This window comes from Moritella sp. 5 (assembly GCF_018219455.1).
Taxonomy (GTDB): Bacteria; Pseudomonadota; Gammaproteobacteria; order Enterobacterales; family Moritellaceae; genus Moritella.
This window is the reverse complement of record NZ_CP056122.1, coordinates 1,960,831-2,018,501: the sequence shown is the minus strand read 5'-3', so window position 1 is coordinate 2,018,501 and position 57,671 is coordinate 1,960,831. Positions and strand designations below refer to the sequence as shown.

47 protein-coding genes and 1 pseudogene (2 of these 48 only partly in view) are annotated in these 57,671 nt (G+C 40.0%); 17 read left to right on the top strand and 31 right to left on the bottom strand.

Translation table 11 applies throughout. The features are described from left to right. Together HWV01_RS09045 and HWV01_RS09040 are read right to left on the bottom strand one after the other, a co-directional pair. Positions 1-134, bottom strand: partial view of a hypothetical protein gene (locus tag HWV01_RS09045; protein ID WP_211675064.1) — the 5' end (the start) only. The gene continues 334 nt to the left of window position 1, outside the view; the window shows 134 of its 468 coding nt (coding positions 1-134); its start codon is at positions 132-134; the stop codon falls past the left edge of the window. 114 nt (positions 135-248) lie between these two features. Next, positions 249-518, bottom strand: a complete 270-nt coding sequence (locus HWV01_RS09040) for a hypothetical protein (protein WP_045110775.1) — start codon at positions 516-518, stop codon at positions 249-251. Between the two features lie 1,067 nt (positions 519-1,585). On the opposite strand from HWV01_RS09040, the gene HWV01_RS09035 reads away from it, so the two are divergent. Further along, positions 1,586-1,900 carry a hypothetical protein gene (locus tag HWV01_RS09035; protein WP_211675063.1) on the top strand — a complete coding sequence of 105 codons (315 nt, stop codon included), beginning with the start codon at positions 1,586-1,588 and terminating at the stop codon, positions 1,898-1,900. Positions 1,901-1,938: 38 nt separating this feature from the next. Here HWV01_RS09035 and HWV01_RS09030 read toward each other — a convergent pair whose 3' ends face one another. Together HWV01_RS09030 and HWV01_RS09025 are read right to left on the bottom strand one after the other, a co-directional pair. Continuing rightward, positions 1,939-2,190 carry an ogr/Delta-like zinc finger family protein gene (locus HWV01_RS09030; protein ID WP_211675062.1) on the bottom strand — a complete coding sequence of 84 codons (252 nt, stop codon included), beginning with the start codon at positions 2,188-2,190 and terminating at the stop codon, positions 1,939-1,941. Positions 2,191-2,277: 87 nt separating this feature from the next. Then, positions 2,278-3,210, bottom strand: coding sequence for an IS1595 family transposase (locus HWV01_RS09025; protein ID WP_211675061.1), 933 nt, complete (start codon positions 3,208-3,210; stop codon positions 2,278-2,280). A 102-nt stretch (positions 3,211-3,312) separates the two neighbouring features. Here HWV01_RS09025 and HWV01_RS09020 point away from each other — a divergent pair. Next, positions 3,313-4,281 (top strand): annotated as a pseudogene (locus HWV01_RS09020) (integron integrase). Between the two features lie 76 nt (positions 4,282-4,357). On the opposite strand, the gene gyrA reads toward HWV01_RS09020, so the two are convergent. After that, on the bottom strand, positions 4,358-7,069 hold the full coding sequence (gene gyrA, locus HWV01_RS09015) for a DNA topoisomerase (ATP-hydrolyzing) subunit A (protein WP_211675060.1): 2,712 nt from the start codon (positions 7,067-7,069) through the stop codon (positions 4,358-4,360). Positions 7,070-7,318: 249 nt separating this feature from the next. On the opposite strand from gyrA, the gene ubiG reads away from it, so the two are divergent. The 5 genes from ubiG to HWV01_RS08990 all read left to right on the top strand — a co-directional run bounded on the left by ubiG (position 7,319) and on the right by HWV01_RS08990 (position 13,499). Continuing rightward, positions 7,319-8,017, top strand: a complete 699-nt coding sequence (gene ubiG, locus HWV01_RS09010) for a bifunctional 2-polyprenyl-6-hydroxyphenol methylase/3-demethylubiquinol 3-O-methyltransferase UbiG (protein WP_211675059.1) — start codon at positions 7,319-7,321, stop codon at positions 8,015-8,017. Between the two features lie 595 nt (positions 8,018-8,612). Then, entirely contained in the window at positions 8,613-10,886 is a 2,274-nt protein-coding gene (gene nrdA / locus HWV01_RS09005; RefSeq protein WP_211675058.1) for a class 1a ribonucleoside-diphosphate reductase subunit alpha, read from the top strand. 88 nt (positions 10,887-10,974) lie between these two features. After that, positions 10,975-12,105: a class Ia ribonucleoside-diphosphate reductase subunit beta gene (gene nrdB, locus HWV01_RS09000; RefSeq protein ID WP_211675057.1), complete on the top strand. Its 1,131-nt coding sequence runs from the start codon at positions 10,975-10,977 to the stop codon at positions 12,103-12,105. Beyond that, entirely contained in the window at positions 12,105-12,380 is a 276-nt protein-coding gene (gene yfaE / locus HWV01_RS08995) for a class I ribonucleotide reductase maintenance protein YfaE (RefSeq protein WP_211675056.1), read from the top strand. The genes nrdB and yfaE overlap by 1 nt, the downstream gene beginning before the upstream one ends. Before the next feature lie 276 nt (positions 12,381-12,656). Further along, complete coding sequence (locus HWV01_RS08990; RefSeq protein WP_211675055.1) at positions 12,657-13,499, top strand: DUF692 family multinuclear iron-containing protein; 843 nt, start codon at positions 12,657-12,659, stop codon at positions 13,497-13,499. Between the two features lie 98 nt (positions 13,500-13,597). Here the strand turns inward: HWV01_RS08990 and HWV01_RS08985 are convergent, their stop codons facing one another. Further along, positions 13,598-13,756 carry a hypothetical protein gene (locus HWV01_RS08985; RefSeq protein ID WP_211675054.1) on the bottom strand — a complete coding sequence of 53 codons (159 nt, stop codon included), beginning with the start codon at positions 13,754-13,756 and terminating at the stop codon, positions 13,598-13,600. 22 nt (positions 13,757-13,778) lie between these two features. Then, positions 13,779-13,985 (bottom strand): DUF3565 domain-containing protein, encoded by a 207-nt coding sequence (locus HWV01_RS08980; protein WP_211675053.1) that lies wholly within the window; start codon positions 13,983-13,985, stop codon positions 13,779-13,781. Between the two features lie 306 nt (positions 13,986-14,291). Here HWV01_RS08980 and HWV01_RS08975 point away from each other — a divergent pair, with 306 nt between their 5' ends. Continuing rightward, positions 14,292-15,035 carry a sulfite exporter TauE/SafE family protein gene (locus HWV01_RS08975; protein ID WP_211675052.1) on the top strand — a complete coding sequence of 248 codons (744 nt, stop codon included), beginning with the start codon at positions 14,292-14,294 and terminating at the stop codon, positions 15,033-15,035. Between the two features lie 106 nt (positions 15,036-15,141). Here HWV01_RS08975 and HWV01_RS08970 read toward each other — a convergent pair whose 3' ends face one another. The 8 genes from HWV01_RS08970 to HWV01_RS08935 all read right to left on the bottom strand — a co-directional run bounded on the left by HWV01_RS08970 (position 15,142) and on the right by HWV01_RS08935 (position 24,829). Beyond that, the gene (locus tag HWV01_RS08970; RefSeq protein WP_211675051.1) at positions 15,142-16,332 is read right to left on the bottom strand and encodes a hypothetical protein; all 1,191 of its coding nucleotides are present in this window, start codon (positions 16,330-16,332) and stop codon (positions 15,142-15,144) included. 120 nt (positions 16,333-16,452) lie between these two features. Next, positions 16,453-16,710 carry a hypothetical protein gene (locus HWV01_RS08965; RefSeq protein ID WP_211675050.1) on the bottom strand — a complete coding sequence of 86 codons (258 nt, stop codon included), beginning with the start codon at positions 16,708-16,710 and terminating at the stop codon, positions 16,453-16,455. A 135-nt stretch (positions 16,711-16,845) separates the two neighbouring features. Continuing rightward, positions 16,846-18,354 (bottom strand): efflux transporter outer membrane subunit, encoded by a 1,509-nt coding sequence (locus tag HWV01_RS08960; protein ID WP_249185493.1) that lies wholly within the window; start codon positions 18,352-18,354, stop codon positions 16,846-16,848. Continuing rightward, a complete protein-coding gene (locus HWV01_RS08955; RefSeq protein ID WP_211675049.1) occupies positions 18,351-21,431 on the bottom strand; it encodes an efflux RND transporter permease subunit in 3,081 nt (1,026 codons plus the stop codon). The genes HWV01_RS08960 and HWV01_RS08955 overlap by 4 nt, the downstream gene beginning before the upstream one ends. Positions 21,432-21,433: 2 nt before the next feature. Beyond that, complete coding sequence (locus HWV01_RS08950) at positions 21,434-22,543, bottom strand: efflux RND transporter periplasmic adaptor subunit (protein ID WP_211675048.1); 1,110 nt, start codon at positions 22,541-22,543, stop codon at positions 21,434-21,436. A gap of 88 nt (positions 22,544-22,631) precedes the next feature. Continuing rightward, complete coding sequence (locus tag HWV01_RS08945; protein ID WP_211675047.1) at positions 22,632-23,522, bottom strand: LysR family transcriptional regulator; 891 nt, start codon at positions 23,520-23,522, stop codon at positions 22,632-22,634. Positions 23,523-23,697: 175 nt separating this feature from the next. Beyond that, entirely contained in the window at positions 23,698-24,126 is a 429-nt protein-coding gene (locus tag HWV01_RS08940; protein ID WP_211675046.1) for a DUF4399 domain-containing protein, read from the bottom strand. A 454-nt stretch (positions 24,127-24,580) separates the two neighbouring features. Next, a complete protein-coding gene (locus HWV01_RS08935; protein ID WP_211675045.1) occupies positions 24,581-24,829 on the bottom strand; it encodes a hypothetical protein in 249 nt (82 codons plus the stop codon). Positions 24,830-25,409: 580 nt separating this feature from the next. On the opposite strand from HWV01_RS08935, the gene HWV01_RS08930 reads away from it, so the two are divergent. After that, positions 25,410-27,311, top strand: coding sequence for a hypothetical protein (locus HWV01_RS08930; RefSeq protein ID WP_211675044.1), 1,902 nt, complete (start codon positions 25,410-25,412; stop codon positions 27,309-27,311). A 196-nt stretch (positions 27,312-27,507) separates the two neighbouring features. Here the strand turns inward: HWV01_RS08930 and HWV01_RS08925 are convergent, their stop codons facing one another. The 4 genes from HWV01_RS08925 to HWV01_RS08910 form a co-directional block, all read right to left on the bottom strand. Continuing rightward, on the bottom strand, positions 27,508-29,415 hold the full coding sequence (locus tag HWV01_RS08925) for a bifunctional diguanylate cyclase/phosphodiesterase (protein ID WP_211675043.1): 1,908 nt from the start codon (positions 29,413-29,415) through the stop codon (positions 27,508-27,510). Further along, positions 29,415-29,924 (bottom strand): hypothetical protein, encoded by a 510-nt coding sequence (locus HWV01_RS08920; RefSeq protein WP_249185492.1) that lies wholly within the window; start codon positions 29,922-29,924, stop codon positions 29,415-29,417. Before HWV01_RS08920 ends, HWV01_RS08925 begins: the two co-directional genes overlap by 1 nt. Positions 29,925-30,203: 279 nt before the next feature. Beyond that, positions 30,204-30,923, bottom strand: a complete 720-nt coding sequence (locus HWV01_RS08915; RefSeq protein ID WP_211675042.1) for a DUF4184 family protein — start codon at positions 30,921-30,923, stop codon at positions 30,204-30,206. A 222-nt stretch (positions 30,924-31,145) separates the two neighbouring features. Further along, positions 31,146-32,150 carry a rhodanese-related sulfurtransferase gene (locus HWV01_RS08910; protein ID WP_211675041.1) on the bottom strand — a complete coding sequence of 335 codons (1,005 nt, stop codon included), beginning with the start codon at positions 32,148-32,150 and terminating at the stop codon, positions 31,146-31,148. 242 nt (positions 32,151-32,392) lie between these two features. Here HWV01_RS08910 and HWV01_RS08905 point away from each other — a divergent pair, with 242 nt between their 5' ends. The 5 genes from HWV01_RS08905 to HWV01_RS08885 all read left to right on the top strand — a co-directional run bounded on the left by HWV01_RS08905 (position 32,393) and on the right by HWV01_RS08885 (position 39,830). Then, positions 32,393-34,231 carry an HAD-IIB family hydrolase gene (locus HWV01_RS08905; protein WP_211675040.1) on the top strand — a complete coding sequence of 613 codons (1,839 nt, stop codon included), beginning with the start codon at positions 32,393-32,395 and terminating at the stop codon, positions 34,229-34,231. A gap of 53 nt (positions 34,232-34,284) precedes the next feature. Beyond that, the gene (locus tag HWV01_RS08900) at positions 34,285-35,508 is read left to right on the top strand and encodes a glycosyl transferase (protein ID WP_211675039.1); all 1,224 of its coding nucleotides are present in this window, start codon (positions 34,285-34,287) and stop codon (positions 35,506-35,508) included. Positions 35,509-35,546: 38 nt separating this feature from the next. Then, positions 35,547-37,388, top strand: a complete 1,842-nt coding sequence (locus tag HWV01_RS08895; RefSeq protein WP_249185491.1) for a sugar phosphorylase — start codon at positions 35,547-35,549, stop codon at positions 37,386-37,388. A gap of 400 nt (positions 37,389-37,788) precedes the next feature. Further along, positions 37,789-38,538, top strand: coding sequence for a glycerophosphoryl diester phosphodiesterase (locus HWV01_RS08890; protein ID WP_211675037.1), 750 nt, complete (start codon positions 37,789-37,791; stop codon positions 38,536-38,538). Next, entirely contained in the window at positions 38,538-39,830 is a 1,293-nt protein-coding gene (locus HWV01_RS08885) for an MFS transporter (protein WP_211675036.1), read from the top strand. The genes HWV01_RS08890 and HWV01_RS08885 overlap by 1 nt, the downstream gene beginning before the upstream one ends. Positions 39,831-39,953: 123 nt before the next feature. Here HWV01_RS08885 and HWV01_RS08880 read toward each other — a convergent pair whose 3' ends face one another. The 10 genes from HWV01_RS08880 to HWV01_RS08835 all read right to left on the bottom strand — a co-directional run bounded on the left by HWV01_RS08880 (position 39,954) and on the right by HWV01_RS08835 (position 52,369). Next, positions 39,954-40,376 carry an MAPEG family protein gene (locus HWV01_RS08880; protein WP_211675035.1) on the bottom strand — a complete coding sequence of 141 codons (423 nt, stop codon included), beginning with the start codon at positions 40,374-40,376 and terminating at the stop codon, positions 39,954-39,956. A gap of 147 nt (positions 40,377-40,523) precedes the next feature. After that, the gene (locus tag HWV01_RS08875) at positions 40,524-45,329 is read right to left on the bottom strand and encodes a PA14 domain-containing protein (RefSeq protein WP_211675034.1); all 4,806 of its coding nucleotides are present in this window, start codon (positions 45,327-45,329) and stop codon (positions 40,524-40,526) included. Between the two features lie 273 nt (positions 45,330-45,602). Further along, positions 45,603-45,989, bottom strand: a complete 387-nt coding sequence (gene grcA / locus HWV01_RS08870; protein ID WP_211675033.1) for an autonomous glycyl radical cofactor GrcA — start codon at positions 45,987-45,989, stop codon at positions 45,603-45,605. 181 nt (positions 45,990-46,170) lie between these two features. Continuing rightward, positions 46,171-46,761 (bottom strand): SCO family protein, encoded by a 591-nt coding sequence (locus tag HWV01_RS08865; protein ID WP_211675032.1) that lies wholly within the window; start codon positions 46,759-46,761, stop codon positions 46,171-46,173. A 74-nt stretch (positions 46,762-46,835) separates the two neighbouring features. Next, positions 46,836-47,153: a cytochrome C oxidase subunit IV family protein gene (locus HWV01_RS08860; protein ID WP_211675031.1), complete on the bottom strand. Its 318-nt coding sequence runs from the start codon at positions 47,151-47,153 to the stop codon at positions 46,836-46,838. Positions 47,154-47,162: 9 nt separating this feature from the next. Further along, positions 47,163-47,840, bottom strand: a complete 678-nt coding sequence (locus HWV01_RS08855; RefSeq protein WP_211675030.1) for a heme-copper oxidase subunit III family protein — start codon at positions 47,838-47,840, stop codon at positions 47,163-47,165. A 9-nt stretch (positions 47,841-47,849) separates the two neighbouring features. Further along, the gene (locus tag HWV01_RS08850; RefSeq protein ID WP_211675029.1) at positions 47,850-48,551 is read right to left on the bottom strand and encodes a cytochrome c oxidase subunit 3; all 702 of its coding nucleotides are present in this window, start codon (positions 48,549-48,551) and stop codon (positions 47,850-47,852) included. Between the two features lie 2 nt (positions 48,552-48,553). Further along, positions 48,554-50,287: a cbb3-type cytochrome c oxidase subunit I gene (locus HWV01_RS08845; protein WP_211675759.1), complete on the bottom strand. Its 1,734-nt coding sequence runs from the start codon at positions 50,285-50,287 to the stop codon at positions 48,554-48,556. 28 nt (positions 50,288-50,315) lie between these two features. Further along, on the bottom strand, positions 50,316-51,686 hold the full coding sequence (locus HWV01_RS08840; RefSeq protein WP_211675028.1) for a c-type cytochrome: 1,371 nt from the start codon (positions 51,684-51,686) through the stop codon (positions 50,316-50,318). A 134-nt stretch (positions 51,687-51,820) separates the two neighbouring features. Beyond that, a complete protein-coding gene (locus tag HWV01_RS08835; protein WP_211675027.1) occupies positions 51,821-52,369 on the bottom strand; it encodes an NAD/FAD-utilizing enzyme in 549 nt (182 codons plus the stop codon). Positions 52,370-52,634: 265 nt separating this feature from the next. Here HWV01_RS08835 and HWV01_RS08830 point away from each other — a divergent pair, with 265 nt between their 5' ends. Continuing rightward, positions 52,635-54,203 carry a cytochrome-c peroxidase gene (locus tag HWV01_RS08830; RefSeq protein WP_211675026.1) on the top strand — a complete coding sequence of 523 codons (1,569 nt, stop codon included), beginning with the start codon at positions 52,635-52,637 and terminating at the stop codon, positions 54,201-54,203. 4 nt (positions 54,204-54,207) lie between these two features. Here the strand turns inward: HWV01_RS08830 and gcvA are convergent, their stop codons facing one another. Then, positions 54,208-55,128, bottom strand: a complete 921-nt coding sequence (gene gcvA / locus HWV01_RS08825) for a transcriptional regulator GcvA (protein ID WP_211675025.1) — start codon at positions 55,126-55,128, stop codon at positions 54,208-54,210. A gap of 132 nt (positions 55,129-55,260) precedes the next feature. Between gcvA and HWV01_RS08820 the strand changes: the two genes are divergently transcribed. Further along, complete coding sequence (locus HWV01_RS08820) at positions 55,261-55,929, top strand: cupin domain-containing protein (protein ID WP_211675024.1); 669 nt, start codon at positions 55,261-55,263, stop codon at positions 55,927-55,929. Positions 55,930-55,952: 23 nt separating this feature from the next. Further along, positions 55,953-57,080, top strand: a complete 1,128-nt coding sequence (locus HWV01_RS08815) for an FAD-dependent oxidoreductase (RefSeq protein ID WP_211675023.1) — start codon at positions 55,953-55,955, stop codon at positions 57,078-57,080. Between the two features lie 40 nt (positions 57,081-57,120). On the opposite strand, the gene HWV01_RS08810 is transcribed toward HWV01_RS08815, so the two are convergent. After that, positions 57,121-57,671, bottom strand: the 3' portion of a protein-coding gene (locus HWV01_RS08810) for a serine hydrolase (protein ID WP_211675022.1). It continues 475 nt past the right edge of the window; only the last 551 of its 1,026 coding nucleotides appear in the window; the start codon falls outside the window, past its right edge; the stop codon is at positions 57,121-57,123.

The following is a 57,671-nucleotide window of genomic DNA, read 5'->3' as shown; positions in this document are numbered from 1 at the left end:
TGCACCTCTTCCCGATCAAAGCCATCCTCAACCATTCGACTCTCGTCCTCAGGCTCATAATATTCAGCCCATACAGGGTGCTGCTTAAATAAGGCTGGAGATTTCTTTTCACAATGCACGAGTTCTAGTTTCATACTTTTACAGTTAACGCCTCAAACACCGGTTTGGGAAAGTTGGCGGATTTTTGGAACAAAAAAGGTGACAGCTTTGCCAAGTCCGAGTGCTTTGACTTGTTATGTTTTTGCAGTTTAAGCACCTTTAGTTCGCTTTATTCGTTTTATTGTAAATATGGACAACAATGAAACCAGCAAGCCAATTACAAAGTAAATTGCGGTAAGAGCTGGTGTGACCACCATGTATAGCTCGTGGTAGTTTTCATCAAAGCATGATCCAGTTTTTTGATCAATAGCACCGCCCATATCCAAGCAGGAGTCCACGATTAGAAAATTATGAGAGGCATAGATAACTAACAGGCCTAGGCTAATACTTAAAATAATATCTATGATTCTAGCGTTCATACTTCCCCTGAAACATAACAGTGTATTTTACAGAATTCCGTAAAACACTTTTTTAAATTAATTAAAGAACTAAAATACTAACAGTATAGTCCATTAGTTACAATCACTTACAAAACAATTGATGCGATTTAACTTGTCTGACATACACAGAATGGAATTATTTATACGGGTCCGTAAAAGTAAATTACGAGTACAAATAAAAATAAAATAATCAACACATTAAAAATATGACAAGGCTCAAAGAAAGCCAATTTCACTCCGTTAAAACCTCATATTGCTCCTCATATAAATAATCACACGCTATAACTGTATATAACAGGCTCTGTTCCCTTTTAGTGTTGGTTTATTCAAGAGCTTCATTAAGCCAGGTTTTGTTTTCGCAAGACGCTTTGTTTTCCATAAAGATAAACCAAGCTCTTTAACGATGCTTTTAGAACCACATTGGTACCTAGTTGAAAACTTTACCACAGGAACAAGGCAATGGTTCAGCGTACTGCATCGCGAAATTATCAATGAACTGACTAATGCCGCTATTTGTAATGTTGATAGCGTAGTTTCTCTAACACATTGATTGTTAAGTATGCAGTTTGACAGCCATATAGTTAACAAAATAGATTATTACATAAACTTACACTATTCACACTAGAGTACACACCTCTTTGGTGGTACTTTGTGGAACGTATTTTCGCTGGCAGCGAGCGGGCTATGGACGTCTCTGAAACCATCGCTGATGGTAAGTTATGTACAAGTGAAGTTTATCGAGTGTAAAAAAGGCTTAAAACTAACAGTGAAAGAGTAGCCTGTTTTGGTGCTAGACATGTCGAAGGTTGTGAAGCATCAATCGTTAAACACGAGTTTACAAACTGCCTTGATGGCGAAAAACCCGAACAATCCCACGATATTGGTCTGGATAAAGCTAAAATTCAGCCTTATTTGGTTCTCCCTCAAGCGATAAAAAAGAAAGACGCCAAAATTGGGGGAGTTCAAAGTCCGTCATTGAGATTGGTGGTAACTCTTTGTTCCCAGCCAGCAACATCATTTTAAATTAAAATAATAAGTAGACAATTATGAAAGACTCAGAAAAGGAATTATTATTATGCGTTGATGATCTAAGGATAGATCGAAGACAGCTCATAACAACTCTTCAGGCTATTATTGTAAACAATAAAAATAGAGACGTAGGTGATATTGACATTCAATTCTTTGGGAGTTGCTTTGCTAATAATGGAACGTATGTCTGCGCAGATGGAGATAGCTTAAAAGGGTTTAATATTCAGTATTCTAAATTTCATCCAAACGATTCCGAATTCAATTATAATGAAGAAAATAGAAAATTAAACGTTATTAGTAATGATGCTAACTTTACACTGCAATTTAAATAAAAATATTAAAGACCCTCTTAACGAGGGTTTTCTATTACTTACAACATTGAAAGCTGTTGTTTAAGTTCTTGCTGTTGGGTAGGGGCTAGGGTTTTCAATAACTCGAAGGCTAACTGGCTTGAACTTTTCGCTGATGGGCTCAGCGTATGGCTAAAACTTAGATTCATTACAAATGAATGACCACACTCCGCATTATTACAACTGCAATATAAATCGGTATAGCTATTCGAAATTCTATTGGTTTTCTGGATGCGGCTTTTATCACCGCACTCTGGGCAAAGTACTCGCATAAAACATCCACTCAATTCACATACTGACCTGTAAATTATACGATATTAAGCTGTTATTTTATGGCTCTGTTCCCTTTTAGTGTTGGTTTATTCAAGAGCTTCATTAAGCCAGGTTTTGTTTTCGCAAGACGCTTTGTTTTCCATAAAGATAAACCAAGCAATATAATGTTCCATATAGCCAGTCCCAACACCATAAAATCGTGTCATCCAAGTTTTCCAACGCATCATAAAATTATTAAGTGTCTGAATATGATAAATTTTATCAATAACTTTTTGATTGTCCAAACTAATAAGCCGTTTATGATCGATGTTGAAACCAAGCTCTTTAACGATGCTTTGATAAGATAAATTACCATCGGTACATAGCACAGAATCAGGTGATAAAAGTGGTGTTAGTGCTAAGCTAAGTTCTTCTTTAGTATCTCGTTTTAAGACCTGATGGCTTATTGCTCCATTGCGATCTAAAGCCTGTAAAATAGGAACTTTTGGGGGATTACCGCCGCCTCGTTTTCTTGATTCTCTCAGCATTTTTTTGGAACCTTTGAAACTCTCGGGTACAAAAGTTTCATCAGCTTCAATAATGCCAAGTAATTCAGTTGGTTTGTGTTCAGAAGGGCTTTTTAGAAAACGATGTCGCCACCTAAATGCTGTTTTTAAATTGATATCTAACTTGTTAGCTGCATATCTCAAACTATTAGATAAACACATACATTCTATATATTTCAGCCACTTGCCAGGTTTTTTCATTCTAAATAGACTTGTTCCCGTTAGGGTGCTGAATGTTTTATGGCAAGCATTACAGCGATAACGTTGTTTTCCTTGCATGGTACTTCCCCATCGAGATAGCACGTGACCATTGCAATGAGGGCAGTTTGATATTTCATTTTCATGTTTGGCAAGGACTTGGCCGACTTCGTCTTTAGATAGGAGGAAGTCGATTTGATGATTTAAGCGCTTTAGTTCAACATAAGATAGGTCTTCAATACTTTCTTGAAAAGCTGCAAAAGTTACTTTACTCATAGCGGTAACCTCATGATATTGCGGTTACTATAAGTATAGCTAAAACTGCCAACACTAAAAGGGAACAGAGCCATATAACACCAGTTGAAAAGCGTATTTTATATGACAGCATCACCTTTCTTAAAATCTATACGAACAGAAATAAAAACGAAACATTACAGCTATAAAACAGAGAAGGTTTACATTTATTGGGTTAAACAATTTATTATTTTTAACAATAAACGACACCCTGAAACGATGGGAAATACCGAAATTGAAGGCTTCCTCAATTATTTAGCGGTTAAAAGAAAAGTAAGTGCGTCCACGCAAAACATCGCACTTTGTGCAATTATTTTTATGTATCGTCATGTATTAAAACAAGACATTAAAGATTTAAAATACGACTTTACAAAAAAACCAAAACGATTACCCACTGTATTATTTCCCTCTGAAGTAGAGAAAATCCTCAAACATATGTCAGGCCAGTACTATTTGATTACAGCATTACTCTATGGAGGTGGATTCAGACTGAATGAAGCTTTATCACTTAGAATCAAAGATATTGATTTAATAAATAAATCTATATTTATATTCAAAGGGAAAGGGAATAAAGATCGCTATACACTATTACCAGAATCATTAATTCCAATGATAAAACAACAGATGGAACACGCAAAAGCTATTCATGAAAAGGATATATCTCACGGTTTTGGAAGTACGTCTTTACCAACATCATTGCATCAAAAATATAAGTCATCATGACATACATATACTTGGCAATATCTATTCCCTTCAACCACAAGGTGTATCCACCCACACGATAATTATGTCTGCCGTCATCACATTCATGATACAGCCTATTCAAAAAAATTAAGAGCAGCAGTAGTCACAAGTAAAATAACGAAACGCGTAACAGCACATACATTCCGTCACTCATTTGCAACGCAGTTACTCAGTTCTGGTAGTGATATAAGAACAGTGCAGGAGTTGCTAGGTCACTCTGACATCAAAACCACAGAACTGTATACCCATGTGATCGGTAATAAGCGAGCTGGGACACCAAGTCCAATAGATACATTACGATTTTTATAAAAAAGGCCTGTTACTCTAGGAGTAACAGGCCTTATGAAGTTAATTCTCGTTTAGTACATTACTGCACTACCCTTAATTACTCTTCAGTAGCTTCTTCTGCGCTGTCTGCAGCATCAGTTGGAGTAGCTGGAACTTCTGTTGGTGCTTCTGCATTTTCTGCATCAACAACAACTGCGTTCTCGTCTTCTTCAACTTCATCGATACGTTGTAAACCAACAACTAGCTCGTCTTCACCAGTACGGATCAAACGAACACCTTGAGTGTTACGACCAACCGTAGAGACTTCAGAAGCACGTGTTCTTACTAGCGTACCGCCATTAGTAATAAGCATTAGCTCATCACCGTCAAGCACTTGCGTAGCACCAACAACTTTACCGTTACGTTCACTTACTTTAATTGAAACAACACCCTTAGTACCGCGACTCTTCGCAGGGTATTCTTCAAGTTCTGTACGTTTACCGTAACCGTTTTCTGTTGCCGTTAAGATAGCGCCATCGTTCTTCGGTACGATTAGCGATACTACTTTTTGGCCTTCATCAAGTTTGATACCACGAACACCCGTCGCTGTACGACCCATAGGACGTACACCTTTGAACTTAACTTCAGGTTTACCGTTTTCATCTAGAACCGGGTTACCGTCTTCATCAAGTACAGGCGTTTCTTCAAACTCGCAGAAACGTACTACTTTACCTTCATCCGAGAACAACATAATGTCGTTAGTACCATCAGTGATATCAACACCAATTAGTTCGTTCCCTTCATTTAGGTTCACAGCGATGATACCGCCAGCACGAGGCTTGCTGTATGCACTTAGTGCTGTTTTCTTCACTGTACCGTTAGCCGTTGCCATGAAGACAAACTTATTATCTTCAAACTCAGACACAGGTAGGATAGCAGTAATACGCTCACCTTCTTCCAGTGGTAGTAAGTTAACAATTGGCTTACCACGGGCTTGACGACTAGCTAATGGTAATTGATATACCTTCATCCAGTACAAGCGACCACGGCTTGAGAAGCACAGAATATGATCATGTGTATTAGCAACCAACAGACGTTCAATGAAATCTTCTTCTTTCATCTTCGTTGCTGACTTACCTTTACCACCACGACGCTGCGCTTCGTAGTCAGTAAGAGGCTGATACTTAACATAACCTTCATGAGACAGTGTTACTACAACATCTTCACGTTCAATTAAGTCTTCTAAATTAATATCTGCGCTGCTTGCCGAAATCTCAGTACGACGTTCGTCACCAAAGGCATCTTTTGAAGCTTGTAGCTCTTCAGTGATAACTTCTAGTAAACGCGAAGGCGTATTAAGAATATGTAATAGTTCAGCAATAACTTCGAGTAGTTCTTTGTATTCGCTAAGAATCTTCTCGTGTTCTAGACCTGTTAGTTTGTGTAAACGTAAGTCTAGGATCGCTTGTGCTTGTATCTCTGTTAAGAAATACGAACCTTCACGAATACCATACTCAGGTTCTAACCATTCAGGACGCGCAGCATCATCACCAGCACGCTCTAGCATTGTAGCTACATCACCTAACTGCCAGCCGCGGCTGATCAAGGCTTGTTTTGCTTCTGCAGATGTTGCTGATTGCTTAATTAGCGCAATGATGTCATCAATATTTGCTAATGCAATCGCTAACGACTCAAGGATATGAGCACGTTCACGAGCTTTACGCAGTTCAAATACTGTACGACGTGTAACAACTTCACGACGATGGCGTAAGAACGCATCTAGCATTTCTTTTAAAGTAAAGATTTTTGGTTGCTTGTCGATCAGTGCAACCATGTTGATACCGAATACAACTTGCATTTGCGTTTGAGCGTAGAGGTTGTTTAATACAACTTCGCCCACCGCGTCACGCTTAACTTCAACGACCATACGCATACCATCTTTATCAGATTCATCGCGTAGGGCACTGATGCCTTCAATTTTCTTATCTTTTACAAACTCAGCAATACGTTCAATCAAACGTGCTTTGTTTACTTGGTACGGTAATTCATGAACAACAATCGTTTCACGACCACGTTCATTGGTTTCAATATCGGCGCGTGCTCGGATATGAATTTTACCACGACCAGTACGGTAAGCTTGCTCAATGCCCGCTTTACCATTAATGATACCGTTCGTTGGGAAATCTGGGCCTGGAATGTATTCCATTAATTCTTCAAGACTTAGGTCTGGATTTTTAATTAATGCTAAACAACCATTGATAACCTCATTTAAATTATGAGGTGGGATATTCGTTGCCATACCCACGGCAATACCTGACGAACCATTAACCAATAGGTTAGGGATACGTGTAGGCATCACTTCCGGAATAAATTCAGTACCATCATAGTTAGGTACGAAATCTACCGTTTCCTTGTCTAAATCAGCAAGTAATTCATGCGCGATTTTTGACATTCTGATTTCGGTATAACGCATTGCGGCTGCAGAATCACCGTCAACAGAACCGAAGTTACCTTGACCATCAACAAGCATGTAGCGCAAAGAGAAAGGCTGCGCCATACGTACAATAGTGTCATAAACAGCTGTATCACCGTGTGGGTGATATTTACCGATTACGTCACCAACAACACGTGCTGATTTTTTATATGGTTTGTTCCAATCATTCTTCAATTCGTTCATCGCGAATAAAACGCGGCGATGAACTGGCTTCAAACCATCGCGAACATCAGGAAGAGCACGACCAACAATAACGCTCATAGCGTAATCTAAATAGGAATTTTTTAATTCTTCTTCAATATTGATAGGTGTGATTTCTGTGGCTAAATTACTCATATAAGCCTTTACCCCTAAGTTTTAAAGTGCTTTCTATTATATTTTTTAGAGAAAGCATTCTAGCATAATATTTACCAGCAAATACAATATATAAGAAAATTAACTCACTTGAATACAATTTTATTAACTATTTATTCACTCATCTATAAATAATACTTCTGAAATCGTTTTCTCGTTATATACTATGTCCATATTTTTATGTTTCACCTTATTACTTTTCACCTTATTAACGTATCAAGAAGACATTGTATGAATGTAGATAAACAGGAAATCGCTAAATTTGAAGCCATGGCCAGTCGTTGGTGGGATCCAGCTGGTGACTTCAAGCCATTACATCAAATCAATCCATTACGCTTAGATTACATTGATGAGCGCTGTGGCGGCTTATTTGGCAAGAGAGTTCTTGATGTTGGCTGCGGTGGCGGTATCTTAACTGAGAGCATGGCTCGCCGTGGTGCAAAAGCGCTGGGTGTTGATATGGGTAAAGAACCCCTCAATGTGGCAAAATTGCATGCGCTTGAATCTGGTACTGAAGTTGAATACCGTCAAGTATTAATTGAAGAGTTAGCAGAAGAGCAACCAAACAGCTTTGATGTGATCACTTGTATGGAAATGCTAGAACACGTGCCAGATCCAGGTTCTGTGATTAACGCTTGCATGCGTCTTGTAAAACCAGGTGGCCATGTATTCTTCTCGACAATCAATCGTAATTTAAAATCGTATTTGTTTATGATTGTTGGTGCTGAGAAAGTCTTAAAAATGATGCCTAACGGTACCCATGACCATAAGAAATTTATTCGCCCATCAGAGCTATTACATTGGGTTGACCAATCAGGTCTATTCTGTCACCACATGACAGGCCTGCATTACATTCCATTAGTAGACCAGTTCAAGCTAGGCGAGAATGTTGACGTTAACTATATGCTACACACGCAGCTTATCGATTAATGTCACGGTTAATATGATTCTCCTTTTACCTAACAGCACCTTTGCTGTTAGGTAAATAACTCAACGCCTCTTTTCCTGCTTTAAATTCACTACCTCTATATAGCCATTTACTGTCATTTAACCCAAATAACTGCGCCTACTCTAATCAACACGCGCAAACCAAAGTCATCTACTTTATAGGTAATATGAAACTTACTGCGTATAAAATGACGGTATTGTTTGTAATAACAGCCACCTCAAAAAATAATAAATTAGTACTTGCGTGGTAGTTTTATAAACGAATTAGCTGTAAATATAATCAAAATTATTGAGGATCTCCTCACAACCTTGGCAACACTTTTTTTTCTTTTTTTTTTCACTTTTGCTGTTGATTTTTGCTAACCGTAATTGATCACTGAGGCCAGAATGAAAGTCGCCACTAACTCACTAAATTATCCACATGTTGTTCAGTTTAGTGCTACTTGCCAAAACATGATTATCACACTATCTTGTATGCATAAATACAGGACAACACTACATCTTGTGTATTAACAAGAATATCAATACTAGTGTTGGTGGAAATATTCTTAACATTGTTTTAAGGTCAGTCAGCTAAATGAATAAGAATTTACTAGTTACAAAACGCAGCGGTAAGCAAGAAACGATCGATCTTGAAAAGATCCACCGCGTGATCAAATGGGCAGCCAAAGGGTTGAATAATGTATCTGTGTCACTGGTTGAGTTAAAATCTCACATCCAGTTTTATGACGGCATACGTACTGAAGATATACATGAAACCATGATCAAAGCTGCAGCTGATTTAATTAGTGAAGAAGCACCAGATTACCAATATCTGTCTGCGCGTTTAGCCGTCTTCCACCTACGTAAGAAAGCATACGGTCAATTTGAACCACCAGCGCTTTATGAGCACGTAAAACTCAATGTTGATGCGCTTCGCTATGATGCACACCTACTTGCAGATTACACAGCGGAAGAATTCGCAGAAATGGATGAGTTAGTTGATCACTGGCGTGACATGAACTTCTCTTATGGTGCAATTAAGCAATTAGAAGGTAAATACCTACTACAAAACCGTATTTCTGGTGACATCTTCGAAAGCCCACAATTTCTATATATCTTAGTGGCAGCGAGTTTATTCGCGACTTATGATAAATCTGTTCGTATGGACTACATTCGTCGTTTCTACGAAGCAACGTCAACGTTTAAAATTTCACTACCAACACCAATAATGGCGGGTGTTCGTACCCCTACTCGTCAATTCAGTTCGTGTGTACTGATCGAGTGTGACGATAGCCTAGATTCTATCAATGCAGTATCTAACTCTATTGTTAAATATGTATCGCAACGTGCTGGTATCGGTATCAATGCAGGTCGTATTCGTGCATTAGGTAGTTCAATCCGTGGTGGTGAAGCATTCCACACTGGTTGTATCCCATTCTACAAACACTTCCAGACAGCCGTTAAATCGTGCTCTCAAGGTGGCGTTCGTGGTGGTGCAGCAACATTATTCTACCCACTATGGCATTTAGAAGTTGAATCACTTCTTGTACTTAAAAATAACCGTGGTGTTGAAGAAAACCGTGTACGTCACCTTGACTACGGCGTGCAACTTAACCGTTTAATGTACCAACGCTTAATTGATAACACAGACATTACTTTATTCAGCCCGTCTGATGTTGATGGTTTGTATGATGCATTCTTCCAAGATCAGGATGAATTTGAGCGTCTATATACGCTTTACGAACAAGACCCATCAATTCGTAAGCAAACGATTAAAGCCAGCGAACTGTTTGCTTTACTGATGCAAGAACGTGCAAGTACCGGTCGTATTTACATTCAGAATGTGGATCACTGTAATACTCACAGTCCATTTAATCCAGCGGTTGCACCGGTAAGACAAAGTAACTTATGTCTAGAAATTGCGTTACCAACAAAACCAATGCAACACCCAGGTGATGAAAATGGTGAAATTGCGCTATGTACATTATCAGCGTTCAACCTTGGTGCAATTAAAGACCTAAGTGAATTAGAAAACCTTGCAGACCTTGCAGTTCGCGCACTAGATAGCTTACTTGATTACCAAGACTATCCGATGCCAGCGGCTGAAAAGTCAACAATGGCGCGTCGTTCATTAGGTATAGGTGTGATTAACTACGCATACTACCTAGCGAAAAACGGTGTTAAATACTCAGACGGTAGCGCAAACAACCTAACGCATAAGACATTTGAAGCAATTCAATTCTATCTATTAAAAGCGTCAATGAACCTGTCGAAAGAACAAGGTCCGTGTTTAGCATTTAACGAAACAACTTACGCACAAGGTATCTTACCAATTGATACGTATAAGTCAGCGTTAGATGAAATTTGTGATGAAGAATTACACCTAGATTGGGAAACATTACGTAGCGAAATTAAAGAACACGGCTTACGTAATTCAACACTAACAGCATTGATGCCATCAGAAACATCAAGCCAGATTTCAAATGCGACAAATGGTATTGAGCCACCACGTGGTTTAATCAGTATTAAAGCAAGTAAAGACGGTATCTTGAAACAAGTGGTACCTGATTACGAGAATCTGCGTGATAACTACGAATTACTTTGGAACATTCCAAGCAACACGGGTTATTTACAACTTGTTGGTTTAATGCAGAAATTCGTAGACCAAGCGATTTCATCTAACACTAACTATGATCCACAACGTTTCCCGGGGCAAAAAGTACCGATGACAACGCTGTTAACTGACCTGATGTTAGCGTATAAGTACGGCTTAAAAACGCTTTACTACCATAACACACGTGACGGTGCATCAGACGTAGATGTAGTTAAAGAAGACGAGGGCTGTGAAGGCGGCGCATGTAAGATCTAAACAATCTAATTACATACACCGAATAAACCTACCCCCTTTCATTTGGCAGCTTAGGCTGCCAATTTAATGTATAAAATAGAGATGACCAATGAGTTACACTACTTTTTGCCAAACTAAAAATGATCAATTAAAAGAACCAATGTTTTTCGGCCAGCCTGTTAACGTTGCCCGTTTTGACCAACAAAAACATGAAATTTTTGAAAAGTTAATTGAACGTCAGTTATCATTTTTTTGGCGCCCAGAAGAAGTTGATGTAAGTAAAGACCGTATTGATTATCAGCAATTACCTGATCACGAAAAACACATTTTCATCAGTAATCTGAAATACCAAACATTATTAGACAGTATCCAAGGCCGTTCTCCTAACGTTGCTTTTTTACCATTGGTTTCATTACCAGAACTAGAAACATGGATTGAAACCTGGTCATTCAGTGAAACGATTCACTCACGTTCATACACACACATTATTCGTAATATCGTGAATGACCCATCAGAAGTATTCGATGATATCGTTGCCAATGAAGAAATTCTAAAACGTGCTAAAGACATTGCTGGTTATTACGATGACTTAATCCATGCGACTCAGCAGCTACACCTACTTGGTGAAGGCACACACGTTATTAACGGTGAAAAAATTGTCGTTAACCAACGTGCCGTGAAGAAAAAGCTATACCTAGCAATGGTATCGGTAAACGTGCTTGAAGCAATCCGTTTCTATGTTAGTTTTGCATGTTCTTTCGCGTTTGCTGAACGTGAATTAATGGAAGGTAACGCTAAAATTATCAAGCTTATTGCCCGTGATGAAGCATTGCATTTAACCAGCACACAGCACATTCTAAACTTGATGGCTGACGGTAAAGACGATCCAGAGATGCAAGAGATCTCAATTGAATGTTTCCAAGAAACACTGAAAATCTTTACTGATGCAGCACAACAAGAAAAAGACTGGGCAGAATATCTGTTCAAAGATGGTTCTATGATTGGTTTGAATAAAGACATTCTTGCTGATTATATTGAATACATTACCAATACACGTATGGCTGCAGTTGGCTTACCAACGGCATTTGAAGTGAAAAGTAACCCACTACCGTGGATCAATGCTTGGTTAGTGTCTGATAACGTACAAGTTGCACCACAAGAGTCTGAAATCAGTTCATACTTAGTTGGTCAAATTAACGCCGAGATCAACCACGCAGACATAGGTACATTCGTTCTATAATGTCGATTACGCTGACAACTGATTCAGGACGCTATCAAGTTTCAACACAAGATAGCTCCCTGCTTGATACGCTTGAGCGCACTGGACATCAAATTGAATACCAGTGCCGTCAAGGCTATTGTGGCGCTTGCCGCACTACGCTCTCAAGTGGCACGGTTACTTATACAACCGAACCACTTGCAGCGGTTGCAGCGGGAACGATATTACCCTGTTGCTGTAAAGCAGATAGTGACATAACACTTGCCGTCATCGCAACAATAACGGTTTCAGCATAATATACTTATGATTAATTAAGTAACGTGTATTAACACCCCTAAAATAACAAGCCTTAACAATATTCACTATATTAAGGCTTGTTCATATTGTGATCCAACATCCATTTTCTCATCTCACAAAATCTAACTCTCAATAGCTTACGATATAGAATGTGATTTACTTTGCAAAACGAGTAAACCTTACCCATACTCCTTTCAATAACGTATAAAAACTTCAATAGCGTATAAGCACTTCAATAACGTATAAGTACCACGGCTTTAAAATAGGACAACTTTATGTTAGATGATTTAGTTGGGATCGGCATGCGTCCTGCACATTATGAGAAACTCACTAATAGCCAAATCGATATTGGCTGGGTAGAAGTACACAGTGAGAATCACTTCGAGATAAACTCAGAGGCGACGTATTACTTGGATAAAGCCTGTGATCGCTATCCCATCAGCTTACACGGTATTGGTTTAGCGCTCTCTTCTAATGAGCTACTTGATACTATCCACATTCATAATATTAAAAAACTGGTTGACCGTTATAAGCCATTTCGAGTATCAGAACACTTGGGCTGGAGCTCCATTGCTGGTCAGCATTATAGTGATACATTAGCCATTCCCTACACAGAAGAAAACCTCAAGCGTGTGATTCGACGGGTTGAACAAGTACAACACATTCTAGGTCAAACAATTGCAATCGAAAATCCGGCCTGTTATTGCCAATATAAAAATAATACCCTGACAGAAGCCGTCTTTTTGACTGAGCTACAAGCCGCTACAAACTGTAAAATACTGCTCGATATTAATAATGTTCATATTAGTAGTCATCAGCTCGAATTCAACCCTTATGATTACTTAGCGTCAATACCAAGCGGTATTGTCAGCGAGATCCACCTATCTGGTAGCAATAAACAATTAAAGAATAACCACATCACCTTCGACCAAGAACATAGCCAAAAGGTAACGCCCGAAGTATGGCAGCTATTTGAATATTATTTGCAGCATTGCAACACAATCCCGACCCTTATTGAATGGGATACTAATATCCCACAGCTCAATGAATTACTGCATGAAGCACATACAGCTCAAAAAATGATATTGAAATCACAGCGTTTTAAAAATACATGTTAATTAGAGAGTTTCACTTAATAACCATAACCTAGCTATTTAGTGTCTGTACTTATACCGGCAAGCCAACTAATTTTTATGAATTATAAGCTATGAAAATATTAATAGTTCTCAGATTGGCAATTCCAGCAAACATCGAATGAGGCATCATTTTCTTCTGAGCATTCACGGCATTGCCATTCTGGATCATTAGCTTTACTTTGCAGGTTAACGACAATACTTTGTGCTATTTCAAATTCTGCGTCATGAATCAATTTCATTACAGACTCCATTACTTAAGGTTTAGTCCTTATCACGAGGGGCTCCTTCATCACATTTTTTACAGTTAAGTTCAAAGCCTAACATTGATTTTCGCCCCTCCAGTGTGACCACCCAAGGTCGACAAAACCAAGGTGGATTGTGACGAACATGCTGGAAATGATCGCAGACCAGCTCGGCAACCCAATCATCTTCTTCATCTTTGTGATAACCAACTATTGGCTGCTTCATTTTACTCTCCAAATCTGACACGACCAATACCACATTAACAACCTATAACGATGCGGACCTTACTTATAAAGTAAGCATACTAAAAAAAAGAATTAAAACCTATTTAAGGTTCACATTAATCCGTCCCTACTTTTACGCGGAATTACACGCTAGCTGCGTAGAGTGATTGAGTAGTAGCTACATTATCAGTACAATAACGCCCTACCTTCGAAAATGTTAAGTAATTACACATAACAGCGTATTAACGCTAGTTTTCATGGGTAAATACCGCGTAATCGTATCAATTCCCTAGGTTAGGAATACATAATGCTCGTTGAAACTTTATTGCCTTTTATGGCGATTATTGCTGTGGCTACCTACGTACAGAGTATCGCAGGTTTTGCCTTAGGCATGATCGTAATGGGGACTGTCACAACTTTTAACCTAGTGCCTATCGCTTTCACATCCGTTGTAATTAGTAGCGTCACGCTAATGAATAGTATATTCATACTTAAAGGCTGTTTCGGGCAATTAAATAAGCGAGTAGTCATGATTACCGTGGCAGGTATGTTACCAGGCATGTTTATAGGTTTAACATTACTAGAATACCTCAGCAGCTCTTTTAATGAGATATTACAAACGATACTGGGCGTTGCGATTATCGGTGCAGGGATCAGTATGATCTTAAAGTCGCCACATAAAGACCGTAAACACTCTAAAGAACCTACGTTTTTCTGTGCAGGTACTGCATCGGGTATCTTAAACGGCATGTTTAGTATGGGTGGTCCACCACTCGTCTATATTTTCTATCGCCAACCTTTTACGCTTAATCTCATTCGTTTATACCTGCTAAGTATATTTTTTGTTAGTTCAATCAGCCGTCTCATTATGGTTGGGATACGCGGTGAATTAACATCTGACATGCTACTCTTCTCCGCTGTATGTATTCCTATCGTGCTCGGCGTTAGTTGGCTTGCCAAACATTACCCACCGCCGATCAGTTTAGACACTATGCGTAAAATAGCTTTTTGTATGCTAATGGTTATCGGCTCTAGTTTATTGTTTAGATAACAAGATACGTTTTAGAGATAAAATTAATCAAGGCTGCTGTAAGCGGCTAGTCAAAACTAGCCGCCTTTTTATTTCAACATGATACTGGATTAATGATTTTCAAAAATCACAGGTATTTACTCTCTATTCTTGCCCAATCCTTAGCGCCAATCTTTTTAATCATGGCATCAACAAACTGCGGTGGTAGATTTACTTCCCACTCTGTTTTTAACTCCGAAAGATGATAAGTAAGCGAGTCACCTTTAAGATGAAGTTGTTTATCAAGTTCAGCCCAAAACGCAGGCCCCTTGGTGTAAAACAAGCCATAGTATTCGTAATTCTGTTCCTCTGTAACAAAGCGGCTTGCCTCATATAAATTAGTTCCTCCATGTGGAAACTTAACAGCCATACGCTGCCAGCTTTCTATTGGGTCTGGTAAACTATATACCGTTTTACTAAGAGACTTGATCGCATAGTACTCAGCAAGACTTTCATCAGCCCATACAGGCGCAGAGATGGAAGACAAAAAATGAATCGATTCATGTGCAGATATTTTTAATAAATGTTGATATGATTTTGATATTAGTCTGCCGTTCTCGGTCGCTACATTGGCAATATAGATTTGATTACCTGCAGCCCCACCAATACTCCCAGAGCTAACTTCTCGTTTAAGCCATACGAGCGACCATGGCTCCATTTTATCTACATTGAAAACAGATTTTATATAACTAATTTGGTTACTCAATATTGGCAACCACGTTGAATCTTGTTGTAGTAATTGTTTTTGATTTGTCATCACGTGAACAGGAACACCATCGACATTTAACTCCTTTCCTGCCATTCCCCAAACCATAAATAATGGAGGAGATGAGATTGATGGAAGTTTCTGACACTGGGGATTATCTGAATTGATACAAACTTGGACATTATTCATGCCTTTAATACGCGGTAAACTATTCCACTCAGTAAGCAAATGCCAACCATCTGCAGGCGAATAAATATTGTTCTGAAGTGAGGCATCGACCCCTTCAATAGCCTCTTTCTGGAAATTAAGCGTCCAGACCACGCTGTCGCAGCTAATTGATGAACCAAAATCAATACTACGATCTGGTAACCCGGCACGCTGACAAATCAGTTCAGGTTGTATGTTATTTCGCATTGTTCTGGATGCTAACATAGTAATATCAGGCAAAGTGCTGGTATCGATCTTCACCTTGGCTAATAGTGGGTTGCTACTATTCACATTGATACTATATATAACTGGTGAAGAAGCCGAAGCTATGGTCGAAGCACTATACAATACGGCAAATAATGCCATCGATAATAACCTTTTGTATTTCAAATCAATATCCTCAATTATGTACGAATATTGTATCGACCAACAAAACTAAGAATAATTCAGAATAATTCGAAATGAGTAAATTCACCAGTGATCAGTTTAAGAACATGACTCTGTTAGTGCTTCCTTTGCTTTTTCCATATCAATAGCATCGGAAACTTTTTCCTTATCAAGCGACTCATAGGCTTTTTTGTAATCAACGTTAGTACCGTCAACTGATGACTTCAATTTTTCTTTGTCGACCGAATCGGAGGCTTTTTCTTTGTCTACAGACTCTGTCAGTTTATTAAAATCGACTGCCAACGCAAGTACGGGCATGGCTAGAGAGATTGCGAATAATACAGATATGGTTTTCATTAGAGCGTAATGGTCAAGTCACGCCGTTACGCATATATGAAACGATTGCACAAAACCAAGCTAGAATAAAACTCCTAACTTGGTTTAAAGCATAAGTTGTGATTATCTAGATTAGATTAAATGTTATAAAAAACTCTAACTCTCTTCAGAGTCATCGCCCTCAACAATATTCCAATCACCACCTAGCGCCTTATACAAGCTAACTATCACTTGAACCGTCTGTAGCTTGGCACTGATTTTCTTATCCTTCATCGCATTTAGTCCCCTTTGAGCATCCAGTACAGCAATACTATCAATTAAGCCCACCTCATTGAGTGATTTGGCTTTCTTAACAGCAACTTCTGAAGCTTTTAATGCTTCATTAAGCTTTTCGTTATTTTCTTGGCTTTTACCATAAGTAAATAGTAGTGAATCCACCTCTTTAAAGGAACTCTCCACCGTATTATGGTAGCTTAATACTGCTGATTTAAAACGAGCTTCATTGAATGCCACAACTGCCTCGCCTCTTCCTGCATCAAAGATGTTCCATCGAATACCAACACTACCAATCCAACCAAATGAACCACTGCTAAACAACTCATCAAAGCTACCCGTAGATAAGCCTGGCGTACCCGTTAAGAAAAACTTTGGATATTGAGCCGCAATCGCAACTCCAACCTCTTCGTTAACCGCAGCCATCTCACGTTCAGCTAATTTAATATCAAAACGTCGCTCTAATAATTCCGATGGTATCCCTACTGGAATTATGCCTTTGATTTCTCCAAGTGGTACCGATTGTTCAAAACGTTTATCGATATCTTGTAGAGATTCCGACAAAATAATTGAGATGCGGTGCTTATGTACCTGCTCGGCAATTTCTAATTGAGGAAGCATCGACTCGGTAGCTGCTAACATTGCTCTTGCTTGTGCTAAGTCCAACTCTGAGCCAAAGCCAATCTCAACCACTTTTTCTACTAAGCCTAATAGCTTTTGTTGATCCTCAACCGTGGTTAACAGGACTTGCTTGCGCTCTTGTGTACCCCGTACTTGGAGGTAGTTATGAATCACCTCTGCCGTAATTAAGGCGTATAGGCCTTGCTTGTAGATCTCTGCTTGCTCTTCCTTGATCTTAGCTGCGTTCACCTGATGGTCAATACGGCCAAAAAGGTCTGCCTCCCACGCAATGGTCGCACCTATCGTTAAGCCATCTTGCTGAGCATCAGCTAGGGTAATGCTTTCACCAAAGGCAGGCTGTAAAGCACTAGGTATTCCGACTGGTGAAACGGCACCACCGATTAAGGGAGTATTTTCACTAATTTGGTAGTTGTAGTAGCTTGCGCCAACACTCACTGTCGGCAACTTAAATGACTCCACAATTTGGTGATAATTCTTTGCCATCTGAATGCGCTCTGATGCCATACGTAATGAAATATTTTGGTGCTGCGCATCCCAAACTAACTGATTGAGAATAGGGTCATCAAAACTTGCCCACCAATCTTTTCGATCATGAGCCTTAGTTGTTTCATCACTGTTCGCATTCATATAGGCCGCTTCCATCGTTGTTTGAGGAGCTTGGTATTTAGTTCCTAGCGTACAGCCAAACAATGTCATACTTAGCACAGCAACAGAGGTTAGTATGGAACAGTTTTTCATCACATTTTTCATTTAGACTCTCCTGCAAGCGCGGTTTTATACTCAGAAGAGTCTCTCTTCGTTGTCTGAACATCCTCTGACTCTTTGGTAAATAAACAATAAGCGGCTGGCATCACGATCAATGAGAGAACTGTCGCAAGCAGTAAGCCGCCAATGATAGTTGCTGCCATTGGGGAAAATAAGGTGTCACCAAGCAACGGAATCATACCTAAAATAGTGGTCAATGCCCCCATCGAAATAGCCATGGTACGGTTAAGGGTGGCATTAATCACAGCCTCGTTTAACGCCTTTCCTTGCTTGCGCTCCAGCTCAATTTGATCCATTAATACAATACCATTTTTGATAATCATGCCACTTAGAGCAATCGCACCTATCAGCGCTGTAAAACCATAAGGCTTATCAAATAGAACCAAACCCAATGCGGAACCCGTTGCCGCTAGTGGAATCGTTGCTATGATAATCAGCGGCTGCTTAAAACCATTAAACATTGCCACTAAAATAATCGCCATAACCAACCCCGCTTTAGGCAACTGTTTGTAAATATCAGTCACGGTTTTATCTTCATCATAAAACTCCCCCCCCCACTCAAATGAGTAACCAAGCGGAAGTTCAATGCTTTCCATCTGAGCTGCTATTTCTTTTCTAATATCAGAAGCGGCCAGTCCTACAGTAATCCCAGCTTGAGCAGTAATGGTTCGAACACGATTTCTACGCCAGATTTTTGTCTCTTCAAAGCCAGTGTTATAACCATCAACCACTTGACCAAGAGGAGTCGATTGAAGACTAAGCGTGGATCTAACAGGTAAGTTGTTTAAGTTCGACAAATTACGACTGGTATCTCGGATCATTATTGGGATAGCTTCATCTCCTAGATACATTTGGCTCAGCGGTACACCTGTTGAGGCTCGAGAGATTGTAAATGCAATATCGGATCGTGTAACACCAGCTTCACGAGCACGCTCTTGGTTCACGACTGGGGTTATCACCTTGCTCTTCTGTCGCCAATCATCACGCACATATGTCGTATTTTCATTCTGTCTAAATATGGCTTTAGCTTGATCTGCTAGTTTATGCAGCACTGCAGGTTCAGGTCCAGAAAAACGAGCCTCAAGACTATATTTCTCTGAGGTCGCCATCTTCAAGCTTTTAAATCTAGGCTCAGCATTAGGAAAAGCTTGCGCTGCCCATTCATCCCCTTTCACAACAAGGCTATCGATAGCGTCAAAACTTTTCATGTTAATAACAACTTGACCATAAGAAAAATCGAGCGGTTCAGGCTCTACTGTCATAGAAAAACGAGGCGCACTTTCGCCAATGAAGCTGGCAATACTCTCCACTTCATCTTGCTCTAGCAGCCAGTGCTCAACCTTTTTCATGTCCTCGGATGTTTGAGACAGCCTAGAGCCATTTGGTAGCCAATAATCGAAAAATACTAATGGACGATCAGACAATGGCATAAAGTTCGTCTTCACATTAGGAACGATGATGATCGCAGCCAAAATGACTGGAACAATACCAACCAGCACCTTCTTAGGGTTCGAAACAGCTAGAGTCACAAAGCGGTTATAGCGACTCTGTTCTGCTTGCTGAATCTTATTATCTTTCGATATTAGGTACCAACAAAGCAGCGGCGTAATCACTACAGCCACAAGCCAAGAAAGCAGAAGCGAAGCCGCCATAACTTGAAACAGTGATAGTGCAAACTCAGCTACATCCGTTTTAGAAAAGATGACTGGACTTGATCCCGTAATTGCAATGATGGTGGCACCAAGTAGCGGTAGTGCGGTCTCTTTCACTGAGCTTATTGCCGCCTCGGTACGCTCAATACCTTTGTTAAGTTTCGACTTAAACATATCAGTGATCACGATAGCATTATCAACCAGCATACCGAGAGCAATGATAAATGTACCTAGAGAAACACGCTGTAAACTGATGTCATTCATCCACATAAAAATTAAAGTCAGTAAGATGGTAAACACCAAGCTAAAAGTCACAATCGATGCGCTTCTAAAGCCCATAAAGATCCATAGAACAACAGCAACTATCAGCGCACTCTCTAATATGTTGATTAAAAATTTGTTGATTGCTATTTCAACCTCTTCAGGCTGAAAGGTTACCGTACTAACCTCAACACCAAGGGGCAGTTCATTTTGGTAATTTGCAATGACACTTTTGATGGTATCCCCAAGTAAGACCACATTAAAACCAGAAATAGGGCTTACCGCGACTGCAACAGACTGCTCACCATCGTATCGATTCATCGTAAATGCTGGATCACGGTAACCCATGGTGACCTCTGCAACATCCCCCAAGCGTAGTGTACTAGTCGCAAGTTCATTGATACCACCTCTGATCATGAGGTTCTTCACATCATTTAATGATTTAAACTCACTGCTTTGATTAACACGGATATGCTCTTGATCTGCCATAAAGCTACCAGCATAAAAAGTACTGCTCTGAGTTCTAAGCTGATCCCATACCTGAACGGCAGTCAAGCCATATTGCGCTAACCTTTCTGGTGGAAAGTCGATATAAACAGATCGGGATTGAACACCATGCAGTTCCACTTTCTTAATACCATTAACAGCTTGTAAGCGACGCTGCAGCTCTTTGCTATACTCTCTTAATTCATAAGGCTCAGCTTCGCTGCTATGGATGCTAAACAGCATACCGTAGACTTCAGAAAATTCATCTTTAACCAATTTTATTTGAGCTGATGGTGGAAGCTCTAAGCTAAGGTCATTCACTTTGCGTCTAAGTAAATCCCATTCCTGTGGCAGATCGGCAGAGTTTGTCGACTCTTTTAAGTCCACAAAAACCATCGACATACCAGGTTGGGACAGGGAGCGAACTCGATTGAGAGTCTCCATCTGTTGTAAGCGAGCCTCAACAACATCGGTAACTTGCTCTTCGACCTCTAAGGCTGAAGCACCTGGATACATAGCTATTACCAATGCTGTTTTTACTGTAAAGCTAGGATCTTCAAACTTACCGAGCTTAAAGTAAGAGGCTACACCGCCAATAATGCACACCACCATAAAGAACAGAATGAAGGTGCGTTGTTTAATTGCAAATTCAGCAAAGTTCATAACTATGTCCCCTCTCGGTTACGTAGAGATATTTCACCTACCTGTAAACCATCATTAAGATAATGCGCACCAGAAACAACAACCTTATCACCTGCTTGGAGTGACCCCCTTACACAAACGTCACCACCTTCGAGGCGTGTGATTAAAACTTGTTTTTTGCTCACATAGTTATTTTCACTTTGCTCTTTAGCAACAAATACGCTGCTACTCCCCTCTTGGCTAATTACAGAAGAATAAGGAATGCAGAACTCTTCAGCAGAGGCTACAAAGTTGGTTTTAACCATCACGTGCTTACCAGGGAACAGAGCCTTATTGATTTGTTCTTCAATCGTGTAGTTCACACTATAAGTCTGCCTAATGAGGTCAGGCTCAGTCTCAATATCCGAAACACGAGCCGCTATAGATTGCGCTGAACCATACCAACTTATCTCGCCAGTAAGTTCGGGTTTAAATCGGTGAATCAGGCTTTCGGGAACATCAATGCGAACTTCAAGCTTATTTGGTTGATGCAATGTTAGTACAGAAATGCCAGCTTGTACCTGCTCAAAAGCTTCATATTTTGTTTTAGAAACAGTCCCATCAAAAGGCGCTCTCAGCCTTGTATAACCAATAGAATCATCGACTTTATTAAGGTTTTGCCTTACTACCTCAACGGCAGCTAGACTACGCTCATAACCACTCTTGGCACGATCTAGCGTGATCGAGGAAATAGCATCATAATTCACCGCTTTTTGTATTCTTTTTAGCTCTAACGTTGCTAAGATATTGGCAGATTCGGCTTCTTTAAGACGAGCTTCTAACTCCTTTTTTGATACAAGGAAATCATGGGTATCAAGCTCAGCAAGCACCTGCCCTTTGCTGACTACATCCCCAGGTTTTACTAATACGGAATCAATATACCCTGGTACACGAAAAGCAATGTCCGCAGAATTCTGTGAATAAACCTTCCCGCTAAATTTTTCTGAATGACTGCGGTGAGGAAACGCTAATTCGAAAACTTGGATAGGTCTTAGTGTTTTCTGTTCAGTAGCGACTTCTTCGCTCTGACAGCCAGTTAGAATAATGGCTGTAGCAGTAGCTAATAAGGAAAGAGTAGAGATTCTGTATTGCATTAAAAGTGCTCCGATATCGAAAAGAACACTTTACCGTATAAGAATAGATACAATAAGTACCACAAAACAGGATTTTACGTCCTAATTTTCAGGACGAAAATGGGAGTTTGTGCACTTCTTCAGACAGATGATCAATCAAAAGACGAGTAGCATGAGATATGGCTCTCGTTTCGGGGTAGAGCAACCACCCTTTATCTACTGCTGAGTAATACTCTGGCAAAATATTAATTAAACGTCCCTCTTGCAGCTCTTTACTTAACAAAATTTGTGGAAGAAAGGCAATGCCTTGCCCATGTAGTACCGCTTGCTTCAACACTCCAAGACTATTGCTGCTGAGGTTGCCCGATACATCAACCTGCTCACCAGAAAGTAACCAACTAGTATCAACCATACCATTAGACCAGCGGTAGTGGATACATTGGTGCTGCTTTAACTGTTCAATGTTTCTTGGCGTATCATGCCTATTAATATAATCCGGGGAGGCAACCAGAATTCGTTTAACATCAACAACCTGCTTTGCCACTAGATTGGAGTCAATAATACTTCCAGCGTGAAAGGCAATGTCTAAGTCTTGCTGATAAATATCAATAAATCCGTTATTGATCGTTCTGATATCAATCTCAACATCTGGATATTTATTGCTGAAAGCAAAGATAAGCGGTGTCAGCAGTTCGTCGGTTTCCGATAATATACCTATTTTGACTAAACCTTTAGGATGTTCAGCGATGGTTTGTGTTAGGTGATTAGCTTTTTCTAATGCCTCCAAAACAACAAGAATTTGCTCGTAATAGGCTTTACCATAATTGGTTAGAGATAAACTTCGAGTTGTTCGATAAAACAAAGGAAAACCAAGTTGTTCTTCTAGTTTCAATATCCTTCTTGAGACATTACTTCTAGGGAGATCTAAAGCGCAAGCAGCCTTTGTAAAACTGCCTTGTTTTACAATCATGTCTACAAGTTTTAAGTCCTCGATCTTCATCTAATACTTATCCTATTCAATATAATTGTCGATATGATAATTGAATAAAAAGTCAAAGACAAAATAAGTAAGATATTCGTCTGGCCTCAGCTGCCAGCAATACGTTTGAAAAATGGCAGCCTCCCCGTATAGCCTCTCAACCTGAAATCCTAAAATAAGATGAGTAATATATACTCTACTTAACCGTAATTGTTATTTTAGTCGACATTAACGGTTTATCATGGGGTACATGAGCATAATTCCCAAGTAATAGCTGCAAAGTATGCTTACCTGGTTTTAGTGTTAGCTGGGTTTCCGTTTGACCTCCTCCAAAATGCCGAACTTTATCTGTTGCTTGTAGCGGTTTAGTCAAATCCGGCAGTACTTTAGTATCAATAAGCAAGTGATGATGCGCCGTTTTAACTCGATCTATTCCCGCTGGCGCAATGCCCATTCCACGTAAACCAAACCTAACCGTAAATGTCTGTGAAACTATGTCTCCGTCTGCCGGACTAATAATGTATACATCGACACCTGGCGGCGCTAAATTACCCGACTCCTGTTTCAATGCAAACGCATTAAAACCGACAAGGAGTAATGTAATAAACAATAACTTTTGTAACATACTTAACGCCTCATTAATGAATGTTTTCACCACATTCCATTAATTGTAGACTACATCTAAAATTACAAATAATAACCTCAAACTGCAGATAATAAAAAACCGCGAGTAAGTTACTATTCCAAGTAACCTAACCAGCGGTTTTTATTCTAAGCGTTTATTAGCTTATTTAAGTATTTATAACCCAAATATTACTTCGCGTTTTGCTCAGCTTTTTTCTTTGCTTTTTCTACGCGACGTTCATCAATGATATGTTTAATTTCACCACCGATGTGTGACTCACCACGTTTTTCTGTGCAGGTACTGCATCGGGTATTTTAAACGGCATATTTAGTATGGGTGGTCCACCACTCGTCTATATATTCTATCGCCAACCTTTTTCGCTGTATGCATTCCTATCGTGCTCGGCGTTAGTTGGCTTGCTAAACATTATCCACCACCGATCAGTTTAAGAACATTACTCTGTTAGTGCTTCCTTTGCTTTTTCCATATCAATAGCATCGGAAATTTTTTCCTTATCAAGCGACTCATAAGCTTTTTTGTAATCGACGTTAGTACCGTCAACTGATGACTTTAATTTTTCTTTGTCGACCGAATCGGAGACTTTTTCTTTGTCTACAGACTCTGTCAGTTTATTAAAATCGACTGCCAATGCGAGTGCGGGCATGGTTAGAGATATTGCGAATAATACAGATATAGTTTTCATTAGACCTATTCCTTGAGGATTCTATGGGTGACACAGTAAATATAGATTAGTGTTTCAAATGCTACAGAAATAACTTGAAGCACGACTACCTAAGTTTAAGCTAGTCGTTTTATCCTTGCTATCCCAGCCTTACTTGTCAAGCTAAAACCACTGATTTATAAATTAAAACTTCATCATAATGCTCGATATATTCGTTCCTCAGAATAAAAAGTAAATAAAGTAGAATAATTACTCATATTAATAATCGTTAAATTAAATATAAAATATATATTGACAATTAAAACCCAACATTTCGGTTTGTTTTATTTATTAAATATGCGTTAAAACATTTAAAAGAAATAAAACCAATACAAAAGACTTAAATTCAACTTCGCTCAAAAAACAACCAAATAAAACTACGTAATTAAATTTTCATTTATGCTAGCTTGTGCATGAAAATACATAAATAATTTTTCTATTATAAATTAGTAAGTTAAAAGTTTATTTAACTATGTAATTAATATTGGAAATAATATAGCCAGACGGATCTAAATATAGATTCGCCTAAGTATCTTAAAATATCGAGTATAAAATATATAACATGAAGAATTTTTTTAATTTATTTTTTGTATTAATGACTTCTTTCCACGCACAAGCTAATCCTCTTTCAACTAATTTGCGAGAGTACATATTGAGTAGTGACTTAGGTCAATATCATGCAACCCTTTCTGCAGAAGATTCTGATAAGTTAATTCAGACACAACTGCAAGTGGCGACTGAGTGTCTTACGGATGAGGGCCAATGTGAACATGCATTATATTCACTACGGACGACAGCCGAAATAAAAGCAAACCAATTGGGATCTCCGTTATACCAACAAATGTTCTTATTTTTGCAAGATTCATATACTCAGTTAGCGCAAGGTAATGGCGTTTTTACTCCGTTAAGAATACCGGTTGCGTTTGCTCAACAACGTATTGAGTTAATGCGCCAAACAATTATAAAAGCAACATTAACCCGTAATGGTCAAGCAACGCCATTAAACTATCCAGGCTCGTACCCCCTTCTATTGCAGCTATATCAAGCCAACAATCCCAGCATTCTGTATGTCAGCGAATTTGATGAATCATTAGATTTAGCTAACCCCATCACTCAATCCTATAAAACACTATTAATTGCGTTGTTAAAGCATCATACCGAAAAAGGGGTTGGACGCACGGCACTACTAAGCCTAATGGGAGACATATTTAAAGATATTGTAAATAAACAAACTGGGCGTCAGTTATGCGAACAGTGCACCACAACTTTTATTGTTGAGTACTACAGCAGTAGCACGGAGCAAAAGTGGTATGAAGAAGTTGATGCACTAGAGTATATAGCCTATCAAGTACCAGAAATTATGGAACTGGAACATCATAGAATTGCTTTACCGCACTATTACACTCGTAATGTTGCTCAGTTCATTCTCTATTTTAAAGTGTTCTTTCATGAAAACGAATCAATCTTTATGGTTGATCTTAATAACTTTAGTTCGTTAGATAAAGCCGAACAAGATCTTATTCTTAATGATGTCGCGCATCAGTTTAAACACACATCAATGTCTCCAAATTTTCTGCGAATATTACATACAACTTTTAGGTGGTTAACCGCAACGGGACAAATCGAGTCTATGCTATCCTCTGGGGCAGTTTTGAATGGACTTGCATCTAATCAATTTAATGCTGGTTCTCACAATAAAATCTTCGCGGTGAACATTGCAGCAAATGTAATATTAACTAAAATACCCAATATAATCTTAGGCGAAACACAACGATATGGTTGTGCTTCTGATGAATGGGCGCCACCTCAGCCATTCTATATGCTGCTAGAAGATAAATGTGTTTATAGTCCGTCTTTTCAAACAGGTAAATTCTCAATAACTGCTTCGACGACCTATGGAGAACAAGATCAATATGATTATGAAATATCTATTTATCATAAGCCAACTAACCAAACTCTGATGAGTAGAAAAGTCAGTAATCGGGAAGAAATCACATTGAAATATTCGACACTTGCTCCATTTAATTTAAACCAAATGGTCATGTATATTTCCAGTACCAATCCAGCTACACGCGGTGACATAGCTTCTATCCAGCTGTCTCCACAAATATTTGAAAAACAATATGGGGGGGTTATTAAAAACAATCGTTTTTATTTTGTGCAGGAATTACCAGAGCGTAAATTTTATCGACCTCGAGGGGATGAACTAGGTTGTTCAATAACCCAATTCAATGAGTCACAACAACAGGCGTGTTTAAGTGAAAAATTTGACCTCTATAACGCGCTCCCTGATTATTTTTATCAAAACATGACGCCTATCGGTTACATTGCGCCGTTACCAGCGATTTCTATAGAACAAGTTTTACAGCAGAGAGAAGCTGAAAGACTCGCGCTAGAGCAACAAGCCATAGAGGACGCAATGTCAGGTCAAGGATGGGGACCAGGTTCATGCCTAAGTTGTTAAACGCGAGTAGTACCAATACAAGTCTCCTCTAACGCAGACTTAAAACGGCTTACAACACTATATTCGTATCTCTTAAACAATGAGGCAACTCGGTAGCTATTAGCTACTGAGTTGGACTAAGAGATTACAACCCACATATATTTTATTATCGGGTTTTCCATACATACGCGAATAAAATTCGGCACTATGCTATGTGTTAATACTCCTGTGGACTAAAATATATAGGACTCAAATTTTCTTGTAAAATATCTTCAATTTCATTGCTTGGCACGGGCTTATAGAACAGGTAGCCTTGTCCATACTCACAACCTTCTAGATAAAGATCCTCATAATTTTCAATAAGTTCGATACCTTCAGCTACCACCTTCATACCCAGCCCATGTGCCAAATTGATAATAGTTCGAATAAAGCTCATATCTTTAGGAAGATTACTTAATTCTTGGATAAAGACTTTATCAATTTTTAGTTTCTGAAATGGCATATTTTTGAGGTGACTAAGAGAAGAATAACCAGTACCAAAGTCATCCAGTGCTAACTCAACTCCCAGATGACGTAACTTATGTAGTATTCCAGGTGAGCTTTCAATATCTTGCATTGTGGTGTCTTCAGTTATTTCGATTACCAACTGGTCTGCAGGCAAGCCAGTGGCGGATAACGTACGACTGACTATAGCCACAAGATCATATCGCGTATACATCGCAGGAGATATATTCACAGAAACTTGAATCCATGGTAGACACGCCTTTCTCCAGAGCATATTTTGTGAACATGCTTTTAGTAATACCCACTCATTTAATTTCTCTGCTAAGCCAGCCTTTTCCGCGATAGAAACGACCTCGGGCGGTGAAATGTAACCATATTGCTCATGATGCCATCTCAATAAAGCTTCAACCAAAACAATTTTTTTCGTCTTGAGGCAAACTATAGGTTGGTAGACTAACTGAAGCTGATCATGGAGTAGTGCGACCTGTAAACTTTCTGCTAATACCCTATAACGTAAAACACTATCATTCATTTGTTGCTCAAACAATCGATAACACACATCAGCATCTTTTTTGGAAAAGTACATGGCCGTATCAGCGTTATTCAATAGCTTATCAGGATGCTCTGCATCATCAGGAAAAACACTGATACCTATGCTAACATTCGGATATACTCGGTAACCGTGGATATTTATCTCACAATTAATCTGTTCGTGAATATGCTGCGCCAACCGAACGCATTCATCAGAACTTGTAATATGTTTTTGAATAATACCGAACTCATCCCCCCCCAAACGCGCGACAACATCTGACGAGCAAACACTCTGTGCTAAACGCGAGGAGATCTCCTGAAGCAGCGCATCTCCAACAGCATGCCCTAGTCGATCATTTACCTCCTTGAATCCATTCATATCGATCATGTGAACAGCCGCACGTGAATTATTACGCTGAGCATGAGTAATAGTTTTTTTCAGGTCTCGCTGAAAGAAGTGGCGGTTTGCAAGGCCGGTCAAGCTGTCATGTAATGCTTGCTTACGATTAACAGCACTCTCACGAATTAGCAGCAATACTAGAATGCAGCCGCTAAGCAATAGACCGAGCAAAAAAATGTTGGCGTCATTCTGAAGACTATGAACATATTTTAGACCGGCCCAAGCTCTATCCCCGGAGAAACTATTTACGTTAAATTCTCTCACTCGTGTTTGTAAAGGCTTAAGCTCTTGCACTATCCTTATCGCATTTTGATTACCCATTTTGAGGTTCAGTACCTCTGATTCTATTTCAACTAAGCGCTGTTTGATATTTCTCAGCAGCTCAATTGCACCGGGCTGACTGCGAAAATCGCGGGTTTCCTCTCCTACCGATAACACTCCGACCCTGCTCCAGAGCAGTTCGAAACGTAAATGTAAGTCTTCAGCACTCATATCATTTAAGGCTGTTCTCCTTAATGCTTGCATGAATTTGAGCATTTCTAGTTCCAACTCAGAAGCTGTCCAGCCGACAGTTTTCATCGAATGAGTTAGAATGTCAGTAACCTGGGTATAACGTTGAGTGCTGATGACAGAACTAACAGCAAACATAAGTACAACAAAAATAAGGACAAAAAGTTTAATCCTCTTCATCAATACACTTCCAAGCTGCTAAGCTGCCAAATCATCTCTTCATAGCGTTTGGTAATATCGAGCTCAGAATAATCAGATAGAGGATAGATAATCCAGATTGGTCCCTTATCACGCACACGCATAAGAGCCCCATCAGTTCTTATTGCTAGAATTATTGGGTAGTCCTTGAGTGCTTCCAGATCAATTTCAGCATGGTAATCGTTCAAAGCTTTCCCGACTAGCTTATGGCCCGAAGCCCCCACTTGTTCTAGAAGATCATTTAGTAACACACCTTCATAAACATGTAACCCTTCTGTCCAAGGTGTATAAGTAGTGATCTTGGTTTGTGGAAGTTTTTCCAGCATCTGACGATCAAACAGAGCCTCACGATTAGCATTTGTATTTCTGATATTCCCACTAATAGTAAGAATAACGGCGCCTTCTGGATTAGGTAAATCAGTGGCCATGCTTATCACCGGAAATCCTAGTAGTCCAATTAACAAAAATACCGTCACAATTTTTATCTGCATGCTGCTGATTCCTGGCTACTTCAATTTCAAATAAAAGTTAGAAAAATTATACCAATGATATAGCGAAATACACTTTTATGGACTAAATGATAGAGTTAACATCCATTTATCGTTGATATTAAGAGTGTTCCGCTAGTGTATGAAAAACAGGTAACATCTTTTCATACAAGAAAAAGTAAGGCAAATCTAAAACACTAAACTGTGAATAAGGGCAAGTTTGAATTAGCCGTAGAGCGCTCGGCTCCAAGCCAGCGCGACTTGACGCAAAAACAGTGTAATTCATTCGTTATAATATTTTTTATCGGCCTGTAAATGTACCATAAATGCGTACATACACATTCCACAAATACCTCCCACAATCACCCCAATGGCAGAACGAACTGCGTACTCAATAATAACCGTCGAGCCATGCACAATATTTGCCAATAAGACAAAAAAAGCAATACTTATAGAATACATAAGCACACCTGCGAGTAACCGACCCTGATATTTTTCTTGGCGATTCTGACTGACCGAAAACACGTACCACACAAACAAAGCCGCTAGCCCAAATATACCCCCGCCGTATTGGTTCAACTTGTACATGGGCAACGAAAATATTTTTCTGTTCCAGAACTCACTGTTCACAACTAACGAACCGTCAAAATGACTCGTCGCATCCCACAGCACATGACTGTATGCACCGAGCAATACCCCAAACACGACTAAAAGATACGAAGACTTTCCGAATGACCAATCCCTTCGCGGCAACCGAAACAGCTCTAGAGTTGGCCCCTCGATCCACCGATACCAAACAAGTAACATTAAAAGTGACGGAAGAAGACAATAAATAAGCACCCCGAGCTCTGAATGCCCAGGCGCTTCTGTTGGATTAAGAGCGAAAAGATATGGGAAGTCTGGTGACATGCTTCCAACAACCATTGCAGCAAGCGGAACCTTTCCCCGCGCAATGACTGATACAGGTAGTGCGACTACTGCGTGTGATAATGTGTATGGCATCGTTTTATCCACCTAACAGGTTGTTATACGGAATGACGTATAACGTGAGTTCCAGTTTAATTTCATTATCATAAACAGTACCAAATACACGATTAATTACAAATAATAACCTCAAACTGCAGATAATAAAAAACCGCGAGTAAATTACCATTCCAAGTAACCTAACCAGCGGTTTTTATTCTAAGCGTTTATTAGCTTATTTAAGTATTTATAACCCAAATATTACTTCGCGTTTTGCTCAGCTTTTTTCTTTGCTTTTTCTACGCGACGTTCATCAATGATGTGTTTAATTTCACCACCAATGTGTGACTCACCACGTTTTTCAGCGAGTTCCATTTGACGTTCACGCTCAGCAAAACGGCTACGCTGTTCATCTGTCACTTGATCATGACAACGGTGACAGCTAAGGCCTTTCACGTAATGCTCACTTTGCAGTTCATCTTGTGTTAACGGGTAACGACAAGCGAAGCATTGGTCACATTCACCTTGTTCTAAGTCGTGGTTTACAGAAACACGGCCATCGAATACAAAGCACTCACCTTCCCACATCGTTTCTTCTTTTGGCACTTCTTCAAGATACTTAAGAATACCGCCATCTAAGTGGTAAACTTCGTCAAAACCTTGCTCTTTTAAATAAGCTGTCGATTTTTCACAACGGATACCACCTGTACAATACATCGCTACTTTCTTGTGTTTTTCTTTGTCCAAGTTGTTTTTCACATACTCAGGGAATTCACGGAAAGTCGCAGTATTCGGGTTTACAGCGTTTTGGAATGTACCGATCTCAATTTCATAGTCGTTACGTGTATCAATCAAAATCACTTCAGGATCAGAAATAAGTGCATTCCAATCTTTCGGTTTTACATATGTACCAACAACTTGGTTAGGATCAATACCTTCAACACCCATGGTTACGATTTCTTTTTTCAGCTTAACCTTAGTACGTAAGAACGGATTCTCATCGTTATAAGATTCTTTGAAAGAGATTTCGCCCAGACTTGGGTCTTGAGATAAAAAGCTTAATACAGCATCAATACCTGCTTGTGGCCCAGCAATTGTACCGTTAATACCCTCGGCCGCTAATAACAGCGTACCGCGAACATCTTGGCTTTCCATTTTTGCTAATAAAGGCGCGCGTAACGCTTCGAAATTCTCTAAACGTACGAATTTATATAATGCACAAACTGTAATTTGAGCGGTATTTTTTGTAGTAATTGGTGCTGACATTTGGTTATTCCCCATTGAGCTAACTAGAACGTAAATCCAGAGCTGTAGATTAAGGCGGCGATGTTAACAGAAATACCCTATATCGACCAGAAAAATTGATATAGATCAATAAATATCACCTAGCATCCCTCCTAGAAACACTTAACCTTATACCTTAGAGGTATTTTATTGTTAAATTAATCCATAGCTGGCACGGTTATTGATTAATTTATTATAAGATTCGCTCATTCAAGGATGCTATTATGATAACAAACCCACAACTAACCGCATTTATTGAGCGTAATAAGCTAAAAACCGCTTATTTAACCGATGCTGCAAAATGGTACACAGGGCTCATATCGGCAATCAGAGCGCACCAGTATAGTGCAATAAACAGTGCGGTAACAGATATTGACCGCATAAATAACAAACAAGCACCTGTTCTAATTGGTATTAATGGCTGCCAAGGCTCGGGTAAATCAACACTCGCCGATTATCTCTCGACCTATTTAACCAGCGCCTATAAAATGAATGTTGCGGTTCTCTCTCTCGATGATTTTTATTATAGCCACCAGCAACGTAAAAATCTGTCTGAGCATGAGCACCACCTATTACAAACCCGTGGCGTGCCAGGAACACATAATTTATCGCTCGCACACAGCACATTAGATAAGTTGCGATCCGCTAACAATAAATCAACACCAGTTGCCCTACCTCGGTTTAATAAAACCACCGATAACCCGTACCCTGAATCAGAGTGGCCAGTGATTCACGGCGCTGTCGATGTCATTATTCTAGAAGGTTGGTGCTTAGGCGTACAAGCACAAACAGATGAGGCACTATTAGAACCCGTCAACAATCTTGAAGCAACGAAAGACAAATACGGTGTTTGGCGTCGCTATGTGAACAACCAAATCAAACATCACTACGCTGCGCTTTATGAACGACTTGATATGTTAGTCATGCTTAAAGCACCAAGTTTTAATACCGTTTACCAATGGCGGCTAGAGCAAGAATTAAAATTAAAGCAGCAGGCGCTTACAGTCAAGTCCCCACTCAATCGTGTCATGAATGAATCTGAGATAAAGCTGTTTACCGCCTATTTCCAGCGACTTACTGAACATGGGTTAACGACATTACCGGCATTATGCAATTGGGTTTTTGAAATGGACAGTAGCCGCAACATAGTGCATTCATACAGTCCTCAGTCAATGCAGCTTGATCATTACCCTGCCATTTTTACAGATCTTGATGGAACCTTGCTCGATCATGACAACTACAGCTTCACACCCGCATTAAGTACCCTTGCCAAATTAAAGCGCGCGGCAATACCCGTTATTCCAAATACCAGTAAAACCTATGCCGAATTACTCGAACTAAGAAAACAGTTAGATTTAAATGGGCCTTTTATTGTTGAAAATGGCGCTGCTATTTACATCCCAGTTAACTACTTTAGCCACCAACCTATCGGTACAATACAACAAGATGGTTACTGGGTTAAATCCCTTGTTCATTCACGCGAACATTGGTTATCACTATTACAAACAGTACCAGCACAGCTGACAGAGCTGTTCACAAATATGGATACAATGACAATTAACGACATTGTTGATGCGACAGGGTTAGATGAGGCAAGCGCAGCGCTTGCAAGTCAAAGACAATATGGCGAACCCGTACTCTGGAAAGGTAACGCAGCTCAGAAACAAGTGTTCATCCAACACTTAAAGAAACAAGGCGCGACGATTTTAGAAGGCGGACGTTTCCTGCATGTTTGTGGCGATTGTAACAAAGGCAAAGCAATGAATTGGTTAATGAATCAATTTAAATTATTTAACCCACAGCAAACGACTTACTCTATTGCAGTCGGTGATGGGAACAATGATATTGCCATGTTAGAAGCTGCGCAATATGCCGCAATCATTTTATCTCCAGTGCATATCCCACCAAAATTAAAACGTAAACAGTGCTTAATCACGAGTAAGAATACAGGACCAACAGGCTGGGCTGAGGTGTTAGCAAAATTATTACCGAAGGTATTACCTGAGCGGCCACCCAAACTATTACCGAAGGTATTACCTGAGTTTGAACTAACAACAGTTTGAATTTTGAAACATCAATTCAATACTTCGATTCAAATATTTAAGGAAGGTTTATCATGGCTGATTTTTATCAAAATGGTGTAATTACAACACTGCATAACCTAAACCAGCGTCCATTAGAAGCAATGGAAGCAGAACTCACTGAATTTTCAAAACTGCGTCCTATGTCGTTAATTCTCCCATCACTATTCTCAGAGTTGGAAGGGAAAGCACTGCCTAATATTATTAATCATTTACAAGATGTGCCGTATTTAAACGAAATTGTGATCGGTTTAGACCGCGCGAATGAAGAACAATATAAACACGCATTAAAATTCTTCGGCGCATTACCACAGCATCACCGTATTTTATGGAATGATGGTCCTCGCCTGCAAGCACTTGATGCTGAACTCGCAGCACTTGGCTTAGCGCCCAAAGAATTAGGCAAAGGCCGTAACGTCTGGTACTGCATGGGTTACACACTTGCATCGGGAAAATCAGAATCAGTGGCGTTACATGATTGCGATATTCTAACCTACGACAGATCACTGCTAGCACGCTTGATTTATCCCGTTGCTAACCCGCAATTTAACTATGAATTCTGTAAAGGTTTTTACGCTCGTGTTGCAGACGGTAAAATTAACGGGCGTGTCTCTCGATTACTCATTACGCCATTATTACGCTCGCTTAAACGCGTTGTCGGCCATAACGATTACCTTGAATACATGGATAGTTTCCGTTATCCGCTCGCTGGTGAGTTTTCATTCCGTAAAGACGTACTTAACGATATTCGCATCCCAAGTGACTGGGGATTAGAGATCGGGGTATTGTCCGAAATGCACCGTAATTATTCTCATAATCGATTATGCCAAGCTGATATTGCTGATGTATACGATCACAAACATCAAGATCTATCATTGGATAATAAAGATGGTGGTTTGTCAAAAATGTCGATTGATATTACCAAGGCATTCTTCCGTAAGTTAGCGACCCAAGGTCATACCTTCACCAATGAAAATTTCCGCACTATCAAAGCAACTTATTACCGTATCGCCTTAGATTTTGTTGAAACTTATTATAACGACGCGGTGATGAATGGCTTAACTCTCGATATTCACTCAGAAGAAGAAGCGGTTGAAATGTTTGCGCAGAACATCATGACCGCAGGGCAAAACTTCCTCGAAAATCCAATGGAAAAACCATTTATGCCTAGCTGGAACCGCGTAATATCGGCAATGCCTGACGTATTAGAACGCCTCAAGGAAGCCGTTGAATTAGATAGAGCAGAGTTCATCTCTTAACTATAGGTTGTATCAAAATTAGAACATGGATGGTGACAATGTTAAATCCAAACGGCGACTTACAGCTACAACTACAACAGCGAGTAGAACAACAGATCAGTACAATTTATGCGGATATTAATTTATCCGTATCAATCGAAGTGCTGGCTGCAGAATTGATCAGCACAATGCGGCTAACCGACCAGTTTCATACGCCAACACCACAAATCAATCATTGGTCTGAAAAAGATACCATCTTAATAACTTACGGTGACAGTATCCTCAATCAGGATGAAAACCCCCTGCAGACATTGCATCATTTTCTACAAAGTTACTGCCCAGATACCATTAACAGTGTACATATTCTGCCATTTTTTCCGTATAGCAGTGACGATGGTTTCTCGGTTATTGACTATGCCAGTGTAAACGATGCACTAGGTGATTGGGATGATATAAAACAGATAGCACAAAGCCATCACCTTATGTCTGACTTAGTCATCAATCACTGCTCTAGCCGCAGTAAATGGTTTGACAATTTCATCCGTGGCGAAGGTACTGGCTATGATTATTTTTATACAGACTCAACCTATTCGCTTTCAAACCCGACACTCTCGACTAATGGCGATAGCAGTACCGACCGTCACGATATAGAAGCCGTCGTGAGGCCACGTACATCGCCCTTATTCAAAAGCATACAAACCGCCTCTGGCGAACAGCAAGTATGGTGTACTTTTAGCCATGACCAAGTTGATCTGGATTTTACCAACCCCAAGGTGCTCATCAATTTCGTGTCCATTATCCGTCAATACTTAGATAATGGCGTGAAGATATTCCGCCTCGATGCGATCGCCTTCTTGTGGAAGAAAGCAGGCACCCCTTGCATTAACTTGCCAGAAACTCACGAAATTGTGCGTTTACTCCGAACCTTAATCGAATATGCACGTCCAGACGCGGTGATAATTACTGAAACCAATATACCCAACAAAGAAAACCTCACCTATTTTGGTAATGGCAACGAAGCACATTGTATTTACAATTTCGCCCTACCACCCTTATTGGTTAATACCTTGATCACCGGTAATTGCCAATACTTAAAACAATGGATGATGAGCATGCCACCAGCACAAAATGGCACTGCTTATTTTAACTTTATCGCATCGCACGATGGTATCGGCTTACGACCAACAGAAGGTTTATTGTCAGATCAAGAGATAAATCAGTTAGTCACTACGATGCAAGAATTTGGTGGAAAAATATCTTGGCGAACAGTGACAACAGATACTAAAAATACCGCGAATTCGAAGTCCGAAGAAGTGCGTAAGCCTTATGAGTTAAATATCACCTTATACGATGCATTAAAAGGAACAACAGCAGGTAAAGACGAATGGGGGCATACGCGTTTCATCTGTGCTCATACGATCATGTTCGCACTGGAAGGTATCCCGGGGATCTACATTCACAGTTTACTAGGCACGAGTAATGATTATAAAAAGCTCGAACACACCAGTAATAATCGTTCTATCAACCGACATCGCTGGGCACTTGATTCACTCACGGAACAGCTTGATGATCCCGAAAGCCAACATGCTCGTTCATTACATGATATTAATCACCTGATCACATTAAGAACTGCGCAACCCGCATTTCACCCAAATGCCACTCAATTCACCTTACAGTTAGGCGATCAAATTTTTGGCTTTTGGCGACAAAGCATAGACCGTAGCCAAAGCATATTTTGCATCAGTAATATTTCGAATACGCAACTTACATTACCGCTAGCCAATGTGAACTTAATCAGCAGCGATTTTTGGTATGATTTAATTACCGGTGAGACTATCGATAATATTTGCCAAATATTAACACTCGAGCCCTACCAGACATTATGGTTGAGTAACCGATAAAATGAACATAATTTAACGCTTGGGTTACCTTACAGTAACCCTATTATTGATAACATTTATGTAAATAACTAAGGAATAATAAGGATTTTATAAGTCACTAGCACCTAATCGAAAGCATAATAATAACAAAACAGTTAACCTCACAACTTTTAACGTCAAATTAACCACTCTTACAAATACATTCATTTACACCTTCGAATGTAACCTTCGATTGAAACCAAACTATTTTTTAAGTATTTACACTAGTTAAAAAACATTTCGATTGATGATTTTTCAAACAAATAAAAACTTTATTTGAACATTTTAACTTTCGAATAGTGATAATTGTATCTATGTCACATTTCGTTTATATAATCTCCCCTATTATCCCGTCACTATTTTAGTTGCAAGAAGGTTAACAATGAAAAGATTGATTGCTCATCGTGGAATGTCATCGCTGGCACCAGAAAATACATTAGCCGCATTTTCTTTATGTAAAAAGAATAATATTCAATGGTTCGAATGTGACGTTGATATTTTAAAAGACGGTACGATTATTGTTTCACATGACGATACTTTAGATCGTTGTACTGACAAGAGTGGTCAATTATGCAAAATCAGTCATGACGATATCGCGAATATCGATGCTGGCAGCTGGTTTGCAGATGAATTCATTGGTGAAAAACTACCGACGCTCCAAGAGTTAATTTCATTAGCAAATGAGCTTGAGCTCAACATGAATATCGAAATTAAATCATGCGCAGCAAGTGCAGAGCTTAGCTATACCCTGATTGATAATTTAATTATTGGTTTGAAAGAGCTAAACCCTGAGCGCGAATTAATCGTATCAAGCTTCAACCACCTTGCGCTAACCGAATTTAAACGTCGAAGCCCAGAAACCCAAGTTGCTTGTTTATTCGAAAGCCACACCTTGTGGGACGATTGGAACTCAATTTTAGATTGGTGTAACGCAGATTACATCCATCCAGAAGACAAAGGCTTAACGCAAGAAATGGTTCACAAATTTAAAGCCGCTGGTTTTAAAGTAAACGTGTGGACTGTAAACGATCTTGCGCGCGCTAATCAATTATTCAACTGGGGTGTCGACGGTATTTGTACCGATGTCGCCCATAAATTCCCATCAAAATACAAAGTGTTAGGTAATAAATAATGAGTTTATTAGGAAAAATTGGCTTCGATTCAAAAACCCGTTTTTACGGTTTCTTGTCTGTCGTGCTATCAGGACAAATCATTTACTCTGCTTTCGAAGCATTTAAAGGTACGTTTTATAACTTACTACTTGAAGTTTTAAACATCGATAATACACAGATGGGTGTGTTGTTTACCTTAATCGGTTCTGCAATGTTCTTCTACATTCCTGCTGGTTGGGTAAATAACCGTTTCTCTGTACGCTCGATTTTGATGACCAGTATGTTCATACGATTCTTGAGTATGATGGCTATCATCATCTTTCAACCTGAATTTACCTTCTTAATCATCATTGCCGGACTTTGGGGTCTGATTGACGCGATCTTCTGGCCTGCGGTTGTGAATGGCGTTAACTTAATGTCAGGCGATGACAACAAAGGTATGGCTTTTGGTTTATTAGAGTCAATCCGTCGTGCAACAGAAATGAGCATGAACGCAATTATCGTTGGTATCATGGCGCTAGTGAGTGGTTCAATCTTGATTTTCCAAGGTGCTATCGTATTTTATACCTTACTTATCCTGCCAATGATCTTCTGTGTATGGAAATTTGTACCAGACAATCAATTAGAAGTTAAAGCAGGCGAAAGTAAAAACAAAGCAGCATTACAAGGTTTATTCTATGTATTAAAAATGCCGACAGTATGGCTAGCTGCACTAACATCTCTAACAGTTTACTGGACTTACATTACGCTTATCTACACAGTGCCATACTTACAAGCTGTGTTTGGTTTAACAACTGCAGAAGCGGCTATCTTCGGTATCATTAATACGGGTGCTATGGGTGTTGTTGCGGGTCTTGTTGCTGGCTCGATTGCTGACTTTGTGTTCAAATCATCGATTAAAATGATGTTGTGTGCACTGGCTCTTACCGTTATCTGTTTAGGTATTACAATTTTACTACCAAAATCAGCTGAAATGTTAGTAATGAACATGGTTCTACTAATGTGCTTCTCGTTTAGTATCTTCCTAGCAAAAGGCATTATCTTAGCGCCGATTGCTGAAGCAGGTGTTCCAAAAGAATTCAGTGGTGCTGCGATGAGTGTTGGTTCATTCGCTGCATACGCATCAGTATTCTGGGCTTACGCACTAAACGGTTGGATCATCGATACTTATCCTGCAATTGAAGCGTATCAAATGATCTTTGGTATTGGTCTAAGCGTATCAGCATTTGGTATGTTCACCGCGATTTGTTTACTGCTATTAAAACGTAAACAAGCAGGTAATATCTCAGCTGATGATGCAACACCAGCATAATCAAGGTGATTAAGACTCCTAATTAAGGTCGTCTAAGCACTGTATAATACAAACAAAATAGCCGCATCAATTGCGGCTATTTTTTTATCATTAATAATAACACCTATGTATAAAGCTTTATCGCTATGCAGCCATAGTGATATGTACTGACGTTTGAATTAACAGTAATAGCAGCACAAACAAAGACAGTGCAAACGCACGTAATCTATGCGGTACATAGTTAGTCCCCACATGCACATAAGCATGAATATACCTAAACACCACATAAATAACTGACAGTCCAATAGCAAAACTATTCACCGCCCCAACCAACACAGTGATAATGCACAAGCCATAGAACACCAAAGGTGATTCAAACTGATTATCTAAGTTATTGGATACTTGAACAACATCTTCTGGCCATGCCTTGTTATTCAACGCCGTTTTATTAAAATCGACAGCCTTTGCTTTTATTGCTTTTGATTTGCGTATTACCAACAAAATATACAGAGATATCACTAAAAGCACATGCGCAAGTAACGGGTATAAAATACTGATTCCATCCATCTCTTTCTTCCTTTATTTCTATCATACAATTTATCTCTCAACTAGATATAAAGCAAATAAGGAAAAATAGGAAATGTATGTTTTATGATTTGTGAATAGACGCACCATCAACTTCTATCTTTGATGGTGCTTAGCTAGCGTGGTTATTTATTCCGTGAACAAAGATCTAACGTCCTGTGCTGACAAGGCTTTATGATAAATTTTGACACTATCATATGCTTGTTCCAATGCGGATACACAAATTTTAGGGTCTGCCGAGGTCGCACCATCTTCACAGGTAACACGTGTATGCCCGCCCACTTTAAATGGCGAACCACCACCGTAACCTGAAGTATTCATCGCGGCAGTGATCGGGCTATTTCCCATCGGTAAATCACCTTGTAGATCAAACGGTGCACCATCAATATAACCCAGTAATTGCTTATTTTCCCGATCGATGACAACGGCTACATGGTGCCAACTGCCATCAACAATTGCATCCGGCTGAACTATCGTCACATTGTTCGGATACATAAAACGGTCGCGGAAATTAACTTGAATTTCTAAATCATGTCCACTAGCGCGGATCTCCCAACCACCATAATTCATATTATTTGGGGTCTTAGACGATTTACCAATAAGTAGTTTATCACCGTCAGTTACCGTATATTTAAACCACATAGCCGCAGTAAAGCTTTTATGACCCGGATCTAATTTATGCTCCAATAAACGATCGCCTAAAGGATCATTCGTCATCTCCTTAGGTGCTAACAATGGAATAGTAATACCTTGAGCTGTTATTCCCACCGTTTGCATTTCAGTCAATTTAACACCTGCTGTTTCGGCCTGTAAGTCATTACTAAAACCGGACAGGTCTGTCACTTTATTATCGCGTAGGCTATCCATATCCCAATACGCGGTTAACTCAGGGGCTAAAACTTGAATCATCACTGGGCCACGGGTTTGATATTCACCATCTGTAGCAACATAACTGAATTGATCGACCCCGACAAAATCGGCAGGTGGTATATAGCGTAATGAATCACCATCAACAATAACAGTGCCTCCAGCGAATGTTGCCGCGTCAAAACTCTCAATGGTTAATAGATCGCCATTTGCGTCATAGTCATTTGCCAGTGGATCCACCAAACCAGATTCATTTTTATATACAGTTAAATAATCTTTGAATGTGGCTGGTAACATCGGGTCTGTTAATGCCTTCGCGGGTTTAAAACGAGAGCCTTTTTGAATCCGACGCGTCGTATTCCATGCTTGCATATTACCCATATGCGTTCTTGGCTCTTGGATTTGATTATTATTATCGGTTTGTTCGCCATGGCCTAACCCTAAGTTATGCCCTATTTCATGAGTGAAGCCCCAGCTCATGGTATAACCTGCGGTACAGCCAACCCAATAACCACCGCCCCAACACTGCCCGCCATTCACCGGGTCTTGAAAATCAATGCTGAAGTTAGTTGCATCAGGCGCACTCGGACGAGTTTGCGTAGCCTTACCGATATCTCCCTTTAATTCGATAACTGCTTTACCGATATCCCAACGTAAGCCTGTTTTTTGTGCCCACATATAGTCGAGTTCATTAATGTGCCCTTCCATTTGTGCAACACCGTTGATAATGTTATTCCCTGCTGCTTTATCAAATTGATTTTCTTCAAATTTAAAAGCAACACGCGATAAACTATTATGGAAGTCATTTCCAGGTTGCGGTTGATATAAACGGCCATTCTCAATAGCAGGCAACTCGAAATCAATAATTAACTCTTGAGTATCTGTTTCATCATTACCTAACGCCGTTGGGGTTATAAATTCACTAACATCGACATTTTTCTGCCAAAATAGCATATCACCCTTCCACGCCGAGATATGAATAGTACCTAACGCATCGATCACACCAGTAACTGTTACCGCAGCATTGTTCGTTACAATGCCACGGTAAGTTCTAATTTCCGGCATTGGTGATACGGATTCATATTCTTTGACTCGACGAGAATCAAAGGTAAGTAATTGAAAATGAGGAGAACGAACCGAATGCTTAGTAAATTCTAATGCATAGTCAACATCATTAATACTAACGTCGATATCAATCTTTTGCGGTAATGATTCGCCAGCAGTTTTATTTGGATCAATAATAACCGTACGTACAGTCGTCGCATTTGGGCTCCAACGGCTGCCCGTAGGTCCAACAGTCTCAGTCCGAATATAATACGTTTTGCCGGGATCAATTGGTGACAGTGTAATGCTATGTTCACCCGCTAACAAATCCCTTAACTTAACGCGATACTGCCACCCTTCAGCATTACTACCTGCATCCATTTCACCATAATAAACCCAAATAGGGTAACCCTCAGCGCTTTCATCCACACTAATCTTAAGCTTAAGTTGACTTCCTTGACTGTCAAAACCAGTTTGTATTGCAGTATCAACTTTTACCGCAGAAGGATGTAAACGACTATAAGGTATCAAGAATTCTCCTGTCATTAAGGTACGATTCGGAATACCAGCCCCTTGCCATGCCACTGACATGTGATCACCACCACCGCCTTCTTTATGAAGCACTTCGATATAATAATACTGGCCAGCATTTAAATTAATATTCGTTTTAACCTGGCTTCTATTACTCCACTGATCTTCACGAGTATAGCCAGTAATATGCGCGACTAAATCAGCTTTATCACGCGTCATATCAGCACTAATACGTAATTCACTATTATCATCAGAAGCTAGCCAAAAACTGTAATCCCCACTCACTGGGACAGTGAAATAACCATATACTCGTTGGCCATAAGAAGAGCCCATATTGGTGAGTGATTTAAAGTCTGTTAATGTACTTTGTTGGTTAATCGGCGCTAAGGTATTAATAACAGCAACACTCGAACCAGATATTCCAGTCCATATTTCCTGTGACACACCTTGATAAAGTAATACATCACTGGATAAAACATTCACTTTCACTAGTGTAGAACTTGTTTTATTATCTTTACTTATCGTAACCTCAAGATTGAACGAACGTAATTCGCCCTCAATAATATGACGTTTCAAGCTCAACTGGCCTTGCTCATTGATAGCAAACAAGTCCGCATTATCACCAGATGCTATCTTAAACACCAACCCTTGCTGTTCAATAAAACTCAATGTCGCAAACGAATTATCTATAGAGTGATTAGCAGGAACCGCAAATTCATAATACGGATATTCGAATACAGGAGTATCTGCAACCAAGGTGTTAGTCTGTACCGATAGTCCATTTGATAAAACACTACTGTTACCAACAATATCAATTGCTTCCAATGTAATATCGTAGTTTTTAGCAGGTAATAATTGCTTCAATTTATAATTCGTATCATAAGTTTGTGCAACATATTCACCGCCTTGATAAATACGGTAAAGTATTTGCTGCTTATCTTCATCTGTTGAAGCATCCCAGGCCAGATCAATAAAATTAGTCCCCTTGTCATTAACCCTAATATTAGTCACCGCCGAAGGGGCTATAAAATCATCAATCACGATCATCAAGGGATCACTTTCCAGCGACTTATTACCGGCTTTATCCTGTGCTCGAATAGTGAAGTCATAACGAGCGGCACTTTCCAAGCCCGTTAACGCAATCGATAACTCGTCCTTACCGGTCGTTGCTAGCAACTTATTGTTTGTATTAATTAAGTAACGTTCGACATCAACGTTATCGGTTGTCGCATTCCATTGTAAGATCACCGTATCTTCTGACGTTTTTAGCCAATTAAAGTTAAATACAGGTGCAGGTTTTATCGTATCAATAGGTAAACGTAGATATTCATTGCTAATAACGCCCTTTGAAATACCGGGCCCTTCCCAAGCGACCGCTAATAAGTCAGAGCCATAATATTCTGCCATTAACGCCTTTACTGCATATACTTGGCCAACTTCAAGGTAAATGATTTCAGAGGCTTGGCTACCATAACGCACAGGGTCCCATTCACGTTTGTTTGTAGCCCGCTCTGTATAAGCAATTCGTCTTAGCCCTTTGGTACTCACACTATCGCTTAATAACAGTTCAGATTGGTCATCTGAAGCGATCCAAAATTTATATTCACCTGTGACAGGTGGGACGATATAGCCTTCCAGAGTCTGACCGTATTTGTTTGCAATATTACTTGGTGATTCGAAGTCGTCTACAACATTAATAGAAGTCGGTTTATCAGGAAATGTCGGTAATGCTTTAAGCTCAGAAAGTAAGCCTCTAACTTTATTATCTCGATAATACTTGCGTAACAGCCCTTGGTTTTCTAGTTTTGCCGCATACGGTATAAATGCCACTTGAAGCGGCAATGTTACCGAACTTAAACCGTCACTCACCTGTACAGAAATATCCATAATTTTTGATGACAATGCATTAACCGAAGCAGACACTGTTAATAAACCATGTTCATCAATCGCAAAATAATTCAATGCTTGTTCACTGGCAATTTGATAATGCAATGTATCACCATTGGCATCGCTTGCATTTATTTGAGCGACAGGAGCACCTAATGTTGCGGTATCGTTTATCAACAAAATATCTGTAATAGGCGAGATTACTGGGCTGTCATTCTTCATTGTTAAAGCAGTGATATTACGCGGTTCTGATTCTCTGCCTTCCTTATCCAAAGCCAACACCGTATATGCATAGCTATGATTTTCTTGTAGGTTCGTATCAACAAAGCGATATAAACCACGACTAACCGTCGCGATTTTATTACCATCTCGACGAATAATATAACCATCAGCATTGTGGCTATCATCCCAGCCTAGCGTCAGACTTGTTTGAGTAGTCGCGATTAATCGAACATTTTCGACCGCCATAACTTCTTTTTCTGGCGGTTCCGGAATAGGTAGAGGAATAAGTTGAGGGATAAGTTGAGGGATACTTTGTTGAGTTTCGGAATCTTCATTACAGCCTGAAACAGATAAGATCAATACAATCCAGAATATATACTTCATTCACTTTCCCTAAGTCCATTTAATAAAAACCATCATTTTTTGATGATTCAATACAAAATCACATTAAAATTTTATAATTAACATTTGAAATACCAATTTAAACGATAAAATACACAATTGATAACAGATTAAGAAGCGCGGCGAGTATAAACTATATTCAATATCAATAAACGACACAAGATTGCTTATAATTCATTCAAAATATGGGGAAAGTATGAAGATTAAAACCCCAGTAATGACTGAGGTTAAGGAAATAATAATGAACAGATATAATTACATTGTTTTAGAGAATGTACGGCTGATAACGTCTTGCTGTTGTTCTGATGTTAATGAATTAAAACGCACCGCATAACCCGATACACGGATCGTAAGTTGTGGGTAAGCACTCGGATTTTTAATTGCATCTTCAAGAGTTTCACGTGTTAATACGTTCACGTTTAGATGTTGGCCACCTTCTACTTTAGCAGGCTCTTCGATGGCAATATCACGCGACTCAAAGTTACCTAGCTCAGCTAAGTTAACAACCGCGTCTTGTGCAATCACATCATTAACAGTACCGATACACCTTGCTTGCTCTGCACTTTCATCAATGAGCCAAATTGAATTATTAAGACGTTGATCGTCAGCTTTAGTGATTTGAATACCTTTTAACTTACTCATTGCATTACCTTCTATGTTGTAGATTTGAATCAACCATACAACAATAAACCCTATAAATACAAGGGTTATGCAAATAATAATTAATACTTTATGGGTATGTAGAGTCTATGTTAGAACAAGGTTAAATAAGTGGGGGAATGAACTTGAAAATCAATACGTAACTGGCTCTCGTTCAGGTTGGTCAACTTCCTTTAGCATCGTTATAACGCTGCCGTACTCGCTTAAAATCTTCAAATAAGAGATCCGATGATAATATTGCATCACCAAAATGGTTGGTTTCAGGTTCAAGTACAGCTTGTAATTTCCCTTCAGGATTAATCACCATAAAAGCGAAGCTGTGGCTAACGCTATAATTGTCATTAGTGGTTTCATATTCATAAATGGCAATAATATTTAAACTATTTACAAACCCTAAATAAGTCACCTCCTCAACTTGCCTTAGCCCTATAATCTCAGGAGCGAAAAATACCAAGTATTCGGCCAATACTTGGGGGGTATCACGCTGAGGATCAACGGTATAAAAAATAATATCAACATCATCCTCAAATGCACTTTGTTCTAAATGAAACTGGAATTGACTCAGTGCTAATAACGTCATAGGACAAATATCGCCGCAGTGCGTATAACCTGCAGCAACGATATGCCACTTGTCTAACAAGTCATCCTGAGTAAAACGATTGCCATGTTGATCTTGTAATACAAAGTCCGTAATCGGCATCGCGTCATTCAAGGCAACCCCATTAATTTTCGCTACGGGTTGAGATTGATACAACCCAAACAAGACCCTTAGCACAATAAAAAAAATAAATATGATGCTTAAGCCCAAGCCTGTATATAAGAATTTATTTATAAATGCCTACTTATAAACACATAACTGGCTTCTACATTCATTAAGGTAATGAAAATCAAGATCGCAATAGGAGGAATAAATAACAGTAGCTTAACTGCAAACCGTTCCCATTTTAGATGCATGAACACAGTTAAAATCAACCCCGCTTTCATGACCATAAAAAACAAGATAAGCGCCCAGCGTAAATAGCCTTGAACCTGAAAATAATCCACCATATAAGAACAAGCGCTTAAGGTAAATAACAATAACCATGCTTTAAGATAAAGACTAATAGGATGCACTTGACCAATTTTATGTGTTTGTGTGGACTTCATGATCACACCTCACCAAAGATAGAAAAAAGCAAAAATAAATACCCAAACCAAATCAACAAAATGCCAATATAGCCCTGATATTTCGACCATTTGATAACCTTTTTTGTCATAATCACCTGCACGTACACGCTTGGCAATGACTAACAAATAGATAACACCAACACTCACATGCAAACCGTGAAATCCAGTGATCATAAAAAAGGTGGCACCAAATTGTGCGGCGCCTAATGGATTACTCCATGGCCGAACCCCTTCTTCAAAGATCAACTTGCTCCATTCAAAAGCTTGCATACCAACAAAAGAGATACCGAATAAAGCAGTAATAAACATCAGATAACTGGCTTTGCGTTTATCGCCTTGATAGGCAAAATTAACCGCCATCGCCATCGTGCCGCTACTGGTAATAAGAATGAACGTCATAATCGCAATCAACACTAAGGGCACGTGTTCCCCCGCGATCGTTAACGCAAATACTTCACTCGAATTAGGCCATGCATCAACCGTACTCATTCGCACACTCATATAAGCGGTTAGAAAAATACCAAAAATGAAGGTGTCACTGAGTAAAAATACCCACATCATAAACTTAGGCCAAGGCATATCAAACACGGTGCGATCATTCGACCAATCAGATACTGCACTTTGCCAACCTTTCTTTTCATCATCATTGTGGCTGTTATTATTCATGACCTTCTCCTAAAAACCACAAAGCAATGCAATCGTTTTGTAGGTATCTGGTGTTGCCGTTAACAACGCAAACAACAACATCCACACAATAAACAAATAATGCCAATACCAAACACATAAGCGTAAGTTAGCCGTCAATCGTTCACTATCAGTATGTTTAACAAAGGTAACCACAACCCGAATTAATGCAATAAAACCACCAGCCAAATGGAGTCCATGAATACCCGTAAATAAATAGAAATAACTGTTGGCAGGATTCCCATTTACCACAAAACCCGATGCAGTAAGCTGCTGCCACACTAATAATTGCCCAACTAAAAACAAGCAACTAAATAACCCCGTCAGGCATAACGCCAACACCATACGTGTATGACCCACACCCTCGTTAATCGGCTTAGCAGTAGCCGAAAAGCGAATAGAAATAGACGCCAATAATAAGAATGCGCTGTTCACCCAAAGGGTAATGGGATTACTAAAGGGTAACCAAGGCGGGCCCGCTAACGCCGTAAAATCGGGATATTGAGAACGTGATAAGAAGGTAATTGAAATCAAGAAAAAAACAACGGTCACCACCATCAAGAAAAACACCAGCGCAGTTTTAGTTGATTGGGTCTGCGTCACCTTCAAACATTGCGTCTGATTATATGATTCGGAAATATCAGCATCGTCTGACAACCAAGGTTTACTGAGTAATTGACGAATAATGTTCATTATCACCGCCCTCCCTTGTCTGTTAATAAACACTCTGAATCCATTATATTTTGTGGGGTAAAATCAGTTTTGTGTCCAGGTACACTATAATCATAAGCCCACCGGTAAACGACAGGCACGTTATCCCCCCAATTACCATGCACAGGCGGGCATTGCGGCGTCTGCCATTCCAACGACGTCGCTTGCCAAGGGTTAGCAACGGCCTGCTTACCCCGTCGTAAACTCCAGATTAGATTGAAAATAAAGATCAGCTGACCCACACCAACAATCAAAGCAGCAACAGTGATACCAGCGTTAAGTGTTTGTGTAGAATCGGGAATGAAATCAGTATCACCCAGCGCAAAATAACGGCGCGGCACACCAAGAAAACCAAGATAGTGCATCGGTAAATAAATCGCATAGGTGCCAAGGAAAGTGACCCAGAAATGTAATTTACCCAGCCCCGTATGCAACAGACGACCCGTCACTAACGGGAACCAATGATAGATGGCTGCAAACAGCACCATGATCGGTGACACCCCCATCACCATATGAAAATGCGCGACTACAAAAAATGTGTCCGACAAAGGTAAATCAACCACCACATTACCCAAGAACAAACCTGTTAGACCACCGTGCGTAAAAGTAAAGATAAAGCCAATAGCAAAGAACATCGGCACTGTAAAATGAATATTGCCACGCCACAACGTAAGCAGCCAGTTATAGACTTTCAATGCTGTCGGTACTGCAATAATCAAGGTGGTGGTGGCAAAGAAGAAACCAAAATAAGGATTCATACCACTGACATACATATGATGCGCCCACACCACAAAACTAAGCCCACCGATCGCGACGATCGCCCATACCATCATCCGGTAACCAAAGATATTTTTACGGGCGTGAGTAGCTATCACATCCGACACCATGCCGAATGCAGGCAAAGCGACAATGTATACCTCCGGGTGACCAAAAAACCAAAATAGATGCTGAAATAAGATGGGGCTCCCGCCGGTGTAGTCTAAGTTTTCACCTAAAGATAAGATCGCAGGCATGAAGAAGCTGGTACCCAGTAATTTATCAAACAACATCATAATCGCACTGACCAGTAACGCTGGGAATGCCAACAAGCCTAAAATAGTAGCAATGAAAATGCCCCACAATGTCAGTGGCATTCTCATCAGGGTCATACCACGAGTACGCGCTTGCAATATCGTGGTCACGTAATTAAGCCCACCCATAGTAAAAGCAATAATAAAAATGGCCAGCGATAACAACATCAACAATATGCCGTTATCAGCCCCCGGTGTACCTTGTAAAATAGCTTGTGGTGGGTACAAGGTCCACCCTGCACCAGTCGGCCCTCCGGTAACAAAAAAACTGGATATCAGTACGATAACCGAGACCAAATAAGTCCAAAAACTCAGCATATTAAGATAAGGAAACACCATATCCCTAGCGCCAATCATCAATGGAATCAGGTAATTACCAAATCCACCGAGTAATAATGCGGTAAGCAAATAGATCACCATAATGATCCCATGCATGGTGACATATTGCAGATAAGAGCTTGGGTCAATAAAAGAGAAATGATCAGGAAAGCCGAGCTGTAAACGCATTAGCGCAGATAATACTAAAGCGATCAAGCCGACAAAAATAGCCGTGATTGAATATTGAATCGCAATCACTTTATGATCCAGACTCCACACATACTTAGCAAAGAAGCCTGATGGTTGGTGGTCGTCTGCTATAGGCTGCATTTCTTTCACTAAAACCTCCTGCCAAACCTTATTTAACTGGCTGTAATATAGCGATATACGCGAGAACATCGTCGATAGCGCGATCGTCGTGCAGCAACTTAGACATCAGAATCATCTGAGAACCATACATATCTTGTGGATGTGTACCGCGAATACCTCTTTGATAATTCTCTAATTGACGCTTGAGGTAGCCTGTATGCTGTCCCGCTAATTTAGGTGCTTTCTGGGCATAATTACCTTGAGCAAGTTCACCATGACAAACGGCACAATTCTGATATAGTTCTCGTCCAACCGACACATTACCTCGATGTTCCGTTGACTGAGTCACAGTCACAGGCGGCAACGAATTAAGGTAACGACTGATATTAGCCACTGCTGTATCGTCAGCTAACATTGCTGCAAACGGTAACATTTGACGGCCATAAATATCATCATCACTGCCACCACGAATATTATTACGGAAATAATGTAACTGCCGATTAAGGTAATCACGTTCCTGACCCGCTAATGCTGGCGCACCTATCGTGCTATTCCCTTCACCATTCGCGCCATGACAGGCAATGCACGTGGTATACATCTGCTGACCTGCCGAAATTTCACGACTAATACGAGCAAGGCTTTGGCTAAATGTTGGCTGTTGGTTAAGCCATGTTTGATAATCACGTTCAGATTCAACAACAACGTGTCCACGCATTGTATAGTGAGCAATACCACATAACTCGAGGCATAGAATTTCGAAACGACCAAGTAAAGTAGGTGTGAACCACAGGTAAGATTGAGTGCCAGGCACCAAGTCCATTTTCACTCTAAATTGAGGCACGGTGAAATTATGTAACACATCTTTAGAGCGCAATAACACTTTAACAGGATGTTCGATAGGCAGATGTAATTCATTACTATTGATCAACACGTCATCTTGCCCATGGGGATCTTCAGGGTCGATACCAAACGGATTATTCTGATTAATTAACGGAATGGCTGTACGACCAAGTTTGCCGTCCTCACCAGGTAAGCGAAAACTCCAATGCCATTGCTGGCCAACCACTTCGACCTCACTCGCATCTGCTGGCACATTGACAAAATCAGCCCAAACAAACAGCCCGGGTGTTAGCATAGCGATAATACCAATCGACGTTAATACCGTTAACCAACCTTCTAATTTACGATTCTCCGGATCATAATCTGCTTTTCTTTTTTTGTTGTAACGGAACCGATACACCACATAAGCGAGAAACAGGTTCACGGCAACAAATACGACACCCGTGACCCAGAAGGTAATATTGATAGTTTGATCTATTGCAGTCCAATTAGAAGCGATAGGCGTAAACCACCATGGACTAAAGAAATGAAACAATAAGGAGCTAATAACCAGTAAGAGAATTACTACCGCAATAACCATAATTGAACCATCAATTATTGTCAGTTTTACAAAATATAAAACTAACTAGTGACCTGAAAACCAGTGTAATTAATAAGCATAGCGCAAGAAATTTGAATTGCGTTACGAAATAACTAAGGCCGTGTTTAAGGTGGTCACTTCATCATGCGGTTATATGTATCCTGACAACTCACTACCCAATGTGGAGAACCCGCGCCACAACCGACCGGTTTAACATCGGGGTGCGATCGCATGATCACGCCAAAATTATGCTCTTGTACCGGGTCCACATCGACAAATAAGATATGTTTCCCTTTTATTAATAGCGATTGAAAGCGAACAAAATTCGCATTCGGCTTCTGAAAACCAATGAATCCGCCTTCCCAAATACAAAACCCAAAACTCAAAATAGACAAAAATATAAAGGGTAACCAACCAGCCCCACCATTCGTCCATCCCATCATATAGGGTATCACTAACGCAAACATCGCAATGATAACGCCAACACCAGCCCCTATTTCTCCCCCTCGAATAACATCTTGTTTAAGTAATGATTCAACTTCATGTAAATGGTGCTGCTCAACATGGCAATCATCAAGACTTAATACATGAATTTGAGGTTCAGTAAATCCTTCTGCTTCTAGCTCCTTTTCAACAATCTCTAACTCATCAAGATCATCAGATACATAATAGTGTCTTAGCATTGTTACTACCGCCTTGAAAACTGTCGTAATTAACATACAGAAATACACAACCATGCTCAAACCATAGTCTGGTTATCTAAATAAGTGAATATAAAAAAGGTAATTAACAGTTTCATCTATCACTAAGTTACACTTTAAAATTGCATAAATTTTACAAATTAGCGTTATTTTAGATATTTATTCCTTATTTATCGCATTGTTCTTCCATACTCATTAATTAGACTAAGTAATTCGAAAAACAAATTACAAGTGAGTGGGATCTGATATGATATTTAAAATAAAAAAATCATTAGCACTGATTATGATGCTATCTCTCGCATTGACATTATCAGGATGTCACCGTAATGATGGTAATTTAGGGGATGCTGCAGGTGACTCTGATGACGGCAGTACACAACCAGCTGAACCAACTGAATTAGACATATTGCTACAAACACTCATCACCGAAAAAAATCTTGGCCGCTCAGCGACCGCAAACCGTGATATTCCCTCGATTAACTCCCCGCTTGCTAATTTAGGTAAAAAATTATTCTTTAGTCAAAGCCTCGGCGGTAATTTTGATAGCGCCTGTGCTAGCTGTCATCACCCGACACTTGGTGGTGCAGACGAATTAAGTCTCCCTATTGGTGTCGAATCAATAAATACGCAAGTACTTGGTCAGGGACGTAACAATAGTGAAGGTATACCCTTTGTGCCACGCAATAGCCCTACCATATTTAATATCGCGTTATGGGACGGTAGTTTATTCTGGGATTCTCGCGTCGAGAGTTTAGGGAAAGAAGTTGACAAAAATGGTACGGAATCGGGCATTAGTACACCAGACAGCGGCTTTGGCGTAACAGATAAGAATGCTGGATCTAACTTGGTTGTTGCACAAACTCGATTTCCCATTACGTCAAATCACGAAATGAAAACGGCTGATTTTGAAAATGGCAGTAGCAGAGATGTTATTCGTCATCACCTTGCCGCGCGTCTGGGCGATTATGACGAAGGCGCTGGTGAATTAACCCGTAATCAATGGCTAACCGAATTCCAAACGGCATTCAATAGTAATGCCGATACAGAGGATCTTGTCACCTTCGCAAACATCGGCAAAGCCATGGGGGAATATGAGCGATCTATGGTGTTTATCAACTCGCCATGGCGTAATTATCTCGATGGTGATATTACCGCGTTAACAGAACAGCAAAAACAAGGTGCGTTGTTATTCTTTAATACAGCTAAAGACAATGGTGCAGGCTGCTCGGCGTGCCATAGTGGTCCGCTGTTAAGTGACGAACGCCATAACATTATTGCCTTTCCACAAATCGGCATTGGCAAAGGTGATGGCAGTAATGGCGATGATGATTTTGGTCGTGAGCGCGTAACCGGTAATACTCAGGACAGATATAACTTCCGAACACCAAGCTTATTAAACATTGCTGTAACATCACCTTATGGGCACGCCGGTACATTTGATTCATTAGAAAGAGTGCTGCGCCATCATATCAACCCAGTCCGCAGTATTGATGATTATGTTAATGACAATGAGTGGTGTCAATTAGCACAATTCAAGAATGTCGCAAATTGTACAAGCTTATATCCAAACGTTGAAGCTAATGGCGAACTTGCATTAGATAAACTTGAGCAAGAGCGCCAAAATGGAACATCACGATTACCAATCTTGAACTTAAATAATGAGGAAGTTGATCAATTGGTGACCTTTCTTAACAGCTTAACAGACCCTTGTGTCAAAGATCGTGATTGCCTAGCCCCTTGGATAGCAGATAAAAGCACGGATAACCCCGATGACCAAGTGCTTATTGGAACGGACATAAATGGCAACCATTTATAGGCTCTCAGTATATATCTTTAAGATCGTTGGCAACATCTAATAACCAGCATTTAAAGGCCTGAACCTTTTTTAACGCATCATGTTCAGGTCGCCAGACGATATAATAAGCCAATTCTGTACTGTTATTCAGCACTGGAAATGGCTTCACTAATCGTCCACAAGCAAGATCATCTTTGACTAATACACTGCGGCCTAATGCGACCCCCTGCCCAGCCACCGCTGCTTGGATTACAGATGCTGAGTTGTTAATTTTCAACCCCTTATTAGTATCTACATCATCTATACCCTGCTCACTCAACCAGCTAGACCAAGTCGGAAACCCTGAACTTATCGGCATAGACTGATCGTGTAATAACGGATAATTAGCTAAGTCGGTCGGTAACTTCAGCCCTTGTTCAACCAGATCTGGGGAGCACACTGGAAATATATCCTCATCCATCAGCAATGTTTGTGACAGCCCCGGCCAATTGCCTTTGCCATAACGCACTCCAATATCAATATCCTCAGCAAAGTAATCAACAGAACGAGAATTGGTATTTAAACGAAGGTCATAATCAGGATACTTAATCTGAAAATCATCAATGTGCATCAATAGCCATTTTGCAGCAAACGCAGGACTCACTGACACTGTGATGGCATTATTTATAATCGGTTTTTGCAATAATGCTAACCCCTGAGAAATATGCTCTAAACCTAGGCTTATTTCCGGCAGTGCAAGCTTAGCCTGATCCGTCAACGTTAAGCGTGAAGCTCCGCTAGTAGCACGAATAAACAAAGTGATATCTAACCACTCTTCCAATAGACGTACTTGCTGGCCGATTGCGGCAGGCGTGACATTCAGTTCTTTTGCCGCCAAAGAAAAACTAAGATGCCTTGCTGACGCCTCAAACGCACGAACTGCATTTAAATGGGCTATATTTTGCATTTTCAGCGCTACCTCACTTTCACTTACCACTAAAGAAAAACTATACTAACAGTATAGAAGTAGTGCTTTGTTATATGCAAAGAATAAATCCATAATTACAACATAAAGACACTTAATCTGTGGAATAACGATATGAACATTAATAACGACCTAACCCAACCAGCGAAAGTATTCTTTAATGAGTCAACTTGGCTACCCTCTCCGATTAAAGGTGTATCACGTAAAATGTTAGAGCGTGATGGCGCTGAATTTGCAGCAACACCAACAACACTTGTTGCTTATGAGGCTGACAGTTATTTCACTAACCATGTACATACCGGTGGTGAAGAATTCTTGGTGTTAGACGGTGTGTTCGCAGATGAACATGGCGACTATCCTGTTGGCACCTATAAGCGTAACCCTGTCGGTACAGAGCACGCACCAATAGTCAAAGACGGCTGCATGATCATAGTGAAACTGGGTCAATTCCAAGACGGTGACGATCAAGATGTGGAAATAAATACCACTAATCAAGCTTTTATCCAAGATGAAGGCCGTACTGCTGTGCAATATAAAGCGCTACACACATTCAAACAAGAAACGGTACGTTTAGAACGTTGGACACATGACTCAAGTATCAGCCTAGACAATACAGGTGGTATTGAAGTGCTTGTTGTTAATGGTGAATTTAGCCATCAAGGAAACATTTATCGACAATTTGATTGGCTGCGTTTACCTGTTGGTGAGATGTTAGATGCCACCACAACTTCAAACAATTGCACTGTTTGGATCAAAACAGGTCACCACACTTACCGCCTCTAACCTACACTTATTAAGGTATCAACATGAAAACAGAATTTGTCATTATTGGCGGTGGATTAAGCGGTTTATATACGGCTTATTTATTAGAACAGCTTGGTAAAGATTATATTTTACTCGAAGGTCGAGCGCGACTGGGTGGCCGAATATATACCGAAGACCAGTTTGATATGGGGCCTTCTTGGTTTTGGCCTAGCATGCACCCACGTATTACCACCTTGATTAACGATCTACATTTACCGGTATTCCCACAGCATGATAAAGGCGCGTTCTTGTTTGATAAACACGAGAACAAACCACCGCTGCGCTATGAATCAGGTTACGCCGGTTCACCGCAATCAATGCGTGTTGCTGGAGGTATGCAAACTGTTGTTGATGGTATTAAAGCCAAGCTAATCAATGAGTGTATTATTCGTAACGCTAAGGTCACGCATGTAGCGCATACTGCGACAGAGCAAGATAGTTATTCTATCATTAAAGCCGAAATAGACGGTGAACTACAAACAATACAAGCGCATCAGGTTATCTTTGCGATGCCATTACGCTTACTTGCAAATAGCATTATGTTATCACCTGAATTACCGACGAAAGTACAGAAAAAGTTCGCATCGACTGCGACATGGATGGCGGCACACGCGAAATTTTTTGCCATCTATAAAACGCCATTCTGGCGTGAAACGGGTTTATCCGGTTCAGCCAGTAGCCAAGTGGGTCCGTTAGCAGAAATACATGATGCAAGTACAATGGATTGGGCTATCGACGATAGTAGTACCGCCAATAGTAGTAATGTGGGCGCTGGTGCGCTATTTGGTTTTGTCGGTGTTGATGCACATACTCGTCAATCTGCTGGTAGTAATTTAATTAAGTCGTTAGCAGTAAAACAACTTGTACGTATTTATGGTGAACAAGCCGCCCAACCTATGGATGTGAAGTTAGTCGACTGGAGTCAAGAACACATGACAGCGACGGATGCCGATAAAAATGCACCCAATGCTCACCCACATTATGGCTTATATGATGTTCAATCAGCGCTAGCGCCTGTTTACCAACAAGGTTGGTACTTTGCGGGAACTGAAGCCGCAGAAGAAAACGGGGGTTATATCGAAGGCGCGCTAGAAGCGGCTGAAGCTGTAATCGCTCGTATTCCGACTTAAAAACATTCGTATAGAATACAGGTCTATTTACAGCCTTAGCTTACTTTAATAACTGACTACGTAATTGATCATGGTAATAAAATACCCGAGTCATGTCTTTCGGATACCAAGATATATTTTCCAGTAGGATCATGCTGGTATCTGATTGTGGGTAATAACTTAACGTCGAAATATAACCCAAAACATAACCGCTGTGACTCCATTCTTGCATCGCTGTTTTGTCAGATAATTGCAGACCAAAACCATAACCTAACTCACCCCAACGGTGTTTTCTGGTCGCCGCTTTAGTGACCATCTGTACATGTGATTTAGCTGATATCAGATCGCTATTATGCAAACACTGATTCCATGCAACTAAATCTTCGGCGGTAGAGATGATACCTGCACTTGGCGCTGAACTAGCAGGCTGGTCCTTAGTCATCGCCACCAGCTCACCCGGTAATTTTTCATGATAACGAAGCGCATTGTTGGTATTACTTGATGGATTGGTATTGTCCATACCACAGTATGCAAACATGTCTGACGCTAACGTTTCATAGTCTTTTCCTGATGTCGTAGCGACTAGTTCACCTAACAAGTTATAACCTGTAT

What these genes read in the sequence shown, in the direction of transcription:
- HWV01_RS09040 (WP_045110775.1), bottom strand. Translation starts at nt 518, where the DNA reads ATGAACGCTAGAATCATAGATATTATTTTAAGTATTAGCCTAGGCCTG.
- HWV01_RS09035 (WP_211675063.1), top strand. Translation starts at nt 1,586, where the DNA reads ATGAAAGACTCAGAAAAGGAATTATTATTATGCGTTGATGATCTAAGG.
- HWV01_RS09030 (WP_211675062.1), bottom strand. Translation starts at nt 2,190, where the DNA reads ATGCGAGTACTTTGCCCAGAGTGCGGTGATAAAAGCCGCATCCAGAAA.
- HWV01_RS09025 (WP_211675061.1), bottom strand. Translation starts at nt 3,210, where the DNA reads ATGAGTAAAGTAACTTTTGCAGCTTTTCAAGAAAGTATTGAAGACCTA.
- gyrA (WP_211675060.1), bottom strand. Translation starts at nt 7,069, where the DNA reads ATGAGTAATTTAGCCACAGAAATCACACCTATCAATATTGAAGAAGAA.
- ubiG (WP_211675059.1), top strand. Translation starts at nt 7,319, where the DNA reads ATGAATGTAGATAAACAGGAAATCGCTAAATTTGAAGCCATGGCCAGT.
- nrdA (WP_211675058.1), top strand. Translation starts at nt 8,613, where the DNA reads ATGAATAAGAATTTACTAGTTACAAAACGCAGCGGTAAGCAAGAAACG.
- nrdB (WP_211675057.1), top strand. Translation starts at nt 10,975, where the DNA reads ATGAGTTACACTACTTTTTGCCAAACTAAAAATGATCAATTAAAAGAA.
- yfaE (WP_211675056.1), top strand. Translation starts at nt 12,105, where the DNA reads ATGTCGATTACGCTGACAACTGATTCAGGACGCTATCAAGTTTCAACA.
- HWV01_RS08990 (WP_211675055.1), top strand. Translation starts at nt 12,657, where the DNA reads ATGTTAGATGATTTAGTTGGGATCGGCATGCGTCCTGCACATTATGAG.
- HWV01_RS08985 (WP_211675054.1), bottom strand. Translation starts at nt 13,756, where the DNA reads ATGAAATTGATTCATGACGCAGAATTTGAAATAGCACAAAGTATTGTC.
- HWV01_RS08980 (WP_211675053.1), bottom strand. Translation starts at nt 13,985, where the DNA reads ATGAAGCAGCCAATAGTTGGTTATCACAAAGATGAAGAAGATGATTGG.
- HWV01_RS08975 (WP_211675052.1), top strand. Translation starts at nt 14,292, where the DNA reads ATGCTCGTTGAAACTTTATTGCCTTTTATGGCGATTATTGCTGTGGCT.
- HWV01_RS08970 (WP_211675051.1), bottom strand. Translation starts at nt 16,332, where the DNA reads ATGGCATTATTTGCCGTATTGTATAGTGCTTCGACCATAGCTTCGGCT.
- HWV01_RS08965 (WP_211675050.1), bottom strand. Translation starts at nt 16,710, where the DNA reads ATGAAAACCATATCTGTATTATTCGCAATCTCTCTAGCCATGCCCGTA.
- HWV01_RS08960 (WP_249185493.1), bottom strand. Translation starts at nt 18,354, where the DNA reads ATGAAAAATGTGATGAAAAACTGTTCCATACTAACCTCTGTTGCTGTG.
- HWV01_RS08955 (WP_211675049.1), bottom strand. Translation starts at nt 21,431, where the DNA reads ATGAACTTTGCTGAATTTGCAATTAAACAACGCACCTTCATTCTGTTC.
- HWV01_RS08950 (WP_211675048.1), bottom strand. Translation starts at nt 22,543, where the DNA reads ATGCAATACAGAATCTCTACTCTTTCCTTATTAGCTACTGCTACAGCC.
- HWV01_RS08945 (WP_211675047.1), bottom strand. Translation starts at nt 23,522, where the DNA reads ATGAAGATCGAGGACTTAAAACTTGTAGACATGATTGTAAAACAAGGC.
- HWV01_RS08940 (WP_211675046.1), bottom strand. Translation starts at nt 24,126, where the DNA reads ATGTTACAAAAGTTATTGTTTATTACATTACTCCTTGTCGGTTTTAAT.
- HWV01_RS08935 (WP_211675045.1), bottom strand. Translation starts at nt 24,829, where the DNA reads ATGAAAACTATATCTGTATTATTCGCAATATCTCTAACCATGCCCGCA.
- HWV01_RS08930 (WP_211675044.1), top strand. Translation starts at nt 25,410, where the DNA reads ATGAAGAATTTTTTTAATTTATTTTTTGTATTAATGACTTCTTTCCAC.
- HWV01_RS08925 (WP_211675043.1), bottom strand. Translation starts at nt 29,415, where the DNA reads ATGAAGAGGATTAAACTTTTTGTCCTTATTTTTGTTGTACTTATGTTT.
- HWV01_RS08920 (WP_249185492.1), bottom strand. Translation starts at nt 29,924, where the DNA reads ATGCAGATAAAAATTGTGACGGTATTTTTGTTAATTGGACTACTAGGA.
- HWV01_RS08915 (WP_211675042.1), bottom strand. Translation starts at nt 30,923, where the DNA reads ATGCCATACACATTATCACACGCAGTAGTCGCACTACCTGTATCAGTC.
- HWV01_RS08910 (WP_211675041.1), bottom strand. Translation starts at nt 32,150, where the DNA reads ATGTCAGCACCAATTACTACAAAAAATACCGCTCAAATTACAGTTTGT.
- HWV01_RS08905 (WP_211675040.1), top strand. Translation starts at nt 32,393, where the DNA reads ATGATAACAAACCCACAACTAACCGCATTTATTGAGCGTAATAAGCTA.
- HWV01_RS08900 (WP_211675039.1), top strand. Translation starts at nt 34,285, where the DNA reads ATGGCTGATTTTTATCAAAATGGTGTAATTACAACACTGCATAACCTA.
- HWV01_RS08895 (WP_249185491.1), top strand. Translation starts at nt 35,547, where the DNA reads ATGTTAAATCCAAACGGCGACTTACAGCTACAACTACAACAGCGAGTA.
- HWV01_RS08890 (WP_211675037.1), top strand. Translation starts at nt 37,789, where the DNA reads ATGAAAAGATTGATTGCTCATCGTGGAATGTCATCGCTGGCACCAGAA.
- HWV01_RS08885 (WP_211675036.1), top strand. Translation starts at nt 38,538, where the DNA reads ATGAGTTTATTAGGAAAAATTGGCTTCGATTCAAAAACCCGTTTTTAC.
- HWV01_RS08880 (WP_211675035.1), bottom strand. Translation starts at nt 40,376, where the DNA reads ATGGATGGAATCAGTATTTTATACCCGTTACTTGCGCATGTGCTTTTA.
- HWV01_RS08875 (WP_211675034.1), bottom strand. Translation starts at nt 45,329, where the DNA reads ATGAAGTATATATTCTGGATTGTATTGATCTTATCTGTTTCAGGCTGT.
- grcA (WP_211675033.1), bottom strand. Translation starts at nt 45,989, where the DNA reads ATGAGTAAGTTAAAAGGTATTCAAATCACTAAAGCTGACGATCAACGT.
- HWV01_RS08860 (WP_211675031.1), bottom strand. Translation starts at nt 47,153, where the DNA reads ATGAAGTCCACACAAACACATAAAATTGGTCAAGTGCATCCTATTAGT.
- HWV01_RS08855 (WP_211675030.1), bottom strand. Translation starts at nt 47,840, where the DNA reads ATGAATAATAACAGCCACAATGATGATGAAAAGAAAGGTTGGCAAAGT.
- HWV01_RS08850 (WP_211675029.1), bottom strand. Translation starts at nt 48,551, where the DNA reads ATGAACATTATTCGTCAATTACTCAGTAAACCTTGGTTGTCAGACGAT.
- HWV01_RS08845 (WP_211675759.1), bottom strand. Translation starts at nt 50,287, where the DNA reads ATGCAGCCTATAGCAGACGACCACCAACCATCAGGCTTCTTTGCTAAG.
- HWV01_RS08840 (WP_211675028.1), bottom strand. Translation starts at nt 51,686, where the DNA reads ATGGTTATTGCGGTAGTAATTCTCTTACTGGTTATTAGCTCCTTATTG.
- HWV01_RS08835 (WP_211675027.1), bottom strand. Translation starts at nt 52,369, where the DNA reads ATGCTAAGACACTATTATGTATCTGATGATCTTGATGAGTTAGAGATT.
- HWV01_RS08830 (WP_211675026.1), top strand. Translation starts at nt 52,635, where the DNA reads ATGATATTTAAAATAAAAAAATCATTAGCACTGATTATGATGCTATCT.
- gcvA (WP_211675025.1), bottom strand. Translation starts at nt 55,128, where the DNA reads ATGCAAAATATAGCCCATTTAAATGCAGTTCGTGCGTTTGAGGCGTCA.
- HWV01_RS08820 (WP_211675024.1), top strand. Translation starts at nt 55,261, where the DNA reads ATGAACATTAATAACGACCTAACCCAACCAGCGAAAGTATTCTTTAAT.
- HWV01_RS08815 (WP_211675023.1), top strand. Translation starts at nt 55,953, where the DNA reads ATGAAAACAGAATTTGTCATTATTGGCGGTGGATTAAGCGGTTTATAT.